The sequence below is a fragment of the Dysgonomonas sp. GY75 genome (assembly GCF_015234155.1).
GTDB classification, from domain to species: Bacteria; Bacteroidota; Bacteroidia; order Bacteroidales; family Dysgonomonadaceae; genus Dysgonomonas; species Dysgonomonas gadei.
This window is the reverse complement of the sequence record NZ_JADCLQ010000050.1, coordinates 1-57,671: the sequence shown is the minus strand read 5'-3', so window position 1 is coordinate 57,671 and position 57,671 is coordinate 1. Positions and strand designations below refer to the sequence as shown.

54 protein-coding genes and 1 pseudogene (1 of these 55 running past the window's edge) are annotated in these 57,671 nt (G+C 35.2%); 30 read left to right on the top strand and 25 right to left on the bottom strand.

Translation table 11 applies throughout. The features are described 5' to 3' along the window. The 3 genes from IR083_RS18955 to IR083_RS18945 all read left to right on the top strand — a co-directional run. Positions 1-410: the end of an AAA family ATPase gene (locus tag IR083_RS18955; RefSeq protein ID WP_006801587.1), read on the top strand. Its footprint begins 727 nt before the window's first position; 410 of the gene's 1,137 nt are visible here — the last part of the coding sequence; its start codon lies beyond the left edge, outside the window; it ends in the stop codon at positions 408-410. Positions 411-1,045: 635 nt separating this feature from the next. Then, positions 1,046-1,216 carry a 50S ribosomal protein L30 gene (gene rpmD, locus IR083_RS18950; RefSeq protein WP_280985170.1) on the top strand — a complete coding sequence of 57 codons (171 nt, stop codon included), beginning with the start codon at positions 1,046-1,048 and terminating at the stop codon, positions 1,214-1,216. A 379-nt stretch (positions 1,217-1,595) separates the two neighbouring features. After that, positions 1,596-3,497 carry a restriction endonuclease gene (locus tag IR083_RS18945; RefSeq protein WP_006801585.1) on the top strand — a complete coding sequence of 634 codons (1,902 nt, stop codon included), beginning with the start codon at positions 1,596-1,598 and terminating at the stop codon, positions 3,495-3,497. 21 nt (positions 3,498-3,518) lie between these two features. Here the strand turns inward: IR083_RS18945 and IR083_RS18940 are convergent, their stop codons facing one another. After that, the gene (locus IR083_RS18940) at positions 3,519-3,950 is read right to left on the bottom strand and encodes a hypothetical protein (protein WP_194225486.1); all 432 of its coding nucleotides are present in this window, start codon (positions 3,948-3,950) and stop codon (positions 3,519-3,521) included. 155 nt (positions 3,951-4,105) lie between these two features. Next, positions 4,106-4,459, bottom strand: coding sequence for a winged helix-turn-helix transcriptional regulator (locus tag IR083_RS18935; protein WP_194225485.1), 354 nt, complete (start codon positions 4,457-4,459; stop codon positions 4,106-4,108). Between the two features lie 141 nt (positions 4,460-4,600). Here IR083_RS18935 and IR083_RS18930 point away from each other — a divergent pair, with 141 nt between their 5' ends. Together IR083_RS18930 and IR083_RS18925 are read left to right on the top strand one after the other, a co-directional pair. Next, positions 4,601-6,877 carry an ATP-binding cassette domain-containing protein gene (locus IR083_RS18930; protein WP_194225484.1) on the top strand — a complete coding sequence of 759 codons (2,277 nt, stop codon included), beginning with the start codon at positions 4,601-4,603 and terminating at the stop codon, positions 6,875-6,877. A 194-nt stretch (positions 6,878-7,071) separates the two neighbouring features. Next, entirely contained in the window at positions 7,072-7,491 is a 420-nt protein-coding gene (locus IR083_RS18925) for a Fur family transcriptional regulator (RefSeq protein WP_006801581.1), read from the top strand. A gap of 50 nt (positions 7,492-7,541) precedes the next feature. Here IR083_RS18925 and IR083_RS18920 read toward each other — a convergent pair whose 3' ends face one another. The 11 genes from IR083_RS18920 to IR083_RS18870 form a co-directional block, all read right to left on the bottom strand. Continuing rightward, positions 7,542-8,762, bottom strand: a complete 1,221-nt coding sequence (locus IR083_RS18920; protein ID WP_006801580.1) for a hypothetical protein — start codon at positions 8,760-8,762, stop codon at positions 7,542-7,544. A gap of 19 nt (positions 8,763-8,781) precedes the next feature. After that, positions 8,782-11,130, bottom strand: coding sequence for a TonB-dependent receptor (locus IR083_RS18915; RefSeq protein WP_194225483.1), 2,349 nt, complete (start codon positions 11,128-11,130; stop codon positions 8,782-8,784). A gap of 74 nt (positions 11,131-11,204) precedes the next feature. After that, entirely contained in the window at positions 11,205-12,038 is an 834-nt protein-coding gene (locus IR083_RS18910; protein ID WP_006801578.1) for a class I SAM-dependent methyltransferase, read from the bottom strand. Between the two features lie 237 nt (positions 12,039-12,275). Beyond that, on the bottom strand, positions 12,276-12,758 hold the full coding sequence (locus tag IR083_RS18905) for a DUF4625 domain-containing protein (RefSeq protein ID WP_006801577.1): 483 nt from the start codon (positions 12,756-12,758) through the stop codon (positions 12,276-12,278). Between the two features lie 64 nt (positions 12,759-12,822). Beyond that, positions 12,823-13,917: a DUF4625 domain-containing protein gene (locus IR083_RS18900; protein WP_006801576.1), complete on the bottom strand. Its 1,095-nt coding sequence runs from the start codon at positions 13,915-13,917 to the stop codon at positions 12,823-12,825. Between the two features lie 67 nt (positions 13,918-13,984). Beyond that, positions 13,985-16,330 carry a TonB-dependent receptor gene (locus IR083_RS18895; RefSeq protein ID WP_194225482.1) on the bottom strand — a complete coding sequence of 782 codons (2,346 nt, stop codon included), beginning with the start codon at positions 16,328-16,330 and terminating at the stop codon, positions 13,985-13,987. A gap of 12 nt (positions 16,331-16,342) precedes the next feature. Beyond that, complete coding sequence (locus IR083_RS18890) at positions 16,343-17,533, bottom strand: GTP-binding protein (protein WP_194225481.1); 1,191 nt, start codon at positions 17,531-17,533, stop codon at positions 16,343-16,345. A gap of 11 nt (positions 17,534-17,544) precedes the next feature. Further along, entirely contained in the window at positions 17,545-18,519 is a 975-nt protein-coding gene (locus tag IR083_RS18885; protein WP_194225480.1) for a CobW family GTP-binding protein, read from the bottom strand. 21 nt (positions 18,520-18,540) lie between these two features. Next, positions 18,541-19,176 (bottom strand): hypothetical protein, encoded by a 636-nt coding sequence (locus IR083_RS18880; RefSeq protein ID WP_194225479.1) that lies wholly within the window; start codon positions 19,174-19,176, stop codon positions 18,541-18,543. A gap of 7 nt (positions 19,177-19,183) precedes the next feature. Beyond that, entirely contained in the window at positions 19,184-19,471 is a 288-nt protein-coding gene (locus IR083_RS18875; RefSeq protein WP_194225478.1) for a thioredoxin family protein, read from the bottom strand. A 41-nt stretch (positions 19,472-19,512) separates the two neighbouring features. Then, entirely contained in the window at positions 19,513-19,926 is a 414-nt protein-coding gene (locus tag IR083_RS18870) for a Fur family transcriptional regulator (protein WP_194225477.1), read from the bottom strand. A gap of 114 nt (positions 19,927-20,040) precedes the next feature. On the opposite strand from IR083_RS18870, the gene IR083_RS18865 reads away from it, so the two are divergent. The 10 genes from IR083_RS18865 (at position 20,041) to IR083_RS18820 (ending at position 25,751) form a co-directional block, all read left to right on the top strand. Beyond that, positions 20,041-20,682 (top strand): ABC transporter ATP-binding protein, encoded by a 642-nt coding sequence (locus IR083_RS18865; protein ID WP_194225476.1) that lies wholly within the window; start codon positions 20,041-20,043, stop codon positions 20,680-20,682. A gap of 10 nt (positions 20,683-20,692) precedes the next feature. Beyond that, the gene (locus IR083_RS18860) at positions 20,693-21,982 is read left to right on the top strand and encodes an ABC transporter permease (protein WP_194225475.1); all 1,290 of its coding nucleotides are present in this window, start codon (positions 20,693-20,695) and stop codon (positions 21,980-21,982) included. Beyond that, positions 21,979-22,431, top strand: coding sequence for a hypothetical protein (locus tag IR083_RS18855; protein WP_194225474.1), 453 nt, complete (start codon positions 21,979-21,981; stop codon positions 22,429-22,431). The genes IR083_RS18860 and IR083_RS18855 overlap by 4 nt, the downstream gene beginning before the upstream one ends. A 21-nt stretch (positions 22,432-22,452) precedes the next feature. Continuing rightward, positions 22,453-22,818 carry a ZIP family metal transporter gene (locus IR083_RS18850; RefSeq protein ID WP_242052486.1) on the top strand — a complete coding sequence of 122 codons (366 nt, stop codon included), beginning with the start codon at positions 22,453-22,455 and terminating at the stop codon, positions 22,816-22,818. A 188-nt stretch (positions 22,819-23,006) separates the two neighbouring features. Then, positions 23,007-23,447 carry a hypothetical protein gene (locus IR083_RS18845; RefSeq protein ID WP_194225473.1) on the top strand — a complete coding sequence of 147 codons (441 nt, stop codon included), beginning with the start codon at positions 23,007-23,009 and terminating at the stop codon, positions 23,445-23,447. Next, complete coding sequence (locus IR083_RS18840; protein WP_006799225.1) at positions 23,444-23,908, top strand: Mov34/MPN/PAD-1 family protein; 465 nt, start codon at positions 23,444-23,446, stop codon at positions 23,906-23,908. Before IR083_RS18845 ends, IR083_RS18840 begins: the two co-directional genes overlap by 4 nt. Continuing rightward, complete coding sequence (locus tag IR083_RS18835; protein ID WP_194225472.1) at positions 23,901-24,740, top strand: DUF6602 domain-containing protein; 840 nt, start codon at positions 23,901-23,903, stop codon at positions 24,738-24,740. The genes IR083_RS18840 and IR083_RS18835 overlap by 8 nt, the downstream gene beginning before the upstream one ends. 135 nt (positions 24,741-24,875) lie before the next feature. Continuing rightward, the gene (locus IR083_RS18830) at positions 24,876-25,163 is read left to right on the top strand and encodes a helix-turn-helix domain-containing protein (protein WP_006799227.1); all 288 of its coding nucleotides are present in this window, start codon (positions 24,876-24,878) and stop codon (positions 25,161-25,163) included. After that, positions 25,160-25,441, top strand: a complete 282-nt coding sequence (locus IR083_RS18825; protein ID WP_006799228.1) for a DUF3876 domain-containing protein — start codon at positions 25,160-25,162, stop codon at positions 25,439-25,441. The genes IR083_RS18830 and IR083_RS18825 overlap by 4 nt, the downstream gene beginning before the upstream one ends. A 13-nt stretch (positions 25,442-25,454) precedes the next feature. Further along, positions 25,455-25,751 carry a helix-turn-helix domain-containing protein gene (locus IR083_RS18820; RefSeq protein ID WP_006799229.1) on the top strand — a complete coding sequence of 99 codons (297 nt, stop codon included), beginning with the start codon at positions 25,455-25,457 and terminating at the stop codon, positions 25,749-25,751. Between the two features lie 62 nt (positions 25,752-25,813). Here the strand turns inward: IR083_RS18820 and IR083_RS18815 are convergent. After that, positions 25,814-25,993 (bottom strand): annotated as a pseudogene (locus IR083_RS18815) (tyrosine-type recombinase/integrase); the annotation flags it as partial. Between the two features lie 294 nt (positions 25,994-26,287). Here IR083_RS18815 and IR083_RS18810 point away from each other — a divergent pair. The 4 genes from IR083_RS18810 (at position 26,288) to IR083_RS18795 (ending at position 29,855) form a co-directional block, all read left to right on the top strand. Next, the gene (locus IR083_RS18810) at positions 26,288-27,517 is read left to right on the top strand and encodes a site-specific integrase (RefSeq protein WP_194225471.1); all 1,230 of its coding nucleotides are present in this window, start codon (positions 26,288-26,290) and stop codon (positions 27,515-27,517) included. Between the two features lie 51 nt (positions 27,518-27,568). Continuing rightward, complete coding sequence (locus IR083_RS18805; RefSeq protein ID WP_194225470.1) at positions 27,569-28,792, top strand: site-specific integrase; 1,224 nt, start codon at positions 27,569-27,571, stop codon at positions 28,790-28,792. 7 nt (positions 28,793-28,799) lie between these two features. After that, a complete protein-coding gene (locus IR083_RS18800; protein ID WP_194225469.1) occupies positions 28,800-29,165 on the top strand; it encodes a hypothetical protein in 366 nt (121 codons plus the stop codon). A 297-nt stretch (positions 29,166-29,462) separates the two neighbouring features. Next, positions 29,463-29,855, top strand: a complete 393-nt coding sequence (locus IR083_RS18795) for a VOC family protein (protein ID WP_194225468.1) — start codon at positions 29,463-29,465, stop codon at positions 29,853-29,855. Between the two features lie 576 nt (positions 29,856-30,431). On the opposite strand, the gene IR083_RS18790 is transcribed toward IR083_RS18795, so the two are convergent. The 8 genes from IR083_RS18790 to IR083_RS18755 all read right to left on the bottom strand — a co-directional run bounded on the left by IR083_RS18790 (position 30,432) and on the right by IR083_RS18755 (position 36,459). Further along, positions 30,432-31,910 (bottom strand): radical SAM/SPASM domain-containing protein, encoded by a 1,479-nt coding sequence (locus tag IR083_RS18790; protein WP_194225467.1) that lies wholly within the window; start codon positions 31,908-31,910, stop codon positions 30,432-30,434. 383 nt (positions 31,911-32,293) lie between these two features. Continuing rightward, positions 32,294-32,935: a nucleotidyl transferase AbiEii/AbiGii toxin family protein gene (locus tag IR083_RS18785; RefSeq protein ID WP_242052485.1), complete on the bottom strand. Its 642-nt coding sequence runs from the start codon at positions 32,933-32,935 to the stop codon at positions 32,294-32,296. 8 nt (positions 32,936-32,943) lie between these two features. Then, positions 32,944-33,270 carry a DUF6922 domain-containing protein gene (locus IR083_RS18780; protein WP_194225465.1) on the bottom strand — a complete coding sequence of 109 codons (327 nt, stop codon included), beginning with the start codon at positions 33,268-33,270 and terminating at the stop codon, positions 32,944-32,946. A 304-nt stretch (positions 33,271-33,574) separates the two neighbouring features. Further along, entirely contained in the window at positions 33,575-33,871 is a 297-nt protein-coding gene (locus tag IR083_RS18775; protein WP_194225464.1) for a helix-turn-helix domain-containing protein, read from the bottom strand. 1 nt (position 33,872) lies between these two features. Next, the gene (locus tag IR083_RS18770; RefSeq protein ID WP_194225463.1) at positions 33,873-34,151 is read right to left on the bottom strand and encodes a helix-turn-helix domain-containing protein; all 279 of its coding nucleotides are present in this window, start codon (positions 34,149-34,151) and stop codon (positions 33,873-33,875) included. Positions 34,152-34,592: 441 nt separating this feature from the next. Continuing rightward, entirely contained in the window at positions 34,593-35,183 is a 591-nt protein-coding gene (locus IR083_RS18765; RefSeq protein ID WP_194225462.1) for a hypothetical protein, read from the bottom strand. Next, on the bottom strand, positions 35,183-35,683 hold the full coding sequence (locus tag IR083_RS18760; protein WP_194225461.1) for a DUF3408 domain-containing protein: 501 nt from the start codon (positions 35,681-35,683) through the stop codon (positions 35,183-35,185). Before IR083_RS18760 ends, IR083_RS18765 begins: the two co-directional genes overlap by 1 nt. Beyond that, positions 35,683-36,459, bottom strand: coding sequence for a ParA family protein (locus IR083_RS18755; RefSeq protein WP_194225460.1), 777 nt, complete (start codon positions 36,457-36,459; stop codon positions 35,683-35,685). Before IR083_RS18755 ends, IR083_RS18760 begins: the two co-directional genes overlap by 1 nt. Before the next feature lie 752 nt (positions 36,460-37,211). On the opposite strand from IR083_RS18755, the gene IR083_RS18750 reads away from it, so the two are divergent. The 5 genes from IR083_RS18750 (at position 37,212) to IR083_RS18730 (ending at position 43,812) form a co-directional block, all read left to right on the top strand. Then, the gene (locus IR083_RS18750) at positions 37,212-37,622 is read left to right on the top strand and encodes a hypothetical protein (protein WP_194225459.1); all 411 of its coding nucleotides are present in this window, start codon (positions 37,212-37,214) and stop codon (positions 37,620-37,622) included. A 7-nt stretch (positions 37,623-37,629) separates the two neighbouring features. Beyond that, positions 37,630-37,986, top strand: a complete 357-nt coding sequence (locus IR083_RS18745; protein WP_194225458.1) for a MobC family plasmid mobilization relaxosome protein — start codon at positions 37,630-37,632, stop codon at positions 37,984-37,986. Next, positions 37,976-39,226: a relaxase/mobilization nuclease domain-containing protein gene (locus IR083_RS18740; RefSeq protein WP_194225457.1), complete on the top strand. Its 1,251-nt coding sequence runs from the start codon at positions 37,976-37,978 to the stop codon at positions 39,224-39,226. Before IR083_RS18745 ends, IR083_RS18740 begins: the two co-directional genes overlap by 11 nt. A gap of 418 nt (positions 39,227-39,644) precedes the next feature. Continuing rightward, a complete protein-coding gene (locus tag IR083_RS18735; protein ID WP_194225456.1) occupies positions 39,645-41,303 on the top strand; it encodes a tetratricopeptide repeat protein in 1,659 nt (552 codons plus the stop codon). Between the two features lie 181 nt (positions 41,304-41,484). Then, complete coding sequence (locus IR083_RS18730; RefSeq protein WP_194225455.1) at positions 41,485-43,812, top strand: TonB-dependent receptor domain-containing protein; 2,328 nt, start codon at positions 41,485-41,487, stop codon at positions 43,810-43,812. 167 nt (positions 43,813-43,979) lie between these two features. Here the strand turns inward: IR083_RS18730 and IR083_RS24835 are convergent, their stop codons facing one another. Then, complete coding sequence (locus IR083_RS24835; RefSeq protein ID WP_262893186.1) at positions 43,980-44,108, bottom strand: hypothetical protein; 129 nt, start codon at positions 44,106-44,108, stop codon at positions 43,980-43,982. A 534-nt stretch (positions 44,109-44,642) separates the two neighbouring features. Here IR083_RS24835 and IR083_RS18725 point away from each other — a divergent pair. The 6 genes from IR083_RS18725 to IR083_RS18700 all read left to right on the top strand — a co-directional run bounded on the left by IR083_RS18725 (position 44,643) and on the right by IR083_RS18700 (position 52,665). Further along, positions 44,643-46,217: a tetratricopeptide repeat protein gene (locus tag IR083_RS18725; protein ID WP_194225454.1), complete on the top strand. Its 1,575-nt coding sequence runs from the start codon at positions 44,643-44,645 to the stop codon at positions 46,215-46,217. A gap of 214 nt (positions 46,218-46,431) precedes the next feature. Beyond that, on the top strand, positions 46,432-46,824 hold the full coding sequence (locus IR083_RS18720; protein WP_194225453.1) for a hypothetical protein: 393 nt from the start codon (positions 46,432-46,434) through the stop codon (positions 46,822-46,824). A gap of 22 nt (positions 46,825-46,846) precedes the next feature. After that, entirely contained in the window at positions 46,847-47,743 is an 897-nt protein-coding gene (locus IR083_RS18715) for a hypothetical protein (protein WP_194225452.1), read from the top strand. Positions 47,744-47,814: 71 nt separating this feature from the next. Then, positions 47,815-50,439, top strand: coding sequence for a hypothetical protein (locus tag IR083_RS18710; RefSeq protein ID WP_194225451.1), 2,625 nt, complete (start codon positions 47,815-47,817; stop codon positions 50,437-50,439). Positions 50,440-50,444: 5 nt separating this feature from the next. Continuing rightward, the gene (locus tag IR083_RS18705) at positions 50,445-51,782 is read left to right on the top strand and encodes a C10 family peptidase (RefSeq protein WP_194225450.1); all 1,338 of its coding nucleotides are present in this window, start codon (positions 50,445-50,447) and stop codon (positions 51,780-51,782) included. Between the two features lie 130 nt (positions 51,783-51,912). Beyond that, on the top strand, positions 51,913-52,665 hold the full coding sequence (locus IR083_RS18700) for a hypothetical protein (RefSeq protein WP_194225449.1): 753 nt from the start codon (positions 51,913-51,915) through the stop codon (positions 52,663-52,665). Positions 52,666-53,173: 508 nt separating this feature from the next. On the opposite strand, the gene IR083_RS18695 is transcribed toward IR083_RS18700, so the two are convergent. Further along, entirely contained in the window at positions 53,174-55,681 is a 2,508-nt protein-coding gene (locus tag IR083_RS18695) for a hypothetical protein (protein ID WP_194225448.1), read from the bottom strand. A gap of 230 nt (positions 55,682-55,911) precedes the next feature. Beyond that, the gene (locus IR083_RS18690; RefSeq protein ID WP_194225447.1) at positions 55,912-56,994 is read right to left on the bottom strand and encodes a hypothetical protein; all 1,083 of its coding nucleotides are present in this window, start codon (positions 56,992-56,994) and stop codon (positions 55,912-55,914) included. Positions 56,995-57,671: the final 677 nt, after the last annotated feature.

The following is a 57,671-nucleotide window of genomic DNA, read 5'->3' as shown; positions in this document are numbered from 1 at the left end:
ATGATAGTCTAAAAGATTTCAGGACTGGACAAAATATAGGTGATATAAAACATCGAAACATTAATATTCATATAGAGGAACCAGAATTAAGCTTATATCCTGAGAGTCAACGTAGTTTAATTAACTTTATTGTAAAGAGTTGCTTTATTGAGAATCATCGTGATTATAAAATGACAGTTATGATGGCAACGCATAGTCCATATATCATTAATCATCTTAATTTGTTAATCAAAGCGAGTGACAAAAACAAGCTAATTGAAGGAGCAAAAATCAGTTTCGAAGATATTTCAGTTTTTCAAGTAATAGACGGGAAGATAATTGACTTGAAAATAGAAAATGAACGATTGATAAATACAAACCCTTTATCAGAAATGATTAATGACATTTATGACCAATATAATTTGTTATGATGGACAGTTTGTTAAAAAGTGATTTCGTCGCTCATTACTCATTGAGTAGATGTACAATCTGCTCCGCTACGACAAATGATAAAGATTTTGATCTCGTTGATGATTCCCAAATGATTCATCCAACAAGAACAGGAGTAGCAAAATATAAAAATCCAAACTACAAGGAAGTAAAAATAATCAACTACGAATTATTTATAGATTCATTATCAGCCACCTTTAGGCAAGGAAGAGAAAAATGCGATTTAATAGCATATACTACTGATTGGACTCATTTTTATCTGAATGAATTAACAGATACTGATCCTAAATATATTCCCGCTTTTGCATTAGCTAATGGGACGCCAAAAATTGGAAAAAGGAATAAAGCAATAGCTCAATTATGTAAATCACTTATTGATATTTCTAATGTACCTTCAATCCTATATTTCCTTAATAATCATAAAATAAAAAAATGTTGTTTTTTTAATAAACAAATTAATTCTCCTCTTAGTATTACAGCTACAACAGCATTTAATCGGCTTTCCACATTAACAACAAATGGATTTAAAATTTCTAATTCTCTTATTGAATCTTTCGGATTTGAATTATGGGAATTTTCAGGAAATCAAGTTTGTGAACTATCAAGTATTAAGGTAATTATAAAGATTAAACAAGTTAAAAGTAGAATTGGAATGCCTATTGACCAAAAGCGAACACTTGATGCTCTAGGACTTCGTAAGCTGAATCGCATTGTTGAGCATGAAGCGACTCCTTCAATTCTTGGTATGATTAATAAAGTAAAGCATTTGGTTACTATAATAGAATAATATTATTAAAAAAGCAAAAGGCACCAAGGTATCCCTCTCCATAGTGTCGCCCCTTCAAAAACTCAACAGCTATCTCTCTGATAGAGATTAATTATATTCTGTATTAATAGTGATGTAGAACAAAATCGATGGCCCTTCAACTAAGAAGTTCATGTCTACTGTTTTAATGAGAAATTATTAAGTTTGGTTACTTTTATTTTTTTTAGTCGAGGCACTATAGTTTCGGTTTGGAAGTGTATGGCGCTATGGAATATATATTTCTCTGTATCTTAAATATTTGCTAAATTTACAGGCTTATATAATTATTCTTATTAGTTAATGTGTATTTCGAATAATTATTGCATATTTTTATTAGATGTGGCAAACTTAAAAAAGACATATGAGCTATAATATTGTTTCAGGAATTACACAACATTTTTATCACACTGTTCCTAGTGAGTTGGACTTAATTACAACAACACCAACAAGAGAAGGTATTTTTAAATATTTATCACAAATTGGTTATGATAAATTCCCTGAATTTATTTTTGATATTTTAATTAAAGTTGAAGGACATACGCCGGTTGATGTCACAGATGGTCAAGGCGATGAAAAACAAGACATTTTAACAATAAATCCTAAAGGTGAGCGCTGTCTTACTCAATGTAAACACACAGTAGATTATAAATCTCATTATAATGGTGACGACCTAGATTTACTTGTTGTAGCTTGTATGCGAAAAGCCTGCAAACAGGCTATATTTGTTACAAATGCAGATTTGACGCCACAAGGTAAAAAGTATGTGAATGACAGAGAATATAATAGAGGATATGATAATCCTGCTGATTGCCCTACCATCGACTATTGGAACGGATTTAAGATTTGGGATAAAATAAAAAATAATAAAGACATTATAAACAAATGGTTCAGTGGACTTGGGCAAGTTCACGGATTGAGAAGTTTCAAATTTGATTTGACAATTCAAGAATTACCCTTTAAAAAGGACTCAAATCATGAAAACAATTCGTTTGATGCTATCCTAAAATTATTGTCGGGAAAATCATGGATGACCGAAACAGTACCAGGGTTTGAATACAAAGCAGATATTTCAAAAGATTATGAAGTAAATATAAAAAAATGGTTTCAATTTACAGGCGAATTGGATATAAATTATTTACTACCCAACCAAGATGTTTCCTTTTTGAATCAGCCAGCGTATGCACTAACTATTGAAGTTCATATTAATTCAAGCATAGAGAAATACTCACCATCTGAAATAAGAGGTGAAATTGTAAATAAAATAGCCAATGAAATCCTGACGAATAATACAACTGAAAAGTGGTGGCATATAACTTCTAGTCAAATAAGAAGTATAATTTATCTTCATGATATTTCTGAACCTAGAGAAATACAACTAACACAAGCAACTACTTTTGTAAAAACACATTACAAAGCGACATCTAATGAATTGAGCTATTGTTCATTGTTGGAAACCCAATTTGACTTATCTGAAAATGATGAAGATTCAATTTGGAGACATAAAATGTCTGGTATTCAGGTTGTACAAATGTTCGAACAACCGATAAATCCTGTCGAACAATATAATTATCAGTTAATTCAATACAGACAACTAGAGAACATTAAATCCCATAATTTCTACGCTGTAGAAAATATTGACTCATCTTTACTAATGAGAATAAGAAGAATACTCGATCACGAGTGGATTGCATTCCAACACAATGAAAATAACTTAATTTGGGGAGTTCCACCGGAGTATAATCTTAAAAAAGTAGAGTTAATCAATAAGAAGTTAGAATTATTAAATCTGAAAGTTTTAAAAGTGAGACAAGAAGACGTTACTTTCATACTTGAAAATGTTCAAAAGGATATTATGCCAAGCAGTTGGATGTTTACTTCAGATATGAAAAGCATTAGCTTTCCTATTTTGCTTAATCAAAGAATTTTTTGGCTATCTAAAGAGCTGCCATTAAAGTCAAAAATCGGTATAGACAATGCGATGAAACTTTTGGAATACAAATACTCACTTGAAGACGAATATGGATTTAACCATCTTCAAGGAAAAAACGAGATGAAACTTAATTCTTCTGAATTGAGAGAGTTGCTATTTGATTTTTTCACTTTTAGAGGCAAAAGAATGTTAGATATCTCAATATATGATGAACCAATATCTATCAATGTTAGGTTTAGTGAAAAATCTACAGAATCCTCACAAAATTTAGCTACTAAATATATTGACGATTTTTTAAAAATATACGATTATATCAACAATCTCATTAATTGATATAATATAATGCTACAAACTTTAATTATGCACCAGATGTTCTGATAGAATGTCAAACGAAACTTCGCCTGTCCTTTTCGGTATCTCTTTAAAGTAATCGATAACTGATTCTGCCTGAACAATATCCTTTTTTATATTGTAGATTTCAATATCTCCATTTTCTTTAACTGAATAAGAACAATTGTCACTATCTCGAAAAATCAAATATGGTCCGCATTTATCAACAATATTATATGTCTTATTCAATTTCCCATTCTCGTATATGCGAACATTTTCGCATGTTGATATAAACGGATAGTATTTAACCTTATCAGCTCCATAACTATAGCTTCTTCCATTACTAAATGTGATGCGATATCCCTTGTCGGTACGGGTAACTGCTGAAACATCTCTCCTGTATTCGAACTTTAGAGATGTTTTATTTTTCAAGTATATTAGGAATGGGGACTTCATGATTCTTTCTTATTATAAATTAGGCAATAGAGCTAGGATAACAATTACAGTATTGAAACCTTATTCTTCATAAAGAACGTCTTTATGGTCAATCAAAACTTCGACAATGAGCTTAATAGATTTTCGTAATCACCAGTAAATATAATTTTATTAGTTTACATCAGCTTAGTATTATTTATATAATCCTCCTTATAATGATCTCCCCATTGCCACATCTGATCAATAATTGAAATTAACCCTTTACCTGCTTCGGTCAAAGAGTATTCTACTTTCAAAGGCAATATAGGATATACCTTTTTCTCCAAAATCCCCATCTTCTCCAATTCGCCTAGCTGCTTTGTCAGCACTCGTTTTGGAGCAATGCTTATACTTCGCTGTAAATCACACGGTCTTACAACTCCTTTGCTAATCTCTGATATCAACCAAGCATTCCAACTAGATGATAAAATATCAATTGCAATGCGTACCGGACAGTCGGCATAGTCCATTGGGTTCTTCTTTACATACATAATATTTCCCTTTTTCTCCTGTATTACAAAGGTAATTAATTCTTAATCAAGTGGGGATTAATTTATCACCCGATGAAAGATTTATCCCTTATTGATCAGATAATTAAGAGTGCCTAACTTTGTAAGAAAGAATTAGGACGAATGGACACGCAGGAAATAATAGTAAAAGGAGCAAGAGAAAACAATCTCAAAAATATTTCAGTTAGAATACCTAAAAAGCAGATAACTGTATTTACCGGAGTATCAGGTTCTGGAAAAACTTCATTAGTCTTTGGTACAATAGCAGCAGAAGCGCAAAGATTATTGAATGAGACCTATGATAGTTTTATCCGGCATCGGCTACAACAATATGGTAAACCCGATGTCGATAAACTTGAAAATCTATCTGTTGCGATTATAGTTAATCAAAAAAAGATAGAAGGGAATGCCCGTTCCACTGTTGGAACAATTACCGACATATATTCATTATTGAGATTATTGTTTTCCCGTATCGGACAACCCTTTGTTGGTCATTCTTCTGTTTTTTCTTTTAATAATCCTCTCGGAATGTGTTCATGCTGCGAAGGTTTGGGCAAAACCAATGTTGTTGACTTGGATGAATTAATAGATAAAGAAAAATCTCTGAATGAAGGAGCGTTAAGATTCCCCACATTTGAAGTCGGTGGATGGCGTTGGACACGTTATGTATATTCAGGATTGTTTGATAATGATAAAAAAATAAAAGACTATACCAAAGAAGAGTGGCATAATCTAATCTATGCAAATGATTTAAAATTACCACATCCTGATCCCCGATTCCCAAAGACGGGAATATATGAAGGTGTACTTCCTCGTTTTGAGCGAAGCTTTTTCAAAAAAGAATCAAAAGAGATTATAGATAAAAATACAAATAGATACAAAGAAGTTGTGAAACAAGGTATTTGCCCTGAATGCAACGGAAATCGCTTGAGCCATCAAGTTCTATCATGTAGAATAGACGGGAAAAATATCGCTGATTGCTATAATATGCAGATTGACGATTTACTCATGTTTGTAAAAACGATTAAAGATAACTCGGTTTCACCACTATTGGATACAATCATAGAGAATCTTGAAAATCTATTATCTATTGGCTTAGGCTATTTGACTTTGGGTAGAGACACATCTTCCTTATCGGGAGGAGAATCTCAACGGATAAAGCTTGTTCGGCATTTAGGCAGTAGTTTGACCGATCTTACTTATATTTTTGATGAGCCGAGCGTAGGACTTCATCCGAATGATGTACAACGACTAAATAAGTTGTTGATAGAATTACGGGATAAAGGAAATACAGTACTAATTATAGAGCATGATCCGGATGTTGTTGCGATTGCTGATTATATTGTTGATATGGGAATTGGTGCCGGTAAAAACGGAGGTAGTATTGTTTATGAAGGAGACTTTGAGGGGTTGAAGAAAGCAGACACTCCAACCGGAAATTATCTCAATTGTAAAACTTCTCTAAAAAAAGAATATCGAAAGCCATCGGGTTACCTTTCTATAAAAAACAGTTCTCTTCACAATTTGAAAGAAGTATCAGTCCAGATACCGAAGCAGGTATTAACAGTCGTTACAGGTGTGGCTGGTTCAGGAAAAAGTTCACTTGTAAAATCATTGATAAATCAGTACAAAGAAATTGTTGTAATAGACCAAAGTGCATTAAGAGGAAGTAAAAGGTCAAACATATCAACCTATACCGGAATATTGGATGTGATAAGAACTATGTTTGCAAAACAGAATAAAGTGATGCAATCTTTATTCAGTAATAATTCGGATGGAGCTTGTCCCGAATGCAAAGGACTGGGGGTTATATCTACCGATTTGGCTTTCTTGGATGCTGTTGAAGTGCGTTGCGAACATTGTAATGGAACAGGCTTTAAACCGGAAGTTCTGAAATATAGACTAAAGGGGAAATCTATTACTGATATTATGTCTATGACCATCAGTGAAGCAAATGCTTTTTTCAATGAACAGGAAATAACACAACCATTAAATAGGCTTTGTGAAGTTGGGCTAGAGTACCTGACATTAGGCCAATCATTAAACACATTTTCTGGAGGAGAACGCCAACGGCTAAAACTGGCAACAGAATTGGGTAGTAGAGGAAACACATATATATTTGATGAACCAACAACTGGGCTACATGGCTCAGATATAATTAAACTCATAAAACTTTTTAATAGATTGGTAGATGATAGAAATACAGTCATTATTATTGAACATAATATAGATATTATCTCTCAAGCCGATTGGATTATAGACATGGGACTTGCTGCTGGTAAAGATGGAGGTAAAGTCATATTTGAAGGCTTGCCTATTGATCTAATAACAAGTAATGTTTCATTAACGGGAAAACATCTAAAAAGGTATATAATTCAGAGTAATGGAATGAAAACTTAAGTTGAAAGAAAAAAAATAAAGATTACAAGTATACCTATTTTTCTTATTTCTTCTAAATGTACCTTAATCTCAATATTTCAATAAGCTTAGTCTATCATTTTTTATTATGTCGTTTTTATATATTTAAACCTGTAAAGCATAAGGTAAGTAGAAGTTATCTTATGCTTTTTATTATTTTTGTAAAAAGAATGATCATGAATGCAGAACAGATATTAAAACAACATGGAATAAAAAAGACAGTTTGTCGCAAATGTATTATCGATAAACTAATAGAAAGTGATGATACAGCCTTAACTGAAAATGAAATCAAAGATGCATTTTTAGATTTATTTGATCGTGTTACTTTCTATCGTTCTCTTAAAACATTAGAAGAAGCCAAAGTAATACATCGTATTGTTCTAAATAACACAATTGTAAAATATGCCTTAAGCAGCCAGTTGGTTTTATCAAGGATACATCCGCATTTTCACTGTACTCGTTGTGATAAAGTTACTTGTTTAGACTCTTCTCTATTAGATAGAAACCTACATTTACCTTCAGGATATCATGTTGAATCGGCTCAAATCTTGCTTGAGGGTATATGTCCTGATTGTATAAAAAGTAAGAGGAGCTAAATATAGCATCCTCTTTTAAACTTTATTATTATAGTTAAAGACTTAGATCATTATTCAAAAGCATGCATAAATATAGGATTTCCACTTGTTGAAACCACAGGGCTATCACTGACTACACCTGTTGAAGGATTATAACTAAAGAATCCTGCACTCTTATCTCCATAAGCTGCAAAAATAACGTTGTCTTTATATGTATCAATGAATACACTATGTCCATCACTCAAAGGTATCCCATCAATTTTCTTTATAGTTCTCGTTTTTAGATCCATTAATACAGCCATTGAATATTTGGCAGTATATGGATTATCCGCCATGAGTTCAGTGATACTTACATAAGCGGCGAGCTTTCCATTTCCAATATACTTACAATTAGAGAGTGATCCCGGTTTATAAGATGTTCCTTCTATCATTGTCTGAGAGATATCCCATGACGCAGATCCATCAAATTCGGTTTCACCCGAACGGATACAAATAAATCCAGATTCAGGGAAGCGAGGATCAAGTCCGAAACCTCCGGCACACCCGATATACAGATCATTACTTTCATCCGTGAAAATCATGTCTTTAAGGAACGGGCGGGTTGGAAAAGTCATTCCTGATGCCTTTTCAGATACAATCTTAACTACTTTATCTGTTTTTAAATTCACAATAGCTACATCTGCTTGTTTGTAATCAATATAAGGCATCCAGTTAGGACCTATTTGATCCAAAGGGACATATAATAATTCATCCCGAATAAACATAAAAGCAGGATCCGGATTGTTATCCTCATAGCCATAAGAAGCTAAATCGATTTCCCCTGTTTTAGCCATTGTACTAGGATTGAATATTAAAATTTTACCTAAATTATATAAAGGAGTATAAGCCTTTTCGTCATTATATTTTACAAAACTATATGCCCCTGACATTGGCGGTAAACTTAACGACCCTGATTTTGTCAATCCCGTTGTTTCATTGTAGGTATATTTTAATATTTCCTGCGTTCCGTCTTTTCCAAATTCAGGAAAAATATAAATATCTTTTCCATATATCCGTACTCCTGCATCGAATCCTACCTGAATACTATTTTTATTATCAATAGTTTGTTTGGTAAAATCAGATATGAGTTGAATATAAGAAGAGCCGCTAGCTCCATCTGGATTTTTCACAGTGGTTTCAATCAGGATTTTCCCAACGCTCTGTTCTGAATTAGAACCATCATTGTCATCACATGCTGTTAAACTCAGAAAAAGAGTATTAATGCATAAAGCTGATAAAAAATTAATTTTCATTTTTTTAAATATTAGTATGTTATTTAAATATGTACCGAATCTTAAAACCTAGACTTCTTCCGGGTAAAGGGCGGTTAAATTCCGAAAGAAGGTTCTTGTCTGTTAAATTTTTAATTTTACCTGATAGGAAAAGTCTGTTGTTCATCAAACTGTGTTCAAATCCGATATCGAATGTCAGACTTTGGGGTATTCTTCGCTGGCTGTTTGTGGTCATCTCAAAATCATAGAAATATTCTTCTATATATGATGCATCAGAGAATATACGGGTATTTTGTCCTCTTCCTCCAAACAGGTTTTCCTTATGAAATTCTAGTCCGGCATTTCCCATTAAGTAAGGGATATTAGGCATCCGTTTTCCTTTTGTCGGATTTGGTAATTCACTTTCCTCTTCATATTTACGTACATCCCTCAAATCCTGGAATGTTGTATTGAAATAGCCATACAGCCATGGAAATAAATCCATTTTTACATCAAACTCAACACCCAATGTCCGCATTTCCCCAAAATTCTGATATTGGGCATCAATAAATCCTTTTGTAAAGCGAATCATATTCTCTAAATGCATATAAAAGAGACTTAACTCAATCTGGAGATCGTTCGAGGAAATACCCACCCGATCATAAAGTAGCCCTAAATTAACACTTGTATTCCGCTCCGGAACGAGCCCTTCTGATGGAGAGATAGAATATCCGTCTCCTAATAACTCCGTTTCGGATGGAATCCTCACATCATATCCTACCGAGAACTTTGCCATCAAATCCGGCTTAAATTTATACCGCATTGCATTGCTGATACCAAAATCATTTTTAGATAAATCAATATCTTTTACATTATCACCTCCATATATCTGGGATTTTTTGGTATTCATCGAATATATATAGTAACGAGCCGTAACCGAGTTTAAGAATTTATCATCTTTGGTTCTGAAATCATAGTTTATACCGCCGACCCAACTCCTCATCTTTGAATCAAAAACACTCTGCCTGCCTAAACTAAGATTGCGAAGACTATCTTCCGGATATCCGTTCGCTAGATTGAAAACTGAATTGAAATTCACTGAGTGTGACTCATTGATCATATACTCCAGATTAATTTTATTAATAAGGGTAAACTTCTTATCATTCGAATTTGCTGCGTATTGATTACCCAATTCCCCGCCATACTTTGTCGTTGTGTATGGATTTCCGTCCCAGTCATATCTGACTTTGGCTGTATCTATCAAATTAATCTTAGTGAAAGCTACTGCCGTGGAGAAGTCAAGGTCAAGACCGGGAAGAAGGAAATCTTCCTTTTTTAATGTATTGGCAAATAGAAACGCCCGAGAATTGGTCTCTGCTTTACGGATATCTGTTTCAATTCCTTGTATTTCCTTTTTCGTATCAATAAATACAAGTTCGAATTCGACTTCATCAAACCACCATTTCGTAGCTTTAAAACTTCCTCCTATCAAAATCTTTTGAAACCGATCATGATTCCGCTTGATTTTTAATCCTTCCTGATAGGGTGAAGTCATTGTATAATCGTTATCGGCATAAGTATATCCCCCTCCGACACCGAAAATCAAGCCTTTGTCTTTCAGGTTACGTTTGGATACAACTTGTAGCTTGTTTGAATTAAATGACTCTCTCATATAGCTGACATCCATATATTTGTCCGGATATTCCTTAATTTTTATATTGACAGCTCCTCCCATCGATGACCCTCCGAAACGGGCAGGTACAACCCCCTTATAGATCTCGATGCGCTCAATCATATCTACTGGTATATCATTCAGGTCTATAAAGTCACTTTGGTCGTTTAATGGAATCTCATCAATGAAGAACCCAATCCTTTTTCCTTCAAGTCCTCGCACTGAGATTCTCGAGGCACTTCCGACTCCACCTGATGTACGGATAGTCATACCCACAGTCTTGGATAGAATGTCAGATATACTTGTTACAGTTCCCTGTAAACTGGACATATTGATTACTGTAACCGGCATTCCTTCTTCTTTTAGTTTCCGGGCTTCTGTCTTTGCGGTAACAGTTACTTCCGAAAGACTGTTCTCATCCGGAATTAGCCTGATTTTAATTTCTTTCGTTTCACCTGTTTTTAATTCAACCTGTTTTGATTGAGACTTATATCCCATAAATGATATTTGCAGTAAATATTTCCCTTCCGGAATATTATTGAAACTAAATTCACCATTTTCATCAGAGACTCCGCTTCGGTTAACAGAATTAATGTGAATGGATGCACCAATCAGTTCTGCATCATTCTCACTATCACAGACCATCCCTTTTATATTTCCTGAAGATGATTGGGCAAACACAGTTGCAGTTGAGAATAAGACACAACCTATGAAAATGAGTATTTTATTCTTATCCATATTTTAGTTTATTTATTAGTGTTTATACAATAGCAATATCTGTTATTTATTGAAGAATTTATAAATAGCAGATTTTATATCTTTTTCTGATCCGGTATCACTCCCAATGAGATAATCTTAGAACCTTTTCCAAAAACAGGAATATAACTTAACAGACGAACCATAAAATTATAGGGGCGCATTCCATGCATAATATAAAATACCTTATCCATCCTTAAAGCTGGATCCCATTTTTCAAATACGAGGTTGTCATCAAATCCCCAAGCAAAAACCGCTTTTGCTTTTCTTAGGGTATCGTGCTTATCCGAATGGCGACTAAGATATTCGGATAATCCGTCGAAAATAACGGTTGATTCCGGAAAGCGATTAGCTATAGCGATTAGCAAGTTTCTGACCTTTTCTTCGGGAAAGTACATAAATACTCCTTCTGCGATAAAAATGAAATGTCTATCGGGATGCTTCTCTTGCAAATTGTCTAACCAATCTGTTTCAAAAGCAGATCCGGCTATTAGATATTGATTTTCTCGTGTTGGGATTAACTGCTCCCGCAATTGAATAGATTCCGGAATATCCAGTTCATAAAAAATTGCTTCAGAAGCATTCTTTATCCGGTTATATCTGTCATCCAAGCCACAACCAATATTTACGACAATTGTATTTTGATGGGTAGAGATGAACTTTTCCAGTTCATTGTCTATATATTTAAGGCGAACACAAGTCCCCAAACGACTCATTGTTTTGATTCCAGAATATTTTTCGAACGGATAATCTATCCTGTTCATCAACTCTAAACTCTTATTGTCTCCCAAAACAGGATGTTCTTGTTGAGCATCTAAAGCTCTCATGTAGACTGTGATGAAAAGTGTATCAGCGATATTATCACTGATGGAGGGAACTAATTTTTTCATAATTTGGATTTGATTAAGATAGCTCAAAGGTAGATGTTACAATAACTAAATTAAATCGCCATTTTTTGTGATAATTTCTGTTGAAATAATTATTATTAGGTATTCATAACTGTGAAAGATAAAGTTTAAACGCATAAGCTAACAGGTGTATATGACTGTTTATAAACCCAATAAACAGTCATATACAGATTGTTGACATTATTCTATATATTAGAGTTTGAATTATAAATTATAGTTTCAATCCCTGTCTTTTATCTTCAGGCTTACAGCTTTCAATTGTTGCCACCCGGCCTTATCTGTCAGTCGAACCATAAAATGATAGTCTCCGGTATCTACATCCGAGGGTATTGAAATCTCATTATTTGCTTCAAATATTGTTTTCCCTGAAGGGATAGAGAAATCCTGATTGTAAACGAATGCCTTTACAGGAGTCTTCTTTGGCTCCAGATCGCACTCCACATCATCTGTACTGTGCGAATGATGATCGAAATTATTATGTATTTCGATATTATAGTTTCCCAATTCCTGATTATCAGCAAATACCGCTCTGAATGGAAAACTTTCGCCCCGATACAAAATAATGCAGTTCTGAGGAAAAGCATTGCTGCCACTCATATCGATGGAAGGCTTTTCCATATCCTGACTATCATCATCGTCGTTGCTACACCCCATAACAAAAAGGCAAACAAGACAGTATAAAATGATTTTTCTATTTATCATATTCTTTATTTTTAGCGAATAGTCCTTTTTCAAAAACTATCCGCTATTGATATTTAATAATTTATTATGCTCCAGTAATAGTCAATTTCTCTTTTATGGTTTTATTGGCTCCTTTCGCATCATTTGTTCTTATTTCAATTACATATTCTCCAGCTACAGCACCAGTTGCGTTTAAATGCTTATGGAAAGTGTACTCTTTTACATCTCCGGTTGCAAACTCATCAGAATATGTCTCATTGAATACATAGGTTGTCGGAGTTGCAGCTTTATAAATACGGACACGAATAGAGGTCAAAGGATCTGAAGCATTCACCTTAAATTCGGTATGAATGTTAGATGCTACTGCCGAATTATTACTTCCTATTTCTAAACCGGATATAGCAATTCCTGTTTCTCTAATTTCTATATCCATTGACTTTTCAAGAGATTTACCGTTCTTATCGTATATCTTGAAGTGTAGATGGTAGTCTCCTGCAGGAGCATTTTCTGGGATCGATATATGTTTGTGAAAATCTTTTAATTCGGTTTCACCGGCATAAGTATAAGTTGTATCGAGTTCAAAAGCAGTTGTTTCGCCTTCGCTGTGAATTTCTACAAATATCTTGTCAATTCCATTTTCAGCTTTAATAGATGTAGCCTCTACAACAGGGGCAGTACCGATATATCCGATTTTATTATCGGCAAAATCATGTCCTGCTCCGAAAGTCAAACCGTCTATACTAATATTCACAGGTTCAGCTTCGATTGTCAGTTCCGATTCTACCGTTGTAGTTTGTCCGAATTGATCTGTAACCGTAAAATGCAGGTGATAATCTCCCGCAGGGGCATCAGCCGGAATATCGATATGCTCGTGGAAATCGGCATTCTTTACTCCGATATATTTCCCGTCTTTATATGATTCTTCAATTTTAAAGCTGCCTCCACTTTCCTGATGAATTTCAACATCAATTTGCTTTATCATCCCATCAGCCACGATAGTGCCTTCCAGATGCAGATCGCTTCCGGCAACTCCAATCTTGCTATTTTCACTACCGACTTCAGTCAGGTTTATAACCGGTTTTGCCGGATTGTCATCATCGTCATCACTGCTACATGATGAAAAGATGAATAATGACGTACTTAGAAAAAGGATTGTTCCCCATAGAAATTTTTGTTTCATAACATTTAATTAATTAAGTGGGCTATATATGCCCGGTTAGAGAATAAATAATACTTAGTGTATTGTGTTAAAAATTATATCTGATCATAACTGATATATTCCGTCCCGGTTCGGGAACATCTATCAGCCGGTAATAACTTGTATGATCGTAATACCGCTTATTCAATAGATTTTGTCCTTGTATGCGTATTTTTATTTGTTTCTGATTTATTTGCCAACTACGCCCCAACGACATATTTATCGTCTGATATTCTTTTGTCTTGTTTTCAGGCGGAACAATTCTGTCCTGCGCTCCTACTATTTTATACTCCAACCCGATATCACCATCTGTCCCGAATATTTTGTTTTTGGGGTGGTAAGTAACCGTTAAATTGGAAGACCAAGGAGGAGAAAACGGAAGCGTATAACCTTTCTTATCTCCGGAAAGCTGCTCTGCATACAAATATTCACCTTGCACACTCAGAGTAAACTGTTGGGTTAGTTTGTATTCCAGACTGGCTTCAAATCCATATCTTATTACTTTAGCCTGTGTATAATAATACATCTGTAAACCTTCGTAATAACCCGAAGTCGGATTCAAATAGATATAGTTAGGGAAATAATTCAGGTAAGGTTCTACCTGAATATCTAAAACATCATTTTTCCAGTTAATACCCAGGTCTATCTGATAAGACTCTTCTGCATTCAGGTTCTTATCTCCTTTTTCGTAGCGGAATATGTGATAGTTCACGCCATCAGACCCCAGCTCTTTGGGGGTTGGAGCCCGGAAACTTTTACCCACATTAGCTTTAAGCATCCATTTGCTTTTATTGAAATTAACTCCGGCTGACCAGGTGAAGCTATTGAAACTCCTTTTCAGGTTTGCAGCCCGCTCTTTATATACCCAATCTCCATTTTCCACAGGAGTCTGATACCAGTCGTAATAGCTGTCTATATAAATATCCGTTTGGTCAGCACGTATACCTGCACTTACAATTAAATCTTCCGAAATAAAATAGCGGTCATAGAGGAAAGCTCCTATACCTGTTGTCCGAAAATCAGGTATAATAAAACCCCATCCATCTCTTGAGTTATGCTGATGTTCAATATTAATTCCACCTTGCAGAGAGTGTTTTTCCTTTAATGGCAGCTTGAAGGAGATATTGGATGTGTATGTATTCTTATTAAACTTACGCTCCAAAGCATCGGGTGGGATAGGCATATATCCATGCGATACAGGTTCTGACAGTTCCTTTCTCAGATTATTTTGATAAGCAAAATTACCATCAAGATGTAATGTCCCGATCTGCAAATGGGAGTTGTTGATTACTTTGAAATGGTTCACCGAATGATAGGGCAGGTCGATATCCCGAGAGGATTTATCATAGTCGATATCGGACATGCGCACTTCAAGACCATGTGCATCTGCAAAGAAGCCACTCTTCGAATATACATCAGATATCAGAAAATTACTTCTAAAGTTTTTATCAATATATCCCAGTGTAATTCCGGCGTTCCGATCTTTTCCGGCTGTATTTCTGAGTCGCCTGTCTTTGAGTTTTATATAATAAGAATAATATTGTATGCTATCAGTGGGAACTTTGTAATCACCATAATCCATATAGGTGGCATTCACTTTATAATAAAATCGATTCTTTCGTCCGGCTATCTGACCGGAAAAACCAAGTGATTCATTATTGCTTCTGCCATACAGATTTATATTTCCTTCGGTTTTAGCTGAAGGGACATAATTATTGCGTAAACTGATTACTCCACCTATGGCATCGCCTCCGTATAATAGAGAACTCGGACCTTTTAATATTTCAATATCATCTACCGAAAACTGATCTATTTCTAAACCGTGATCTTCACCCCATTGCTGTCCTTCGTGCTTGATTCCATTCTCGGTAACCATCATCCTATTAAAGCCAAGCCCCCTGATAGCAGGTTTGGACTGTCCCGAACCAATAGTCATGGCTCTGACTCCTGGTATTTTCTCCAGACTTTGCATCAGGCTACCGGAGAAATTATCTTCGATATATGATTTATCAACCTGAACAAGATTCTGAGCCGATTTCATTTGAAGACTTCTTTTATTATTTCCGCTGACGATGACCTCTTCCAGCTCTATATTGTTCTTTCTGAGAATAAAGTCTCGACGTATACTACTGTTTACCTTTAGTTGTGTTGACAAAGGGAAGTACCCTAAAGCGTCAATATGGAGTGTTATAGTCCCCGAAGTTGACAGCGTAAGTTCAAAAAAGCCATTTTGGTCACTTTGTATTGTATTGTTATTCCCTACCACAGAAATAGGTACTGCTTCTATCGGCATCCTATCTTCATTCATCACAAACCCACTGATTTTGAATGAAGATTGAGCTGATAAAGTGAAACAGTATAAAACCAGTGTCAGTAGTGTATAAGTAAATTTCATTAGACCTTTTCTTTATAAGAAATCCCAGTTATTATCTGTTAGCAGTTCATTCTGATAAGCATTATATTCAATGTCTGTACAGAGACAGTATTCCATTTCTTTTCTGATCTTTTGCTCATCCATATCTTGTCCGATGAATACAATCTCATTCATCCGGTCACCCCATGTCTTATCCCAACGACCCATAATATATTCCTCATTTGCCTGAAACGAAGGATGTTGATTTCTTTCCTTTGTTGGAAAAGAAGCCCACCATGAACCGATACGTTCCACCACGATAGAACCTCCGGCCTGACTTAGTAATAATGCCTCATTCTTTCGGCTTGCCAGCCAGAAGAATCCTTTGCTGCGGACAATGCCTGCATCCCAGTTTTTGCTTAAATATTCCTTGAACCTTCTGGGATGTAAGGGACGATGTTCACGAAAGACAAATGAACCGATGCCGTATTCATCTGTTTCGGGAGTATGCTTATTCTGTAGTTCTTTCTGCCAGCCCGAACTTTGAGCAGCCTCAGCAAAATCAAATAAATGGGTATTTAGTATTTCTTTCGGATCAATCTTTCCATGATCAGCTTGAATAATCTTTGCATCCGGATTTAGTTTTCGGATAATATGTTTCATCTCTTCTTGTTGATGGGCCGAGATCAGGTCTACTTTATTCAGTACGATGACATTCGCAAATTCAATTTGTTCCACGAGGAGGTCTACAATGGAACGTTCGCTGATTGTATTATCAGGATCCCTGTCCGTTAATGTTTCCGATGATCCGAAATCGTTATAAAAATTAAAGCCATCAACAACGGTTACCATGGTATCCAGACGTGAAATTTTCGTCAGGTCAACACCCAAGTCTTCGAATGCATAACTGAATGACTGGGCTATCGGCATAGGTTCTGCGATACCCGTTCCCTCTATCAATAAATAGTCGAATTTGCCGTTCTCAACTAAGCGGGTTACTTCTTTTACCAGATCATCGCGCAGAGTACAACATATACAGCCATTGCTGAGTTGTACCAGTTTTTCCTCTGTGCGAGAAAGGGTCGAACCTTTTTCTACTAATTGTGCATCGATATTGACTTCACTCATATCGTTTACTATGACAGCGACTTTCATATTCTCCCGGTTATTGAGAATATGATTTAATATGGTTGTCTTTCCGGCTCCTAAAAAGCCACTTAAGACTGCTACAGGTATCTTGTTCATTGTTTTTTATTTTATTGTTCTGCTCTTAATTTGTATATATTTTCTTCTATTTCCAGATTATCCAGATTACGACCGATAAATACGAGCTTGCAATAACGCTCTTCACTTGCCTGCCATAAATCGCCCCTGTCAAATACATAATTATCTTTTATAGCATGCAGGATGCACTTCTCTGGAACATCTTTGAAACTGAGAATCCCTTTTACACGGTATGGCCGATATTTGGCAAAAAAGAGGATCGTCTCGAACCAGAAGCGGAAACGCTCATAGTCCAGATCTCCGGGAATGGAGATTCCAATTGATTTGATATCATGCTTCAAATTATTATTACCTAGAAAGGCTAGATTTTTAAAAGTTGAAACTGATTGTTCTATTTTCCTGCCTGAATACTGATGAGTATCTAAAATTTCCAACTGTGAAATATCTGCCTGTGAAGTCGGATATATCGTTGCCAGTTGGTTAAAATCCTGTATTCTACTCATTAGCCCATCACAGTAACCTTTCCTTACCGAATCTATTTTGTTCAATAAGATAATGTCAGCTATAGTTAATTGTTTACGGGCTTCCGGTTCTGAATCGATCAGATCTTCAATGTTGACGGCATCCGCCAGACAGATAACTGAATCAATAGTAAAACGTTCGATGATCTCATAATCGGAAAGGAAAGCATTTACGATAGATGTCGGATCGGCTATACCCGTTGTTTCAATCAATAAATGGTTGAAATCATAGCCTCCTGTTTGTAACTTATTGATCAGTTCATAAAAATCGGCGTTCAACGAACAGCAGATACATCCGTTGGAGAGTTCGAATATATTTTCGTCAGCTCCGATAATAAAACTTCCATCCAAGCCAATTTCTCCAAATTCATTTTCGATAATAGCAAACTTTTTATCAGGGTGCTTCTTTATCAGGTTATTGATAAGAGTAGTCTTTCCGGCTCCGAGGAAACCGGTTATTATTGTCACGGGTATCTTGCCCTTCATTGTTTAATTAGATAATTCGTTTTATAATAATGATTTCTGCATGGATTTGAATTTCACCCAGATCAGGGCATTGACACAAGCTACGATGCAAATATTAACCGCTCCCAGATATAGTACTTCCATATTAAAGCCGAACTTATATATAACGGGTATCCAATAACTGGGTATACTCCAGACTGAAGACATACAGATAGGGCATTGAAGAATAGGTTTCCGCAGGTATTTATTGAGCTGGTATTGCTCGTCCATTCTGTAAAACCGAAGTAGTCCCTCTTCCATCTCTATCTTTACCCTGTGGTCAATGTGATAGAGTGTATCTTCTATCTTATTAGAATATATCCCTAAAGACCGCCCCCTGCTTATAATTTTCAATCGGCCATCTCCTTCAATCATATCCAAATCGGGTAGCACCATCCGAATTTGACCTATGAGACTCGTAAACTGAGAACCCTCATAGTATACTTTTTCCTGTTTTGTCCGGCTCAGGTATTTTAAAACCGGATATAATATCATGCCCATCCGATCCCTTTGTTTTCCGTTGGGTAAAATTTCGGTGCTGTCATCGGCAGCTATTCGTACACCAACAATAAACAGCGATTGTAGTAATACATAGCCTAATGCGGCTAGTATTCCATAAAATAGATTGCTTACTTCCATCTTCTTTTTATTTATTATCTAAATGCTTTGCTAATACGGAAACCAGTTCGGGTTCAGATATCAGACCTGAATGTCTCCAAATCTCAGTTTCTCCTCTAAGAAGTGTCAATGCAGGTATAGAGCGAACTCCAAACTGTAGGGCTAGACCCGGATGGGAATCTATATCTATTCTTTGAATATTAAGGTTCTCATTTTTCTTCTCTATTGAGGCAGTAGTGGTCTCGAATGTGCGGCATGGGGCACACCAACTTGCATAGAATTCAATTAATTTATATTCACATTTGATCTCTTCCATTATTAACCCTTTTATATTTTGATGTTAGATTACAAAAACCATTATTGTTCTTCATCTGAATTATTACATGCTTTGCAAATTCCGGTTATAGTTATACTGCATGTCTTTTCCGTATATCCTTGCGGAACAACAGGGATCTGGGCTTCTATCTCCACATCTGTGAGTTTTTGACATTCAGTACAATAAAACTGGCCTGCTGTTTCACTGCTATGATTCTCATGACAGAAAGTGTATTTGATTATTTTTCCCTGAGTGATCATACCCTGGATAATATTTGTTTCCAGCAGACTTTTAATCGAACGGTAGAATGTTACCCTGTCAACTTCATGTATTCTTTTTTTTATATCGGATTCACTTAAAGGAGCCTCACTATCTATAATCGTATTCAAGATGGCGACACGCGCTGCTGTTCCTTTTAAATTATTCCTGTGTAATATTTCTTTAACAGATTCCATAATGATGTATTTTAAACCTTAAATGAATCGACAATGCAAATGTAGTATAAATTCATTTGCAACTGTGTTGCAAATATAGAAAAATAATTACATTTGTTGAAAATTTTATTGGTTATGGAAAAAAACTTAATAACAAATAGTGTTCAATATTCTTATAATAAGAACTATACGTTCGTGTTTCCGGATATTGTGTGTGAAAAAGGAGAACATTTACTTATTACCGGAGCTTCGGGTTGTGGGAAAACAACATTGCTTCACCTGATTGCAGGTTTGGTTACACCCAAAAGGGGGAGTATTTTGATAAAAGGAAATGACATTGCTCAATTAAGAGGTACCAAGTTGGATAAATACAGAGGACGGGAAATCGGAATTGTTTTTCAAACGCCTCAATTTATAAAATCGTTAACAGCAGAGGAAAATCTAAAGATGGCAGGATCCCTTAATAACTTGTCAGTAGATAATATATATCTGGATAGTCTTTTTGAGACTTTAAATATAGTGCATTGTCGGAATCGTAAAACAAATGAGATGAGTCAGGGAGAATTACAACGCCTGTCTATAGCACGGGCTGTTATAAATAAACCCTCGCTAATCCTCGCAGATGAACCGACATCCAGCCTTGATGATAAAAATTGTAGAGAAGCTATAAAGCTGCTTCGCTACCAGGCTGAAAAACTTCAGGCGGGGTTGGTAATCGTTACACATGACAACAGGCTTATTCAGGATTTCTTTAAAATTGTTCATTTAGAATCTTAAAAAAACAGACATGAATATTATACAATTCAACTTCAAACAAATAAAGAGCCGTCCGTTATCCTCCGTTTTGAATATAATCCTTTTTGCAACAGGGGTTACTATTATCTCTTTGGTTTTCCTCCTTAAAGACTCTTTTGAAAACCAGATGGATAAAAATGCCGGAGAAATAGATCTGGTTGTAGGAGCTAAAGGCAGCCCTTTACAACTTATATTATCAGGAATTTACCATGTTGACTATCCAACCGGAAATATAGATTATAATGAGGCAATAGAACTGAGTAAGAACCCTTTGATTAAACAAGCTATTCCTCTTGCTCTTGGAGATAACTTTAACGGATTCCGCATAGTTGGAACCAATAAGGCATACCCCACTATTTATAATGGACAAATACAAGCGGGAAGCTTATGGCTAAAAGACTTTGAGGTAACGATAGGTTCGAAAGTCGCTTCAAAAACAGGTTTAGCAATAGGCCGGCAATTTGCAGGAGTACACGGTCTATCGGCAGAGTCGGATGATGTACATGAGAGTACTCCTTATACAGTAACAGGCATCTTTAAAGAAACAGGGACAGTGCTCGACCAATTGATCTTAACCAATATTGAGAGTGTATGGAAAATACATGATAGCCATGAGCATCATCACGAGCATAGCGAGGCAGAACAGGATCATGAGCATAATACAGATGGAGGACATGATCATGAGCACGATGCAGATTGTGATCACAGCCATGAGGAGCATGAACACGAAGATGGGGAGCATCCTAAAGAAATAACAACGTTGTTAATCCAGTATCAAAGTCCTATGGGTGCTATCACCTTGCCACGGCTGATCAATAAATCGACAAATATGCAGGCGGCATCCCCGGTGCAGGAAATAAATCGCCTGTACTCCTTGTTGGGCCTTGGAATAGAAGCCTTGACCTACATAAGCGGATTTATAATCCTAATCTCAGCCTTGAGTATATTTATCTCTCTTCTGAACTCCTTAAAAGAAAGAAAATATGAGTTGGCTTTAATACGCGTTATGGGAGGAAGTCGATTCCGATTGTTTGCTATCGTTATTCTGGAAGGGATAAGTTTTGCGATTATCGGATATATAGTCGGATTTGTGACCAGCCGTTTGGCAATGTTCTTCCTATCTTCTTATACTGATAATAACTTTAATTACACATTGCAAAAATGGGCAACATTAACGGATCTTTCGCTATTGATTGCTTCTATAATTATTGGTGCGGCAGCCGCAGTTATTCCTGCTGTTAAAGCAATGAAAACAAATATATCAAAAACACTTAGTCAATGAAAAAAGTATTTCTTTCTATAATCTTCATTTGTTGTCTTTGTTCGCTAAAAGCACAAAAACCGATTGCCTGGCAGGCATTAAATGACATATATTGGAAACGTGAGTATGTAAAAGCATTAAAGCAATATTACGATGTAGCTCACTTTGGTACCAGTATTGAAGCTCTAAATAATAAGCCGATATCAATCAAAGGCTTTTATGTACCTATTGATATGGAAGGTAAAATATTTGCCCTTTCTAAATCTCCGTCAACGATGTGCTTTTTCTGTGGCACAGGAGGTATTGAGACGGTTATGGAAATTTTTGTAAAAAAAGGACATAAAGAGCTCAAACGAGTTAAGACAGATAAATTTATCGAAATAAAAGGCATTTTACGACTAAACAGAAATGATCCTTACCATTTGATGTATATGCTATATGATGCAGAACTGGTACAGGTTATCAAATAAATTAAAATTACAACTACAGATATGGAAATTAATAATGCTTTATATGCGATATTAAGCGCATGTTTTGTCAGTACCCTGTCATTTGTCGGGGTATTTCTTTTATATTTTAAATCGAACAAATTAAGCGGAATATTAAATCTGCTGATTTGTTTTGCCATAGGAACCTTATTGGGAAATGCTTTTTTCCAGCTTGTGCCGGAATCTTATTTTCATATGGAATCAGCCAGATTAACTTCATGGCTTATACTCGGAGGTTTCTTTGTGTTTTTTATACTGGAACAATTATTACATATCAGCCATAAAAACAAAAAGGCTATTAAGCCATATGGATATTTGAGCCTCTATGCCGATGGAATACACAATTTTGTAGACGGTATACAACACTAACAAGAGGAGGTGCTACACACATAACACTTAGTGATTATGATATAAAGAAACCTGAGAATGTATGTAGAAGTGAATATTCTTTCACTACTGGTAATCAAATTAAAACAGTCGAGTTAAGAGAAAGATTACTCTCTATTTCTCCCTTTATAGAGGTCGATACTCTTGAACATTTATATTGGGAAAGAACAGTGAAAAATAAATTTAGAACCACTCATAAGACTGTGGAAGAGGAAAAAGTATTAGAAAAACTACTTGATTATGATTACATAATAGATTGTAGTACTGATAATGGACTAATGCATATTTTAGATAAATTAGAACTTCCCAATATAATAACTATTTCAATTACAAATAAATCGAAAGCGTTAGTATGTGCTTGTACTCCTAAAAGCTATAGATGGGTAATGAATCAATATCAAAGTATTCTTGATAATGATACTTCTGATATGTATAACCCAACAGGTTGTTGGAGTCCAACATTTAAGGCTTCTTATAACGACATTCAAACACTTGTTCAATATGCTGTTAAGCAGCTGAATTATAAGATGGAAAAAGGATTCCCCCTCAATAATTTCACATTAGAAATAGATGAGAGTAATAATATTGAAATCAAACTGAAAGAATATTGAGACTACATAATCATGAATTAGATGTTTTTATTGAAGTGGAGGAAACTTTGATAGATGAATTAAGCAAGACTGGAGAGAAATATTTACCTAAAGAATATGGAGGTTTTCTTGTTGGATACTATAATGATACTTTCAAGACTGTTTATATCACAGATTATGTTTTACCTATAAAATATAAAAACACGTCTACCAGTTTTGAAAGAAAGCCTGATGGTTTAGAGAATGTTTTTATAGAGCTATATAAAAAAGAGCCTTCACAATATTATATTGGAGAGTGGCATACACATCCAAATGGACTACCTTATCCAAGCATATCAGATAAAATAGCACTGAATAAGATAGCAGAAGATAAATCAACACCAATAGAAAATCCAATAATGCTTATAATAGGGTATAATATTAAAATAACATCTTTTGCTTTTTATGTTTCTGTAAATAATAAATTATATAAATATGAATGAGACTCCTACTGAAAATAAAGAAAGATTAATGCTCCTTTTTGAAAGCCTGCAAAAACAAATGTTAGCCGAACTAAGTACTAATCGTTTGTTTATAGATCATCCTGGTACAAAAGGAGATTCTATTGAAAATGTTTGGATAGAATGGCTTAGAAAATATCTACCTAATAAATATTCCGTTGATAAAGCAATAGTAATAGATTCACTTGGTAATATTAGTCACCAAATGGATTTAGTTATTTATGACGAACAATTTACTCCTTTCGTATTTAATCAGAATGGTATAAAATATGTTCCAGCTGAAGGAATTTATGCTGTTTTTGAAGTAAAGCCAGAAATTAATAAAGGTTATATTGAGTATGCAGGAGAGAAAATAGCCAGTGTTAGAGCGTTGCATAGAACCGCTACTACATTTATCAATGGTGGACGAAAATGTTCTCCGAGAGGATTTACAAAGATTTTAGGCGGAATATTAACTATATCTAATAGTTTTACAACGGAAAACAATGAAACACTAGAAAAACATCTTAAAAATCTAAAGGCTCTAGAAAGTATGGAAATGGGGTGTATTGTAGATTATGGCTGTTTTATTATAGATTATCTAAATCCTAAAGCTGTTGGAGATGAAAACGATTTTGGTCAAATGGATGAATTTCGCAGATATTACTCTGAACGAAAAGTTCAGAAAATAATATTTAGCAGTTCTCAATATGCTCTTGTTTCTTTTTTCTTACAATTGACTCGTTATTTACAACAAGCAATAGGGACTATTCCTGCGATAGATCTGAATGCTTATGCTCATTCTATTGATTTTAAACTAGATGAATATATTTAAACAATAAAAAGGACATTCTCTACCACCTACTGCCTTTACACCTCATTTCTCCAAACCAGTCAATATTCTTTATTTATTTGCAGGTAAATCATTGCAATGATAATAGTTTAAGTAAAAATTAAAAGAATATTTGATATGGAAATTATAGCAATAGAAAGACAAACTTTTGAGCTTATAAAAGATCGGCTCATACTTTTTGCCAAGCAGATCAAAAAGCTTTGTACAAATGAACAGCCAAAAGATAAATGGCTCGACAACCAAGATGTATGCGAACTACTGAGTATTTCGAAGCGTAGTTTACAATATTATCGTAACTGTGGTAAACTATCATTCTCTCAAATCAACAATAAATGCTACTACAAAGTATCTGATGTTCAGAAACTTTTGAAAGATTCATTAATCCAAAAACCGAGTAAGCCATGAAAGAAGAAATGCTGTTCAATTTGGATGTTTTTATTGGTAATTGGGAGAGTGTAAATCTACATCCAACTGTGATGATTTATAAAAATGATAAAGGCTATTTGTTGAGTATAATTCATATAAATGAAACGACCCAACAAGCACAGCCTGCCACTTATGAAATTCTAGCTGATGAGATTGGTTATTATATCTTTTATGATCTCAAAAGAGTGAATGTTACATATGACAGAAAGACTGATTTGCTAACATTATCTTCTTTAGGAGACTATATGCGAAACTAATAAATAAAGGTCTATGGAAATATTAAATAAAAAGTCGGACGAGATTGTTTCTTTTCTTAGCGTGTTGGATGAATCCCTAGATTCTATCAAAGTCGCATTAACAAACAGAACTCCACATTTGAATGGAGAGAAGTATTTGACCAATAACGATGTTAGCAAACTTCTGAATATCAGTATCCGATCTCTTCAAGATTGGCGAGATAATGGGACTGTCGGTTATATTCAGATCTCGGGCAAGATTCTTTATCGACAGTCGGATATTCTCAAATTGTTAGAGGATAATTACGAAAAGTCGTGGAGAGAAGACTAAATGAAAATAGAAAAGCGAGCTTAAAAACTCGCTTTTCTTGTATCTAGCTAATACAAATATGTTTAACCAAACTTCGCTTCCACTTGTTGCATGTCTCTTAATATAGAACTATCCAAGACTTTAGCATAGTGTTGGGTCATCTTCGTGCTAGAATGTCCCAGTATTTTAGACACATTTTCCAACGATACATTATTGGCTAAAAACACTACCGTAGCCGCCGTATGGCGGGCTACGTGAGTAATAACAGCAGAAACAGGTAACAGCGAGACACAGCGAATAAAACATAACTCGTTTATAATTAATTGAAATGCTCTGATTTGCTGTTTTGTTAAAAAGCAGGATATTGCCAAATACAGCAGTATTTCAGTTACCAATCCGTTACCACGATAGTTACCGAATCAAAACAGGTAACTTGCTGCAGATCGGAGAAATACTATTCGGTTTTTTTGCTCTGATTCACAGTATTTTGCATAACAAAGAGCACTTGTAAAACAGGTAACTTTGCCTTCCGGCAAAGCCCACAAAATTATAAGTGTATGAAACAAGAAAAATTCAAGGTTTTACTTTTCCTGAAAAAAAGCAGTCCTGATAAATCAGGCAAAACTCCCATCATGGGAAGAATCACTATCGGAAGGTCCATGTCCCAATTCAGCCTGAAACTTACCTGTACTCCCGGGTTGTGGAATCGCCGCGAAAGCCGCCTGGATGGAAAGAGCCGTGAAGCAGTAGTAACCAATGCAAAAATAGAGAAACTATTGCTCACCGTCCATTCGGCTTATGATACACTCATAGAGCGCAACCAGCCTTTCGATGCTACGTCCGTCAAAAACCTCTTTCAGGGAAGTATGGGGGCACAAACAACCCTGCTTGCACTCCTTGACAGGCATATGGAAGAACTGCGTGCCCGTATCGGAATAGATGTAGCCCCAACCACTTTAGCTACTTATAAGTATACCCACCGTTCACTCGGTAAATTTATTAGGAAGAAGTTCAAGACTAAAGACATCGCTTTCGGACAACTCAATGAACAGTTTATCCGAGAATACCAGGACTTTGTTCTTCTTGAACAAGGCTATTCAATGGATACAGTCCGTCACTATCTAGCCATCCTAAAAAAGATGTGTAAGATTGCCTTCAAAGAGGGTATTTCCGAAAAACTCCATTTCGCCCATTACAAACTACCCAAACAAAAAGAATCTACACCAAAAGCATTAAGTCGGGAGAGTTTTGAAAAGATACGGGACTTAGAGATTGCACCCAACCGCCATTCGCATCTGCTTACCCGAGACCTGTTTCTATTTGCTTGCTATACAGGTACTTCTTATGCGGATGTTGTTCGCGTAACGGAAGAAAACCTGTTTAGAGATGAAGAAGGTAACCTTTGGCTCAAATACCGCAGAAAGAAAACGGATTTCCAGGCCCGTGTCAAATTATTGCCCGAAGCTATTACTTTGCTTGAAAAATACAAGGATGAAGCTAAAGAGACCCTGTTCCCGATACAGTCGGCAGAAGTAGTACAACTTAATATGCGGGGATTACGCGTTATGGCAGATATTAAACAGCCGATCTCCTATCATTCAGGAAGACATAGCTTTGCCAGTTTAATTACGCTCGAAGAGGGCGTGCCGATAGAAACGATCAGCCGGATGCTCGGGCACAGCAATATCAAAACAACTCAGGTCTATGCCCGTGTTACTCCCAAAAAGCTTTTCGAGGATATGGATAAGTTTATCGAAGCAACAAAAGATTTTAAATTAATCTTATAACCGGAATAGAATCAATAACAATATCAATCTAACATTCAAAAATATATCATTATGCGTAGTACATTCAAAATATTATTCTATATCAATAAAAACAAGGTAAAAGCAGACCGCACGACAGCTATTCTGTGCCGAATCAGTATAGACGGAAAACAAAGCGTTATCACCACAGGTATTTATTGCAGTCCTGAAGATTGGAATACCAAGAAAGGAACCATTAAAATAGAAAGAGAGAATAATAAGCTTATAGCGTATCGTAACCGTATCGAGAACACCTACAATCATATATTGAAAGAGCAGGGAGTTATCAGTGCAGAATTGCTTAAAAATACGATTATCGGGGTTAACTCTATCCCGACCAGGCTGTTACAGGCTGGTGAAGTGGAACGTGAACGTCTGCGGCTTCGCTCCATCGAAATAAACTCTACGACAAGCTACCGACAATCGGGAATATCACAACGGAACCTGAAAGAATTTCTATGCTATCGGGGAATGGAAGATATTTCGTTTTCGAATATAACCGAAGAATTCGGCGAATCATTCAAACTCTTCTTGAAAACCGTTGGAGAACGCAGGGCAGGCTATATCAATAAATGTATCACATGGCTCAACAGGCTTATTTACATTGCCATCGATCAGGAAGTATTAAGAAGTAATCCGCTTGAAGAGGTGAGATACGAAAAGAAAGAACCACCCAAGCATAAACACATCGGTAAAGATGATTTTAAACGGCTGCTGGAAACACCCATGCCTGAAGAACGGTTGGAGTTGGTACGCAGGGCTTTTATTTTCTCAACACTAACAGGGTTGGCTTATGTAGATATATACGGATTGTATCCGCATCATATCCAAAAAACATCAGAAGGTAGATTATATATCCGTAAACGCAGGGTAAAGACCAATGTAGAAGCATTTATCCCCCTGCACCCGATAGCGGAGCAGGTCCTTCTGTTATATAATACCGAAGATGATAGCAAGCCTGTATTTCCTTTACCTGTACGAGATAAGATTTGGTATGAGATCAATCAGATCGGAACGTTGATAAATCTGAAAGAGAATCTCTCCTACCATCAAAGCAGGCATAGTTTCGGAACATTATTGCTTTCGGCAGGTGCTGCTATAGAGAGCGTTGCTAAAATGATGGGGCATGCCAATATCAATACGACACAGGTATATGCCCAAATCACAGAGCAGAAAATATCGAAGGATATGGATAAACTAATTAAACGAAGAAATACAATGAAAAACACAGCAGTTCAAACCGCAATAATAATATAAGCCTGCCATGAAGAGAAAAATAAGAGAAGTAATTACAATGACAGATAATGGAATGGTTACTACTCCAAACAAGGTAAGAATGAATATCGGGGAAATTGCCAACTTGTTTGGTATTTACTACCAGACGGCAAAACGATATACCCGTACCATTGAAAAAGCGGATAGTGCCAAAGGGGATTATGTAATGGGGTGCACAGCTGATGGTCGAAAAGTCTATCCGGAGTATTATGGATTGGAGGTGATTATTGTTCTTGCTTTTAGGGTACAGTCAAAAAATGCACAGATGCATCGAAAGTGGATACAGGAAAAAATACAGGCCAGTGTCTCTGGAATACAAGCATTAGCTTCGAGTAATTACATGTTTCTGAATTAGAAAGGGCCTTATGCCGAGATTGACTTCTCCAAATAAAATATACAACAGGAATAAACACTCCATGCAATTATTTTTCTAGTACCGGAGATTAAATCTTTGATAAACTGGACTCATATTTGTGAGTTCGCTTTGAAATGCTGGACACATGAAACTCTTAATGTTATAAATTATTTAGGAGAAGAGTGTATCTTTGTTAATGAAAAAGGACGAAGAGGCTAAAAAGTTAAAGATGAAAAATCACAAGTTTGCTTTTTTAGCTGATAGTCTCATCTTAAATATATTACAAAGAATAATAAAATGAATAAGTTCAATCAAGAATACCGTTACCACCACATGGGAATACCGACAACGGAAATTCGTCCGAATGAGAAGTTCAGCGAAGTTTTTGGGATGTACACTTCCGATGTAGATGGGGATTTCAGAATACAGTATCACCGCTTTACAGAAGATAGCCCTTTGCATCCGCTTATCAAAACTGTTCCGCATGTAGCCATACAGGTTAATAATCTGGACAAAGCGGTAGAAGGACACGAAATATTGTTAGGTCCTTATGAGCCGATACTCAATTACAGGGTTGTCATTATTAATAATGGAGGAGTGCCTGTCGAATTGGTTGAAACCTCTTTAACCCCGCTCGAACTATGGGGAAAAGCCAGTAATCAGAAAGATTTGGACACAAGCGGATTATAAATTTGTCCTTTCCAGTCAGACAGCCGGTAGAATGTTAAACCCAAGATTCAGAGAGTTTCCTTCGCAGTGGAAGGCTAATCTTATTTGCCTTGCAAGCTAATACGGTGAAAGTATCCATTTTAAAAGGGCGGGATGCCAAATAATTCCTGTTTCCCTTTTAACACACCCTTTTACCCGGCAGATTATGCTTCGCGGCATATCCCTTTGGCGAAAATACATGGACAAGCCAAGCGCTCAAATTCAGGCTCTATGAGTTTAGACGAAAATACTCCCCCTACGCTATTACTCCGGGAAAGTATTTCCACCTAAAAATTTGACACTTGGCTTTTTTCATCTGCGGAGCCAAAGGGACATAGCATGCGAAGCCGACATCCGACGCATAGGATACAGAGCCCACTAAAGGTCTACCAAAAATAGGAAAGAAGGGGGCAAAAGCTGCTCTCCTCTTCCTCTGCATAAGATCAAACTGATTCAGCATTCGGTTTTTCCGCTTTCCAGCCGAAAAACTTCTCTGTAATTATATCCTAGTAATTTCTTTATATCCGATTTACTATATGTTTGAATTTTAGAGGAAAATTAAGCATTCATCAATTTTTTCTTCCAGTCAAATACGATTTGTTTATTGAGTTTTGCGATATTACAAAAATGCTTACTAACCACTAGCGGATCTCCCTGAGAATTCTCATTTGCATTTCTAACCATACATATGGTACAGTAATCTTTATCTGAACATTGGACACATTTAGGAAAATCTTTGTTACGCAAACCTCTTAAATATTGCACTTTTTCAGAATTATCCCAAATATCTTTGAGTAGAGTCTCTTTTACATTACCAACAACATAATCCTGCCAGCCCGCACATGGGTATACATCTCCGGTCTCTGTTATGCAAATAGAGGAACGACAAATGCTGCAAACAAAATCATCTGAAGTGATATATTTTTTCTCTATTGCGGCCATTTCCATTCGCTCCAGATATTCTACATTTTCTTCAATTTTGCTGTTAATGACTCCTCTGATCTCATCAATCGATAAACGGCAATTCAGATTTTGTGCTGTATGGTCATATCCTGCTATGATCGCATAATCGGTCCCAGCATGAATCCGATGCTTTCTTGCCCATTCTATAACATCAGTATAACAATATCTGTTTTGCTTCATGATTGGGCAACTTATTTGCAAAGGGATATTATTTTCAATCAATTTTAAAATTGCATCCTTTGTTTTTTCGAAGCTTCCCTTCATTTGAGTTATCTCATCATGAATAGCGGGATTCATTGAGTATAATGAAACCTGAACACCTAAGAGGGGATTAGCTTTCATTTCTTCGGTAATTTCATCATTGAGTAATGTTAAATTACTGAGCACATTTACCGAAAAATTATATTCTCTGCATTTTCTTAAGAAATCACAGAATTTTTTGTGCAGCATTGGCTCACCGCCACTTAAGGTCAAATGCAGTAATCTCAATTTTTTACATTGTTCTAAAATATCATAGAATAAGTCAGGATCAATATTACTTATTTTGTTCTCATGAGGAATATAGCAATGTACGCATCTTTCATTGCACTTGCTTGTTAGCTCTATATGTATATTGGTGAGCTGTGGTTTGCCATCAAAGTATTCTTCAAAAAAGTCTTGAGTATCTTTTGAGAGATACTTACTAGCCGAAAAAGAACCTTCTTTTATTGTTTCAGACTCTGACATCTTGTATAAGAATCGTCTATCTTTCTCTTCGCATTCTTCAAATGTTTCGCCGGATACAATAAATCCGTCTTGTTCAAGCATACAATAAAATTCTCCGGCGTCGTTTTTTATTGTTTGAGTATCAACATCTTTAAATTGCTCATTAATTCTTTTTGAAAGTTCATCAAGATCTTGTGGCTTCCTATCTAAAACAGAAAAAAAGACATTCCCACTTTCTGATAGAATTTTGTCTCCAATATAATTCTCATTACTATTGGTTAACTTATATCCAAAATTCCGATTGTCCGTGATGTACCCAAAAGACTCATAGTTTCTGAATATAATATTAGATTTTTGCTTAAAAAACATAAGGCTAGTTCTTTAGTGTAATCAGGAAACGAGCTTAATATAAAACAGCGTCTCCTGATTAAGTTGTTCATTAACGTCCTCCTGGTCCCGGTTTATTACAAGGACGACCACTTGGCTGACTATTAGGACGGCATTCAGCCATCTTTGTAGTACTTTTAGCCAATACTTTCGGTTTTGTATAGGTCATAAGCCACCTCCTTTTTTAAGAGTTAATAATCTGGTTGTTAACCACTCTTAAAATTATAAAATAACGGCCATTTATCAAAGCTTTATATACTATTTATTTTCACATTATTAAAATATGCTTTTAACCGTTTTCCGTTATTGCCGAAGCAGTCTAATATTCTGAAATCTAAAAGTCCACCAGCCTATGTTATTTCAACTCACCTTATCCCCCTATTTTTCCTTCTTGGAATTTGAACCCGTTCTTCTTTATCAGCCTTATCCAACAGACCAAAACGTTTGTTTTCTTCCTGGGTCATAGCTGACAAACGGGCTGTAATATCCTCCCATTTGAAGTCTTTACCCAAAAGGTCTATCTTTTCCGTAAAACGGATGTCATCATAATAACTAAGCCCTTTGGCTGCACGATAGGGGTTTGTCTGTGGATATTTCACCTTAAAGGCCGTCAGCATTTCTTTTAGCGATAAATACCCCGATAAATAAGCCACATCAATAAAGTCTTTCAACCGAGTACCATTGTCGGCAATAGCCGATAGTTTCATTGCTGCAATATCCTTCAGACTGTATAAGCGTATACCATCATCCTGTATTCTAGCTTCTACATCCGGATAATCGTGACGGATAAAATCCAGTTTCACACCGTTCACTTCACCTTTCAGACTGAAACCTTCGCGAAAGTCGCCTCTGAAAGCATATTTATCCTGCAAGTATTTTTCAAGCCATGAAGGGTTGAATTCTTCTACAGTAAATAAATCCAGATCAATGCTTTTCCTGTGTCCGATAAGCAATGACAAAGCTGTACCTCCGGCCAATGAGAATTGATCGAATACGGTATCACTCATAATAGATTTTAAGAGTTCATAAGTGCCTGTCTCGACTGTTTGCGTATGTAACATTTGAGATCCTCCTTTTTTAAATTAAAAGCAGTACAAACAAAAGCAATATCTTTATCGGAAAGGATCAATACTTCATCCCGTATGATTCGTCTGACACCATCCATTCCCCCGTAAAGAGCGAACAGGGCATAATAATCCTCATCCCAGCCTCTTTCTATGACACGCTCTACTACCAGAGCCCGCATATACTGCCAGTCAAAACTGCCAAGGTTATATTCCCACAATAAACTGTGCCTTACCTTTGGCTGGTGTTTGATTTGTTCTTTCCAGTCAGACCACATACTGCATTTTTTTATTTGTTAGAACAAAAATAAGTATTTCTATCCGAATGGGGTCTATTATAAAGAGTTAATTGCTACTATGCTGCTACTCATGATTAAACAAAATTGATTAAATAATGATTTTCATATTTATCCGTCCACAAAAGAACAGCAAGCCGGTAAAATGCCAAACCCGAAGCCCTGAGAGGTTTTCCTTAACAGGAAAAGATTTGTCTTATTTACCATTGCTTGCTGTGTGATAAAAGTTACCAGATAAAAAGAAAAAAATAGTTGGGTTTGGGCTAGCTTAGTCCACATCTGAAGTTCACTGCCATCCTTTACGGTAGTTTTCCTCCAGTAGCTTCTGTATATCGCTTTCCCTATAAAGTACCTTACCTCCTAATTGGATATAAGGTATTTTCCCAGTTGTGCGGTAATCCTGCAAGGTTCTGCGACTAACCTTTAGCCTGTCCGAGACTTCAGGATCGCTCAGAAAACGTTCCCCGTTTAGTTTCGGCTTGCATCCTGTCAGCGCGGCTTCGATCTTGTCCAGCATCCTATCCAATGAACTAAAGAATCTTTTTATACGATCGTTTTCTCTTGTAATAATTTCATTGCTCATACTACTTTGATTTTAATTTGTTAATAACTGCCTCTACATCTTCAGGTTTGTAGAATATCTTATGGTTGATCTGGGTATAAGCCAGCGTACTGTTATCCCGGTAGGTTTGCAGGGTACGTTTCGAGATGTTCAGTATCCTGCATACATCCTGATTATCCAGCCAGCGATGCAAGCCTTTGTCCTGATGATCTCCGCACAGGTTTTCCACTTTTTGAGTAAAGGCTTCAAAACGGTTCATCATCGCTTCAAAAGCTCCGGCTTCAATGTTTATTACTTCCATACAAATTCGTTTTTAATTAATAAAATTCGTTTACAATCGCAATATATACCACTAAATGGTAAGTTTTTCCTGCGTGACGTCATTTGTCGTTATTTGTCGTCATTTGTCACCTTGGCACATTCTGTCTTGTCCTGAAAATGGTTGACAATAAAAAGTATCTGCTCCTAAACTAGGTTATCTTTTCCTGAAATAGGTTGTCGAAAAAAAATGTAAACCAATGGACGGACAAAGAAAGAATTAATCCAGGAGTGTTTTCCGGGTTTACAGCCTGATGGTAGAGAGTGGCTCCGGTTTGGAAGCCGATGGCTTTGTCATTGTATTTATTCTATACCATATGGATTGTATAATATAATTGAGAATCAGCCCACGAAAATTAATCCGTGAGCTGATTCTGATTGTCTATCCCGATCTTATATATTTCTATCTTTTGTCGGAATGTACTTATTCCCTTATAAACTTGCGGTATGCCTCATTTCTGACCGACTCATAAGGGCTGCTGTCTTCTATTCGGTCCAGTGCCAACAGGATGCGTTCTTGGGCACGGGGAATACGGGTGATCAGTTGTTCGAACAAATCCGTATTACACAACTTGAAAGCTGTCTCTACCGAAATTTTCCGGCCTTCATCTCCAACCTCTTTTCCGGTAGCCAGGTTTGCCATTGTTTCCAGATCATCCCACATTACCCCGGAATCTCCCTGATCCATTTTCCTTGACCGGGAGATGGCATAGACTAGGTTTTTATGCATCAATTCCTCCAAAAGTTCTTTGCTGATAAGTGAGCGGGCTACACTCACACGCAATTCATAGCTGCTTTCTTCCATATAAAGTGAGGCTTTCTTTAATTTCTGTGATATAAAGCCAATTGCTATCTTAGATAGCTTTACCATTTGTTTCTTCATTGCTTGATATAGATCCGATGCCATACTGCGATGCATATCCACAAATGCCTTTCGAAGCGATGGACTGCTCAGAAACAGTCCGGTCCATAACCACAGGCTTATCACTAGATAGATTTGTATAAATGTATCCATTACTCTGTAGGGTTAAGATTGTTTGTACGGTAAATAGTATCTATATCCTCCCTGAAGGTCTCCAGATGGTTCAGGATGATATTTTCCACATAGCTGCTGATGGTGGCTTTGGATTCATCCATCAGGTGGACGATACGCATCAGACGGCGATGGGTGGCGGCCGTAATATAGAGTGGTTTGCGGTGGGTAAAATCCACACGCACAAAGAACACATCGGGATAGTCATCCTGGGTTTTACGTTTCTTTTTTCCGAGAGTTTTAGATGAAGACAGTTCTGTTGGTATTGATGTTGTTGATACAGCCTTATTATCAGGTTTCGCATCCAGAACCCTCTTGGCTGTATCTGAACCACCCGCTACTACATCGACAGGTATTGTATCTACAAGCTCTGCTACTTTTTCATCCTGTCCTGTTTTGTGTACAGGCTGATCAAGGTCGATTCCTTTATGTGCCGATTTGAGCAGGTCTTCGTATCTATTTGTCGTTTTATCTGTTGCCATTAGAGCTGAGGTTTTAGGTGAATAATATCCAGTATCTCATCGACCAGCAGATTCAGGTTACTGCCTTTGACCAGTTTTTTGTCGGCAGGGAAAATCGTAGACAGAAAAACAGCATCACTGCCCTCAAGGGATTGTTCCTTGTCATAGCGGACGGATTGGGGAATGGCTGTCTGCATCAGGGATAAACCGAACTCCCGGATAACGCTTTTGTAATGGGTGAGCCATTCTTTTTTGATCCGTCCGTCGATACGGTTCCAGAACAGGTGGATGGATTTCAGGTTTATATCCGTATGTTCCTGTATCAATTCACTGGCGGGGACAATAAACGAAAGGGTGCTTTCCATCGACAGACGCGAAGGAGACATGGGTACAAAGACATAATCCATGTCCATAAAAGTAGTAATCACACCCTCGTTGTTGATGGTGCCGGGCAGGTCGAAAAAGACCACATCATAAGCGGAATTTTCTTTTGATAAGAACTCTTTGGCTCTGGATATAGCTGCTTCGGGTTTGGCACAAACAATCGGATAAGTCTGTTTACCCAGTGATTCGAACAGGGATATGGCTTTGGACTGGTAATGCAGGTTGGTTTCCAGTTGGCGGATCTCCCGCTTGCGCATGTCATGGACGCTGCACTGCGGGTAGTCGCAGTCCATCACGGCGACATTCAGCCCTTTGAGGTAATGTAGCCAACTTGCGGTCAGGATGGTGAATGTACTTTTGCCCACTCCTCCCTTTTGGGTGGAGAAAGCGATAAATAAAGGTTTCTGTTTCATACTGAATTGACAATTTTAAAATTAGACATCGTGTGAATTTGAAAATTTGAAGATTTTACTCCTTGATTGAAAGTTGTACGGATGACTATCAGATTTTCAATTCATCTTATTTTCAATAAAATACTAAAACGATCAACCTTTCGTGTTGTGAAATTTTCAAGTCTTCCTATTTCCAAATTACCAAATAATCAACTTTTCAAGTTTGATAATTATCAGTTTACCAAAACTGAAAGGCTATTGGAAAAATAGCAGGTTTACCAACCTCCAATTTTTAGTGTATTATATACAAATTGAAAATAATCTGTTTTTTAATCTGTAAAAACTGCAAATTGTAAGTTTATCAAACTTTCTGTGGCGAATATATAATAACTTATTTATCAGTACATAATACTCGTTTCTATTGCATAGAATGACTTTATTTTGCTCCAGAAAAGAGTAGGATAATGCCGGGCTTAGGCGAATGTGTTGTAAAAAACAATATTTACTGATACGGAAAACTTCCCTGATTTTCCGGTATAGCAGATCGAAGCAGTTCGCACCGGTATTTTTATGCCTGAAACAGTAATATACAGCGAGTCCCCGCAGATAAATCCGATCTGCATAAAGTATTGTATTTCAAGAAATATTATTATTTAATTCGTGGTCTGTATCATTAAAAAGACAGACTTATGAAAAGTAAAAAAGCAGTATCGGCGGCCTCTTATCCAAACCGCATTTTTAAAAATGATGTAACAATTAAATGTCCGGACTGTATGGTTTTATGTTCCGGAGGGTGTTTAACGGTTGCCGCCAATTCAAAAAATAAAGAGACTACCACCTCTTTATTTTTTTCTCGTCGTCAAAGAAGCAAGGTAATCGCACGGGTTACCCGAAAATCGCTCCGCACATTTTCGGACAACACTCGTGCATACCTTGCCCTTGCAGGGGGCTGTGACCACGCAGAAGATAAATCCGGTTCCCTAAGGATTTATCCCCCGCTTCAAAACATGCTCCCGATGGTCGCATATTCTGAGGTCACCGGGCTGCCTACGGATTTTGCTCCCGGCGGTCGCAAAAGGTCCGGGCTGCAGACAGAGACTCCACTTCATCTCCTTATGGTAGCTTGCGTTACGCCCCGCTCAGATGTTAAAAGGCATCTGAGAGTTTTCCATAACATGAAATAGAAAAGCTATGGAAAGTAAAAATAAACAGGCAGGCAAAGCTCTCCGGGGACGGCCAAAGAAGGAAAAAACTAAACTATCCTGTTCGATTAATCTCAAATTGACAGAAAAAGATTTTAATTCCGTGAAAGAGAAAGCCGGAAAGTTGGGGATGAAAGCTACACAATACGCACGGGAAATGGTACTAAAGGGAAGTGTTAAACTTCGCTTTTCTCTGGAAGATCTGGATCTGATGCGAAAACTATCAGGAATGGCAAATAACCTGAACCAAATTGCTAAACAGGCGAATAAATCAGGTCTTGCCAATACAGCTATGGAGGTAATAAGCATAACTACTAAAATCAAAAAGCTGCTGGATGATCGCTAAGAATATAAAAGGGAAGTCATTTAAGGGATGTGTCCAATATGTAATGAATGAGACGGCTGAACTGCTCGAAGCGGAGGGAGTATGGGCAGATACTACTAAGAATATGATCCGAAGTTTTGCCATGCAGCGATCAGGAAGGAAAGAGATAAAGCAACCTGTCGGGCATATCCCTATATCATTCGCTCCCGAAGACAAAGAGAGAATGACCAATGATTTTATGATTCAATTAGCGAAAGAATATATGCAGGAAATGGGCATTAAAGATACCCAATATATCATTATCAGGCATCATAATACCGATAATGAACACCTGCATATTGTCTATAATCGCATCAATAATAACTTAAAACTTATCTCTGTAAACAATGATTATAAGCGAAATGTGAAGACCTGTAAGAAGCTAAAGGACAAATACAATCTGACGTACGGTAAGGGAAAAGATCGAGTGAAACGTGAAAAACTAAACAATCCCGATAGGGTAAAATATCTTTTGTATGATGTAATCAAGGCAATTTTACCACACTGTACGAGTGAAAAAGAATTTCAAGGCTATTTGCAAAGCAAGGGTGTTAATGTTGAGTTTAAACGAAGACGAACTACAGGAGAGATAGAGGGGATATCGTTCAGCTATGATAATGTATCATTTAAAGGTTCACAGATTGATCGGAAATTTAGCTACGGAAACTTACAAAAATCATTTAAGGAGAACATCGAATTGTTACAGCAACAAGCCTCAAGAGAGCCACAGCGAGAAATGCCGGCACCGAAAGGGCAACAACCGATTGAAAATAAACCGAAGATACGCTCTATTGGTGGGGTTAAGTTAACACCCGAACAATGGCAGACACTAGAAGAGGGGGGCTTTATTCATCTGGAAGATATAAATAAGAGTGATGGCAAGGGAAAGTTCTCTTCTTATATTTTCCTCAATGATGAAAAGGACAAAGCTTTTTCCTGTAAAGATAATCCAAACGGGTTTATCAAATATGGCAAGTACGAGATGCGTATAAGAGATAAAATACTGATTGAGAATGGGTATGTTACCAAGGCTAAAGTTAAGTGGTATGGTATCGGGACTTTTGCTTATCCTTATCTCTGGAAAGAGAATAAAGAGGATATAAAATATAAAGAATCATGGGGTGAACCGAGGATTACTAAAATTGAAAAGGAAAATAAACAAGAAAAACAAAGTCTGAGTCAACAGCCAATCCGGAAAAGACCAAGACCGAAGATTGGATGATTTCTTGAAATAACTCAATCAAAAAATCAATAATAATTACTTAATTTAAATTTATCAAGAATTAATTAGTCGTTTTAGTTATAAACTATTAAATAATTTATACCGTGAATATTATCATTCATAGGCAGCCATATAAACAATAAAATTGTTGTTTGTATTAATTATTTTTGATTACTTTTATAAATAATATTATATGCCATAAGTTTATTTGAACACTACTCTTACAATAAGATATACAAGGAAAATAATGACATTTATTTAAATAAAAAAGAAGAAAATAATCAGACAAAATATTCTCTAGAAGAGTTTTCTGGTGTTGCTGAAATTGTACTACCCGAACGAAGTATCTTCGAACGTTTAAAATCTTTCGTAAAAGAATGAAATCATGATAATCCCTTTAGAGTTATTTATAAATTTAATGAAACATAAAGTCATATATATATCTTTATTATTATTGTTTTTCTATTCACTTACTAGTTGCAACAACAATTTAGAAGATAAATTAGCTACAGCTGACGCTATAATTAATGATAATCCAGATAGTGTTTTGAATATTCTATCAAGTATTGAATTCCCTGAGGAGCTACAAGATAAAAATAAAGCTGATTATTGGAGATTACGTAGTCTTGCACATAGTAAAAAGCGAGAAACATTGATTTATGATTCGCTGGTTATTTACTCTTTAAATTATTACAAGGTAAATAATGATATAGAGAAAATGTTAGATTCTTATATGTTGGCTAGTGAATATTTTCAATGGAAAGAATTATCCGCTAATGCCAAGGATATGCTATCTGAAGGTCTGTCTAAAGCCGTATTAGCAAAAGATACTAGCCGCATAAGCCAATTCATGCATAAATTAGGTTTTTTATACCTGTTAAATAGAAATTACGAAGAAGCTGCGGATATTTATAAAAAAAGGATGTCATTTACGAATGATCACTTTTCTTATTACATAGCAGGTTTATATCTCACAGGTGATTCTGCAAAATACTATAGAGATGAAAGTATTAAGTTAGCTCTATTAAAGGGAGATACTCTTCCTGCTGCACATTATCTGAGAAACTATGCATCATCTGTATATTATAAAAATAAAGACTACAAGCAGGCTATTAATGCAATAAAAAAAACAGGAGAACTATCTAACTACTACAAAAATTTTGGAATAAATGATCAGATCTTGGCTCAGATTTACCTAGCATTAGGTATGCCTGATTCAGCTCAATTCTATTTAGACAAGTCTCTAATAGAAAAGAGAAAGAGTTCATATGGTGGGAGCAATGATTTAAATTTAATTGGAACTGAAAATATAAATGCAGTATTACAAGCTGTTATTGATACTCATAATAAAAAAGACATAGACGTATCTTCCATTTCTTCTTTTAATGATTCTATTATTTCATCTATAATAAAGAAGAACGCAATATTAAAAGAGCAATTATTAGAAAAGAATAATCTTGAAGAAAGAAATTTAAAATTAACGATAAAGAAACAACAGACTGAGCAGTTTCTTTTATTTATCATATTTATACTATCTATCACATGTTTACTTCTATATTTATATTATTTGAAAAGAAGAAGAAGGTATCAAGAGGTTGAAGAACGTATAGCGGTGCTTCAAAAGTTGATTCGAGATAATGCAAACTCAAATGAAAATAATAACTCTAATAGTTTCAATTTTTTTAAAAAAGCATTATTAGATCAACTTGGCATAATAAAACTAATTGCAACCTCAAATAACAGAAAAAATCAAGATCTTTTATCCCAAATTATAGATATATCACATGAGACTGTTTCAACAGAAGCTCTTTTGGTGTGGAAAGATTTATATCCAATTATAAACTCAGTGTATTCTAACTTTCATTATAAATTGTTAAGTAAATATGGAACATTACTAAATGAAAAGGAGATACAATTGTGTTGTTTACTTCGTGCTGATTATTCTTCGAGTGAAATCAGTGCTATTATGCAACAAAGCTTACAAACAATATATCAACGTCGCTCTACAATTCGAAAGAAAATAGGACTAGAAGATAAAGATGATATTGTGGAATATTTACTTGCACATTTTACCTAGGAAGTGTATATATAAGACATTCTAACGTGTATATATGATTTAACTTTCATCTGAAAGTAACACGTTTATTTTCAGCAATTTTCAAATAGACATATAGAAAAGAAATATCTATATATATAAATATTTCTTTGGAAAATGTATATAAATTCGTTGTTGTTATGAACTTAACATCAACGAATATATGAGAACCCTATTAGTCTATTTGACTTTACCTGTATTAATATTTTTGTACTCTGAAAAACTAAGTTCCCAAACCAATATATCTATTTCCGGGAAAATTGTTGATGAGCAGAACTCGAATATTTTGCCTTTTGCAAACATTATGGTGATAAATTCCTCAGATTCAACCTACGTTTCTGGAACAGTGACTGATGAGTTTGGATACTTTAAATTGAGTTTACCTCTCAAAAACTATCTATTACGTATTTCCTTTTTGGGATATGAAACGTACACAACAAGCGTTGATAATGAAGATTTAGGTGTTATTTATCTCAAGCCGAAAGATCGATCCTTAGCAGATGTTGTAGTAACAGCAACATCTAAAATATTTCGAATGGAATCTGGAGGTATTTCTGTAGATATACAAAATAGCCCTTTAAAAAATATGGGTGTACTTTCAGATGTATTAGGACAATTACCTTTTGTTTTAAAAGATCAAGAGTCTTACACCGTATTTGGAAAAGGTGCCCCTCTATTTTATATCAATAATCGACAAGTTAGGAATAATTCTGAATTACAACAAATAAGCTCAAAGGATATTAAAACAATAAAAATTATTACTAATCCAGGTGCTGAATATGACGCATCTGTTAATGCTATAATAAAAATTGAAACAATACGTCCTGTTGGAGATGGGCTTAGTGGTAATATATACACATATAATCGATATAATAAAAAGTTCTCTAATTTGGATAGAGTATCATTTAACTATAGAAATAACAACTTAGACATTTTCACAGGATTCCAATATGCAACTATGTCTTTCCCTAAAGATCGGAATATTTCTAATTTAATAAATGGACAAAATAATATCACAACGATTAATTCAAAAACGGTAGAAAATGATGGATTTGACCATCTAATTCCTGAACTTGGATTCAACTATATTATAAATAATAAAAGTAGCTTAGGTGCAAGGTATGAGTATGTAAATCAATTTGATTCATTCGGTAAATCAAATGGAGATATTAACGTTTTTCAGAATAGTGTAACCGAAGATGACCTTCATTCTATTCGTAAAGTGAGAGGTAGAGAATATAGTCATTATTTAAATACATACCTAAATACTACTCCATCTTCATTGTTTTCTTTAAAGTTAGATATAGATTACAAGACATCTAATCGTAAAAATAATGCAAATATTCAAAATACTTCTATCATACATTCAAATGAGGAGATAATAACATCCGAAGGTGGAAATTCAGAACTGATTGCAGGAAAACTAACAATGAATACTCCTTTATATTCTGGAGCATTAACCTATGGACTTGAAATGTCTTACACAACCAATAAGCAGGTATTTTCAGTTTATGAGGATTCTAATGTACCAGGTGTTGAGTCTAGTAATAATAGAGTAAAACAAAATCTAGGAGCAGGCTTTCTGTCTTACGGTAAAACAATAAATAAATTCTCTGGAGACATTGGATTTAGATATGAATCAGTGCGATCTAAATATTTCCAAAATAATGAATTAATAGAAGAACAAAGTAAAAATTATCAAAAGCTCTTTCCTAGTCTTCGCTTATCTTATAAAAATGACAACTTACAAATGGAGCTAGCTTATAAGAATATAATTCAAAGACCATATTATTACGATCTACGAAGTACGGTCTTTTATCAAGCTCCATACAGTTATTATAGTGGTAATTCATTATTAAAGCCTACCTATCAAAATAATTTTACTTATATGATGATGTGGAAGAAATTCACTTTAATGACAATTTATACCCACTATAAAGATAGAATTGCTTATATCCCTCAATTATATTTAGAGAACTCAATTTTATTGAAACCTATAAATTTCAATAGTAGCCAGAGGCTCTCTATCAGCTTGAATTATTCGAATTCTTTCGGGATATGGAAACCCAATTGGGAGATCTCTCTAGCAAAAGATTATCTAAAATTAGGTAACTCAAGTATAAAATACAATAAACCAATCTTTGCAACAAATCTAAGGAATCGTTTTCAACTAAAAGACTGGCAATTGGGAGTAGATATTAGAATAAGTTCCGAAGGAAACGCAAATGCTGAATATTTAAGTAGTTCCTGGCAAACTAATTTTTATATAAATAAGTCTTTTCTACATGATAAGTTGATGTTAAATATTAGCTCTAATGACCTATTTAACACAAGCAAATATCGGGTGAATTTTATATCTAACAATCTAGCTACATACTACGATAATAAGATGTACAGACAAAACATACAAGTAAGTATTACATATAGATTTAATAGTACAAGCAATAGATATAAAGGAAGCAGGTCTAGTGATGAACTAGATAGATTATAATACACTAACTGTATAAAAATATAATTTGTGCAATATCAATAAATACCAAACAAAATGAGCCATATTGCTTTGTTTCGTATCGACTTGGTATCTCAGACTAAAAACCAGTAGTTTTTGATTCGCAAAAAGTTTTGGACAGTCTCTTGTAGATCTCCCGAAATTGAACGTTATTGAGTCATTGTTGAGAAAACAAACAAAGAATTATCGTATGCCGGAGGAATCTCTTGCAACACATCAAACGTCTCTTCCATCTTCTTTAGCAGACAAAATAACCGTGTGTTTAATAGTCTTTTCATAGATTTCATTTTTAAATTTAACTTCTATAAAGCAGACAAGGAGCATCACCTCATTTTGTGTAACTCCCTGTTTTATCTTCAAGGGTGGTATTATTAACCTAGATGCATTTCTTACACTTGCGAATCATAAATTTTTTGTAGATAAAGATTGTGAGAACTAGATTGCAATTACAAATTATGGCATTTTTATTTACAAATAATCATAAAATAATGTATTGCGACTTTTACGCAATACAACCAAGAAATAAATAATTGATATATAATATATTGAAAAAAACATAAAGCGACTTATTCCTTTGGTCATTATTGATGATATTTGATATAATATTGTGTAATACACAGATAAAAAAATTAGCTACCTATTGTTGCTTCTAGATCTGATAGGGAATCTGATATAGAATATTTATACTATTTTTGAATTCAAAAGAGAAAAATGACTGATAATTTATGAATATGAGGTTTTTATGCTATTTATTAACTTTGTCTTATATCTTAACTCTATATTCGTGTAATTCCAAACCAGATTATGTTCGAATGGCAGAATCTACTATAGAGCAATATCCGGATAGTGCATTGCTGTTTTTAGACTCTATCATCCAACCAAGTTCTTTAAGCGAAAAGGATTGGCATGACTATACCCTTTTAACAATACAGGCAAAAGATAAACTTTACCAAAATATAACTCAAGATACTGCAATTTTTAGCACAATAGCCTATTATACAGCGCAGAATGATATTTCGAAATTAACACGTGCTCAATATTATTGTGGGCGTTTGTGGCATGAAGCAGGAAATACAGATAAAGCGATGAATGCTTATTTGAATGCAAATAAATATGCAGAGAAATTACCCAATGGAAATATCTTAAAAGGTGTTATTCATGCTAATATGGGGTATTTATTATTTGGGGAATCTGATTATAGAGAAGCATTATATCATTTTGAAACTGCACTTGAATATTTTCAAAAAGGGAATGATATAAGTCGAACTATTGGAATAAAAACTGATATTGGGAATTGTTATATGATGATGGATAAGAATGATAGTGCATCTGTCTATTACAATCAAAGCTTAGACTTAGCGGAGATTTCGAACTTACCAGATATAAAACTAAAAACTTTACAAAATCTGGGATTAGTTTATCAATTGCAGGGAGATAATGAGAAAGCAATTGCTTTATATAAGCAAGCACTACCTATAGCTGACATGCCAATAGATGCAAAGATTTATTTGAGCTTAGCTAGAATATATGCTCAGAAAAACGACTCCGACTCCACTAATTACTTTTTTTATAAAGCATTGTCAATTAGTGGGGGGATTAAAGATCCTTACTTCACAGCCAGTTTGGATGAAGTGTCTTCTGAAATAAATGAGAAAGCTGGAAATTACGAGAAGGCGCTCCTCGATTATAAGAATTACACTAAAAAGAGTGATATTATTTCTGAAGAAAGAGAAAAGAAAACAATATTGGATATTCAAAATAAATACAATTTTGAGCGTATCAGAAATCATAATAATGAGTTGTATATAAAAAATGCTCATTTTTTTGCATGGATATTGTTCTTGGGAATAGCTCTTTTAAGTATTTCTTTTCTTTTTTATTATCACCATCAGAAGAAAAAAAGAGAGCTGGATGAAGCCGAGAATAAAATACTCCAATTAAATAACTTAGCATTAAGCTATAACGAAAAAAGAATTTCTTTTAGAGATATTCTTTTACATCACTTTGATATTTTGAGAAAATCAGCCACATTGCAAAATTATTTAAGAGAAGATGAAATACAGCAGGGAGAAAGAATATTAAAGAAATTCAATGACATTGTGTACAAACAGGACGGGCTTGACTGGAATATGTTATATGACATAATGAATGAATTACACGATGGCTTCTTGGATAAGTTAAAACAACATATTCCGCTACTTGATGAAAGTGAATTTAGAATATGTTGTTTGATTCACTCCGGTTTTACTAACCAAGAAATGGCATTAATAATGAAACTTAGCCTTAATACAATAACACATAAAAGAACATCAATAAGGAAGAAAATGGGAATAAAAGATTACAACAATATAAGCCAAAGGTTAAAAGATCTATCTGACAATCTATAAAAATTCTATATAAAAAGAGGAAAGGTCTATGGTAAAAGTCGCCATAGACCTTTTCTGTTTTCATTATAACTATTTGAATACTAAAGTGTTGAATAATTTCTATTCTTGATTAAAAGTCGCTTGCTATTATTTATCTTAATAAGCAATATTACTTTTGTTTCACAATAAACACAAACTATATGCAATAGATATAAACAATCAAAATATCGAAATTATGAAAAAATTATTATTGCTACTGTTACTTATCATTACATCGGAATCATTCATTGCTCAAAGTCAACTAGCATACAAATCCCGAAGAGAGATTTTCCTGAAATCACAATTGAGTTCAGGGGGAGTAAGATCCGAATCACCATATTCTGTAACAGGGATAAAAGAAGAAACTTGGCAATACGTAATTCTTGAATTTATCTCATCCGACGATCATTTAGTAATAATTGAACAAAATGGAGATCACTTATATTCTCAATCAATAATACTCTCTCAAAATGATGGAGTAAAAAGAATAAATATTCCTCTCTCTTCATTCAGTAAGGGAGGTTACATAATGACAGTAATAAATCTTGTTAGCGGAGAAAGCACATCTGGAGACTTTAATGTTCAATAAATAACATTCAAATTAATCAACAATGAAAAGTGAAATTAAAAATTTAGGACTGAATACATGCAAACTTGTATTTGGTATTTTAATAATGTCTTTAGCATTATTTAGCTGTAGTAATGATGATAACGATTTTGATTCGCACTCAAAGCCAGGGGTGGATGCTACTCGTAAAGTTTTCGCCAGTCAATCCGAATTTGAAGCTTTCCTAAAAGCAGAAAGAGGATCAGAAGCAGTTTACTCTCCTAGTACCTATTCTCCAGACCAAGAGCTGAGTATTATAGAATCCTTCAAAGAATTTACGACAATAGGAGCTATTCTGAATGATAATCTGGAATTTCAAGTAGAAAATATGGTTTATAAGTACGGAAAATCCGGTTATACTACTTATTTCATTCAAATATCAAAATACGATGAAGGGCTCAAACAGATTGCCAACGAAAAACAAATTATTGGAAACTTAGATTCATATGCCGTCTTACCTAATGGAAACTATAAAATAGCGGAAGGAGTAGAAGTCTTTTATGATGGTGAACCTATTATCACAATAGAAATGCAAAAACCACCTTTGTTGAGAATCGCTGCAGATGGCAGAACTAAAGTTCAAACTTCTTTCTGGTCAAGTAAAAATCCACTTAAATCAGAATGTGGTGTACAAGTTGAAGCATGGTCAAGACCAAACACAAGTGTTGATTGGCAAAGTGCAAATACAGAACTATCCTTAAATTGGGAATGTGGAGTAGTAATCCCAATGGCACAGTTTTTACAACCATTTAGTGGTTCTAAGACCGGAACAGGGAACAAAATTAGAGTAACACTTGATTGGGTTACGGGCTATCATTCATATAAGATGGAAAAAGGCAGTGTGTCGGGTAGTGCAAAATGCTGGGATAATACATGGATTACCGCTGTTGTAAAGAAGTAATTCCAAATAATAACAATAGGGGTAGTAAATTACCTCTATTGTATATAATAACACTTTTATAAAAAATTAGGATGAAACAAATCTTTACCATATTACTATCATTGTCTTTTTTGGGGGTATTTGCTCAGAAAAAGATAAATTCTGAAGCTATACCCAATAATGCTTTCCTTCAAAAGGATTTGGATGGGAAAACTCAAGATGAAAAACTAAGAGGAGTGAGAAAAAATAGTGCAATCTTATTTACACAATCAGGTTATCGCAACTCGGTTTCTTCAACTCAGGCAAGAATCACAAATATAGAAAACCCTGAAGCCCTTAAGCTGATGAAGGACTTTACCGTTATATTGGAGGAGTCCGGAGATTATTATTTATTAGCGAACACCCTTTCAACCTATGTTTCATCAGGTAATTTCCAAGAAATAAAAGTCTATGTAAATGCTAAATATCAAGGTGTATTAAACAGTACAAAAGGAGATTGGGAAGTTATTGGGATTAAGGATAAAAAGACTGTAACAATGACAGCAGGGAAGAACTTGATTACTTTTGAGACAGATGCCCCATTCTATCCAGAAGTTGACTGCATACAGTTGGCTAGCTCTGAAGAAGATTTAATTAAACAAGATTATATCTATAATCATTATGTCAAAACACTGGCAAATAAGGAAACACCAAGTATAGGTACGCGGTCGGCCTTTGATGAATCCTATAATTGGACTGTGACACCACAAAATGTCGGGGCTTCTAATACCAGTAAATATTATTACACTGCATGGGCTAAAGTACCTGTTGTATACACATATCACAGAAGACTAACCCTTAAGAAAGAACGGAATATTTTTCATACAACACCCGTAGCTGGTGATGATTATTACGACGTAGATACCTATATGCATCTCTACAAAATAGATGATCCGAATAATTACTCATGGTTTAATGATAATTATACAGGCAATCATTCAAGAATTGACGTTACACCTCCCGCTGGAGATTATTACCTTGTCATTCGTTCGAAAATAAATTCTTATGCGCATCAGTCTATCCCAAGAGCAGGTTTGGTTAATGTTTATTGGAATGGGACAATAGCCAATGAAGGTGTGCCTGTATCGGGTTACATGTTAGACGCACCTGTAAAATATAAAGAAACACTGAATTATTTTACAGGAAAATCAACAGGCAGTCCCCGAATATTTTTGTTAGATGGCAATAAGATGTTATTCAATTCTGAGGAATATACTTATTACCCTCCAGCCGATTTCTATTGGTTCGACGATGCCCGTAAGAAAATTGGGCACAGGGCAACTAATAATAATTGGAAAATGTTGATAACCTCTATCGGGGCATGGAGTGTATATTATGGTAACTGTGATGTTTACGGTGGTTTAAGGGATGCACCTGCGAAATATATGACTAAATTTCCTAACTTAAAGAGCGGGGATGCGATCTTAACAGGGGATGATAATTCGTCTTATAATGCTGCCGCATGGGCTGGTGGTATTATAAACCAGAATGTAACTATCGGGGGACTTTCTGCATGGAGTTCTTGGGATAATTATTTCGGTAATAATCCGAGACGTTATGCAGGGGCAGAAACATTCAGCAGGTCGACATACGGACAATTAGCGGTTGTATTATACTCAAAGAATAATGATATGTCGGGAGCATCACATTTTGCTACGACTAATGGGGCTAATATGGACTTGCATGGCTTTGCATACGAAAGCAAGATTGGAACATGGGGAAGAATAACCCATACAAATACTTCTCTTAATGGGACTGAATACGGAAGTCCGTACGCATATTATTATAAACCGAATCCTACTAATTATTATTCATTATCCAATACGACCCAAAGTCGTTCTTCAGGATTAAGTGAAGATGATATATATACTTTGGAACAATCAATAGGTGACGGATTAACGATAATAGAAGATATTGACTTAGATTCTGAACAACAGAGAGTAGTAAATGAATATCAATCGGCAAGTATTCTTTCAAAGTCAGGTCGCAAATTAGGCATATTGTTTGAAAATTGGAAAAAAGCAATAAATTCAGACAAATACGCATTAACTAATAATACGAATGACTACATCATTATTCCGGAGGGAAAGGCTCTGATCGAATATGGAAAATTAAACGTAAAAGAAAGTGTATTATTCTTCGCTGATATAATTTTTAATGAAAATTCAAGTAATCTTTCTACATCATTATCTCCATTACTTTTCGCAGAAATTGCAGCTGATAAATATGGCAGTATCATAACAAACATAAAAGAAGAATGGTCGAAAGATCCTTATACAGAGGATGGGGCTTATATATTTCCTTCTTATGAGACTTTTGCCAAGAAATACATTAAAGAGATTATTGATGGGGATATAATTAATAAAGTAACTCCGCGCATACGAAGCCTTCAAGTCGACGATAAATTGTTGAATACTGACGCTCTTTTTAATATTTTGGAGAATCCGGTTACAACAAACGGTACTTATGCAGTCATAAAGCTACCATCTGAAGCTAAAATTTCTTTAAGCACTGTTGGTCTTTTTGCTGGCAGACAGCATAATATTGTAGTGAACAAAGTTTATCCCGCAGGAGAATATAGATTTAAAATCGACTATTCTTCGTTGAGTAACGGAGTTAATGTGTGTACACTTAATATAAACGGGCAAATATTTAGTCGTAAACTACTAAAGAAATAATCAGTATGAAAAAGTTATATATATTATTCTTCATTGTTTTGAATTTGCTTTTTAATATTGCATGTTCAAATAATGAAATAGCTGAACCATCAAACGATAAAACACCTATTGGTTCAAACGAACTTTCACTTCTTGAAAGGATTAGTTTATTGGATAATTATGAAATACCGGAAAGTAAAATCCTCGATATTGTAAGTAATTTTGAATATTCTATTTCGGAGGAACCACTATTGAGAAATACTATGGATAAGATAGGCTATGAGATAGATAAGAAATTTTATTTTTCTGAAGAAGAATCTGAGTTAAGGACAACCAAAAGCAATGATTATAATGAACATCTACCTGTATATAAAGTCCGAATAAATAAACAGGGAAAGAACGGATATGCCCTTGTATCTGCCGATGCCAGACATGCCAAAGTTATTGCTTTTGTTCCTAATGCAGGTGTAGATTCGGAAAACATGACAGATGAATCAGGTATAAATATCGGTGCAAGAGAAATACAAAAAGCCAGTCTTATGTCGGCACTTCAAAGAATAAAAAAGTTTAATATAATTAAAGATTCTTTGGAGCAGTCTGCATATAGTAAACTTCAATCAATTCCCTCTTTAAGATCTATCCAAGTAGATGATAATGAATTTGATTGGTTGGATGAATACCCTCAGTATGTCGTTGAGAGAACAGAAAAGAAATTTCCATTAATAAAAACAATGTGGGGACAAGGAGTTCCCTATAATTGTAAATTAGCTCAAAATTGTCCGTTACGCCCCGAAGGCAGATACCTCACAGGATGCGGCATTGTCGCAATAACACAGGCAATAGCGCACTGTGAACCAAAGCTTAATATTTATGCTTATAATATGGATTGGGCTAATATTAAGAAAACCCCAAAATTAGACAGAAGTTATACGCCTAAAACTATATTAGATCAAGTTGGGATGTTAATGAAGTGGACTGGAGAAACTGCGGGTTCGGACTATAGTAACTGTGATAAAGGTACTTCCACAAATGTTAACGCAATAGAAGGAGTTTTACCGAAAGTCGGTATGCGATGCGATGGAGGTAGAGGATGGGATTGGAATGTTATCGCAGCCTCACTAAGAAGCGGAAAAATAGTACATGTTTCTGCTGTTTGCGATGAAGGGGGACATGGTTGGTTGATGGATGCTTACATACATACTAATGTAGATAGTAATCAGACTATTTATGTCCATCACAATTTTGGATGGGATGGATATTGGGACGGATATTATGAAGTGGAAAATCCTTTAGAATTTACAGCTAACGGCGGACAGGTCTATAATAGAAAATTCAGGATTCAAGCGAATATTTCTAAAAACTAATTTTTCTGTTTTAAATAATAATAAAAGTAGGTCGCGACAGTTAAAAGGATATAGTTAAAAGGATATTACGACTTCCTTTATTGAGGTTTATATCTTATTTTCATCGAGTAATACAAAATAACAAAACACTATGAACAAAATTTTATGTCTATTATTCTTTATTTTATCTATCGGTTTAATCGGATGTTCTGATGATGATTCTGATGATGTGCAGGAATTTAAAGTATATAGCCATCTCGGTTCAGGTAAACCGACAGTATTAAACAGTATAGCCGATCTGTCAGGCTACATCGATCTGGAAATTAATGTATCTGACCTAAGTATAGCTACGGCTCAATACGACTGGGAAGGGGAAGGTTTTATTATTACCCCTATAAAAGAGGGTACTACGACTGTGACCATAAGAGAAAAAAATAGACTAAAGTATAAAATCAAAGTAGTCGTTGAATACGAAGGTGCAGGGAATTGGAAATTAAAGAATTCAAAAATTACAGTCGAAGGTGATCCAGATGTAAAAGAAACTATAGAACAAGATATGCTTGAACGTTCTTTATTCTATAACCAAAAAGAAAAATCATTTTATGATAATCTTTCTTTTGAAAATGAATCTGCTATCCTAAGAGGTAATCCTAATAAATACACGATTTATAAATTCATAGAAGAAACACTAGAATATGAGTTTACAGTTAAAACGAGCGAAGCGGTTGCATACAGGTATAAATTCTTACTTGAGTCGAAATCTGATGTCGGAGTAAAGCCTCAACAAAAAAGTGGCACATACTTTATTGACAGAACTAAGGAATATCAAGAAAAATACCCTGATAAAAATATTAAGAAAGTTATAGAAGAACAAAAAGTGAAATGTGTTTATAATGAATTATAATACGCCCGAAGCAATAATTTGCTATTTGTTAATAAATTAGCTATATTTGTATAGATAACAAAAGAGGGACATAGCCCGAATTGAAGAAATCCAGTTCGGGCTATGTCTATTTACACAAACTATGCGGAATTACAAACCTTATATAATTCCCGACAGACAGTGATAAGAGAAAATGTAGAGATAACAAAAAAACGGAATATCTATGTAAAAAGTATTCCATTTAAAATCTTTCTCGACAGAAGAAATGTTCCAAACCATGACTGACCAGCAAAAGATGAACGCTTATAAATAATTTGCAGGTGAATGATACATTAGAACGAAGAATTTTGTATCTTAGCAAACATAGGTCGCTCTTTAATATAGTGAGTAAATAAGCATATCTAAGAACTAAGCTGGTTTCTAGATCGTTACCCATTGGCGAAAACAATTTTGTAACATATTTATTTTCAATAAATAATACGGACTACTATACCTTCTTCTAAGATAAAAAAACACAAGAAAAGGTATATTAAAACCCCATTCCCAATTGCAACATAAAACGTTGATCGTCATTGGAAGCGAAGAATGATAGTTTACCGGTAAACTCCTTAAACAGTGTTACCCAGAATCCACCACCATACGAAGAGTGCCATTTATTCGAATCCTCGTGCGGATACCACACTCGCCCATAATCAACTCCTGCGAATAAACCGTATTCAACGGGAGTGAAACTGTTCTTCAACTCACCCATATCCCATCTGAATTCGGAAAACTGATAAAATGATTGTTTACCCATAAAACGATTATCCCGGAACCCTCTTAACTCAGTTGTCGCAGATTGAAAAAAATCGTATTTATTAGAAAGCAGCACTTTGGTATTTACTTCTGTCGCAAAAGACAAATGACTTATCAAATGAATGTTTACACTCAAATTGGCTGTTGCATAAGGAACGTGACGCCCCCTATTTCCTAAATTGAATATTCCTCCGGTAGACAGACTTATTTTGTATTTTGAGATGACATCATTTGTTTTCTTATCCATCACATACCGTACGTTCAGATCGAGAAAGAATTTAGTGTCGAAAATATCATTGTTGTCATCATATATCTGATTAATATAACGGTCTCTGTTTTCTGGATTATCCACTTTGTCAATCTCTAATGAACTTGCAATATTAAATGTTTGGAATTTATCTATTTGATAATAAAATGCAGGTGTAACAGCATATCTTTCCAAATGTACTCTGTTAAATTTTTTATCTTCGTCTTTGTAGCCAGATGTTGAATTTCCATAACCGAAGAAGTTTGAAAAATAAGCAGGACTGCCGATAAATGCCGACAGGTGAAAACTTCTTCTTCCATCATAATCCGGAAAAATTCCCTGATAAGTAAAACCATTGATATAATCAAAACTAAGTTGGTGCCATTGAGTATAAGGAGTTCTCTTGAAACCATTCACCGTATAGGTAATAGATGTTCCCAGGTTAATACCCAGATCGGAATCATAAAGTCCGATGGGAGTAACCGATAACTTTTTGTGGCTTAATTTTTCATAATCATACTTTAATGCATTTTCTTCATTACGGGGATATATAATCTTTACGGGTGATGTATCAGCCAATCTTTGTTGTTGAGACTGGGATTCATAAACTTTTACCTTACGGTTAGAAGTAAGATTATAGAGGTTTTCCCCTTTACCTCCGATTAGCAATGTTTTTATCCGGTTTGTAGGACGGTTTCCTTCAAATATGTCATTGCCTTCTAATCCGTAGACCCATATTTCCTTAGTCTGTTTAGCAGAATAATGCCGGTCAAAATATGGTTGGTCTGAATTTGAATTATAAATTTGAATGTGCAAATTGCCCATTTCATCTTCACCGAATATGAATCTATCATCATTATTCGTACCTGTAATCACAGGGGTTTTCTGCAATTCCAGATAATACCGATGCGTAATATTTTCTATTTGGTTACGACGGCTCATTAGTTTTCTTTTTATATCTTGCATGTTCTCATCCTGCACCTCTTCTGGTAATGCTGAGAAAGCATTGTTTATCAACTCGTCTGACAAATGGATCTGCAAATATTTAGCTTGCTCCAACCAAGCGCTCTTATCACTCTTTGGGGTAAGAGCCATATCTAATGCATAACCAAGAGTATTGAGTTTTTTTACATTATTTAGCGTCTCATCATAATTATTAATAAAGCCCAAACCCAACATTCTCAACAAAGGCTTAAATAAAATACCTTCTATTTTCGGATAAGCATGGTTTCGGTCAAGTACCATTGGTTCAAATATAATTGAATCACTCTTCAATGCCGTAATCCAACCCCATGATTCGGGGATTTTGTTCCAGTCTCCAATCAGCATATCAAATAACCGCGTACGGATATAAAGTTGCTGATCTACATTATAAGTATCCCCTTTATGTAATTCTTCAAGAAGTTGTTCCACATTAGTAAATACCTTTTCTTGCTCGGTAAAAGGCAAACGTGTAATCGTTATCAGATTACCTCTGATATTGCTGCCGTCTGCAACAGTATCTGTAGCTTCACCTGTTGATATATATGCAATATCATATCGATTAGAGATCAGGTCAACTTCTTTTGCCATAAGGTTGGAAGCAATGAAACCATACGGATGAACAATAGTAAATGCTTCCGTAATAAAATCGCCTATATAAGTATCTTCTAAATCATCAATATCATAAACACTTTTAAAGAAACTCGAATTTAAGAAGCTGGTAGATCCACCAAGAGGACGCAGCAAATACAAGGATTCATTCTTATCTTTCAATACTAAGGTATGCAAATCCTTAAATTCTCTGAGAATGGATAATCCTCCATATAAAGAATTCAGACTAATTGCTTTTACGCTTACCGCTTTATAATACAATGGTTCGTAATGCGTACCCCATAAACTATGATATAGAGAACCATGTTCATTTCTCTTTTGCTCGTATATCGGTTTCTTTACAACATCACCTAACTGAATGGGAATAGAATCTCCCTTATTCTGTGCGTTTAAAGCAGTCACGAAGAAGAGAGATAGAATGACTAAAAAATAAACTCTAATTTTTTTACGTAAAATGATCTTATGATAGGCTATTAAATAGTAAAAGGCACTTAATGATATATTTTTAAAAATATCTAATGGTTTCATCTTATCATTTGTTCTAAATTCTGTTTTCGGGAAAGGCAATTAATAAATCATTAGAGATCCTAATAAAAGAAGAAATTACCTTTCAGACTTTCTTCTGATACAGACTAATAAGCAGGGATAATATGCTCTACTTTCAGTTGATCAAACATTTTTCTGAAAGCAGGGAAGATATCTGTTTGGTTATCGATAAAACCAAATCGATGGATCTTTTCCGGATCAGACAGTATATTGTATGAATCATTAAAGATTAAATCACTTGAATACCAGTTTAAAGAACGGAGTAAAGATTTATTCTTGAGCTTATATTTTTCACAAATACCTCTCCATAGATCATCCCTGCTTTGCATATATAAAGCGAACGAGAAAACGTTAGGCCTTCCCGATAGTATACCAAAATATTTGCTTATTTGTACCCAAAGATCTTTCCATAGTATTCCATTCCCGCTTGTTATATTAAAGATCTCCCCTTTGCATAACTTCCGGGACAGTACATATTGCATACTTTCCGTAAGGGTATCTAATGCGGTTAGATCAATCCGGGAATTAAATTTTTCTTCACTGCCGGGAAAAGACATAGGCACACCTTCTTCCTTACAGAGTGTTGCATAGATTGCAATTTGAATTGCTATACCGGAAGGGTTGTCAATAGAGATATCGATTATTGTATTTGAACGAAGCGATGTCCATCCCCATTTCTTATTGACGGACTCTTGTCTTAAAAACTCTTCTTCAGGGCTGTAAAGATGAAAAAACAGACAAGGGGTAAATGGCACATATCTTTTTACAATAACTGGTTTAAGCACACTCATTTTCTTATCGTGCCTGATAGTTTCCTGGATAAATATAATATGTTCGAGCCAAGGCGCCATTTTTTCTATTTCTGTTACTAAATTCAGGGACTCGATATTTTTCAAGGATCTATTATCGGATGTACCGAAGAAGATATGTGTAATTTCCTGTAATTTTTCCTGATGCAGATCGATTGCATCTGTATTCAGGCAATCCAAGCGGATAAACTCGAATGTTCCTGCATAAGAAAGCTTTTGGGAAGATATGATGATAACATTCCAATTACCGGTAGATTCCAGGCAAGTAGCTATATTATAACCTATGGCGCTATTTCCTTCTGTAATTAAAGCTGTCTTCTTTTTCTGATTTGAAGACCCGATTCTTATCCTTCCATTCATACGCAATATATATAAACAACTTATAAAGGAACTAATTTCCCGAATATATTTTGTTATACATTTCTGATTATTAATTACATAATTCACAGCTCAACAAGCTATACCTATTTTTCAATTGTGTTCTTTATTCGAAAGACTGACATTAATGGGTATTCCTCGATGTTCATGATAAAGATCAAATCTTATTGATGTCAACTCCTGCAAGATTATTCAATTTAGCCGGAATAACTCATTAAATATCTGAATTTGAAATTATTTGAAACAATAAGGCTTAATTAATTGTTTATAATAGTATAGTGTTCTTTTCTTCATTCTATATATCTACACCACTTTTCGCAGAATCTGATGTTTTTATAAGCCAATCATAAAATGAGATTGGAAAAAGAAGTTCAGTTACTCTCTTTTATCAAAAAACAAATAAATATTACCATTATGAAACCCCCATGACGTAAAAAAGACGCCAAAGATAATGTAAAAGTTAGCAAAGGCCCTTAGCTTTGGTTATAACCAACTAAAGATTAAGACTATGGAACAGATTACATTTACCCAGGTCGTATCCAGGGGATGCGGCATAGACGTACACAAGAAAGTAGTAGTAGCCACCGTGGATGGCGAAGGCATAAAGAAAACCACACGAGAGTTCTCTACTTTCACGAGTTCTTTGACAGAATTGAGAG

Bases quoted from the DNA above. Each gene is read 5' to 3' on its own strand.
- IR083_RS18760 (WP_194225461.1), bottom strand. From the start codon at position 35,683: ATGGCAACAGATAAAACGACAAATAGATACGAAGACCTGCTCAAATCG.
- IR083_RS18715 (WP_194225452.1), top strand. From the start codon at position 46,847: ATGAAAAGTGAAATTAAAAATTTAGGACTGAATACATGCAAACTTGTA.
- IR083_RS18780 (WP_194225465.1), bottom strand. From the start codon at position 33,270: ATGTGGTCTGACTGGAAAGAACAAATCAAACACCAGCCAAAGGTAAGG.
- IR083_RS18905 (WP_006801577.1), bottom strand. From the start codon at position 12,758: ATGATAAATAGAAAAATCATTTTATACTGTCTTGTTTGCCTTTTTGTT.
- IR083_RS18835 (WP_194225472.1), top strand. From the start codon at position 23,901: ATGAATGAGACTCCTACTGAAAATAAAGAAAGATTAATGCTCCTTTTT.
- IR083_RS18790 (WP_194225467.1), bottom strand. From the start codon at position 31,910: ATGTTTTTTAAGCAAAAATCTAATATTATATTCAGAAACTATGAGTCT.
- IR083_RS18700 (WP_194225449.1), top strand. From the start codon at position 51,913: ATGAACAAAATTTTATGTCTATTATTCTTTATTTTATCTATCGGTTTA.
- IR083_RS18820 (WP_006799229.1), top strand. From the start codon at position 25,455: ATGGAAATATTAAATAAAAAGTCGGACGAGATTGTTTCTTTTCTTAGC.
- IR083_RS18785 (WP_242052485.1), bottom strand. From the start codon at position 32,935: ATGAGTGATACCGTATTCGATCAATTCTCATTGGCCGGAGGTACAGCT.
- IR083_RS18825 (WP_006799228.1), top strand. From the start codon at position 25,160: ATGAAAGAAGAAATGCTGTTCAATTTGGATGTTTTTATTGGTAATTGG.
- IR083_RS18860 (WP_194225475.1), top strand. From the start codon at position 20,693: ATGAATATTATACAATTCAACTTCAAACAAATAAAGAGCCGTCCGTTA.
- IR083_RS18765 (WP_194225462.1), bottom strand. From the start codon at position 35,183: ATGGATACATTTATACAAATCTATCTAGTGATAAGCCTGTGGTTATGG.
- IR083_RS18935 (WP_194225485.1), bottom strand. From the start codon at position 4,459: ATGTATGTAAAGAAGAACCCAATGGACTATGCCGACTGTCCGGTACGC.
- IR083_RS18730 (WP_194225455.1), top strand. From the start codon at position 41,485: ATGAGAACCCTATTAGTCTATTTGACTTTACCTGTATTAATATTTTTG.
- IR083_RS18805 (WP_194225470.1), top strand. From the start codon at position 27,569: ATGCGTAGTACATTCAAAATATTATTCTATATCAATAAAAACAAGGTA.
- IR083_RS18740 (WP_194225457.1), top strand. From the start codon at position 37,976: ATGATCGCTAAGAATATAAAAGGGAAGTCATTTAAGGGATGTGTCCAA.
- IR083_RS18865 (WP_194225476.1), top strand. From the start codon at position 20,041: ATGGAAAAAAACTTAATAACAAATAGTGTTCAATATTCTTATAATAAG.
- IR083_RS18775 (WP_194225464.1), bottom strand. From the start codon at position 33,871: ATGAGCAATGAAATTATTACAAGAGAAAACGATCGTATAAAAAGATTC.
- IR083_RS18770 (WP_194225463.1), bottom strand. From the start codon at position 34,151: ATGGAAGTAATAAACATTGAAGCCGGAGCTTTTGAAGCGATGATGAAC.
- IR083_RS18755 (WP_194225460.1), bottom strand. From the start codon at position 36,459: ATGAAACAGAAACCTTTATTTATCGCTTTCTCCACCCAAAAGGGAGGA.
- IR083_RS18895 (WP_194225482.1), bottom strand. From the start codon at position 16,330: ATGAAATTTACTTATACACTACTGACACTGGTTTTATACTGTTTCACT.
- IR083_RS18710 (WP_194225451.1), top strand. From the start codon at position 47,815: ATGAAACAAATCTTTACCATATTACTATCATTGTCTTTTTTGGGGGTA.
- IR083_RS18690 (WP_194225447.1), bottom strand. From the start codon at position 56,994: ATGAATGGAAGGATAAGAATCGGGTCTTCAAATCAGAAAAAGAAGACA.
- IR083_RS18830 (WP_006799227.1), top strand. From the start codon at position 24,876: ATGGAAATTATAGCAATAGAAAGACAAACTTTTGAGCTTATAAAAGAT.
- IR083_RS18920 (WP_006801580.1), bottom strand. From the start codon at position 8,762: ATGAAAATTAATTTTTTATCAGCTTTATGCATTAATACTCTTTTTCTG.
- IR083_RS18900 (WP_006801576.1), bottom strand. From the start codon at position 13,917: ATGAAACAAAAATTTCTATGGGGAACAATCCTTTTTCTAAGTACGTCA.
- IR083_RS18745 (WP_194225458.1), top strand. From the start codon at position 37,630: ATGGAAAGTAAAAATAAACAGGCAGGCAAAGCTCTCCGGGGACGGCCA.
- IR083_RS18855 (WP_194225474.1), top strand. From the start codon at position 21,979: ATGAAAAAAGTATTTCTTTCTATAATCTTCATTTGTTGTCTTTGTTCG.
- IR083_RS18735 (WP_194225456.1), top strand. From the start codon at position 39,645: ATGAAACATAAAGTCATATATATATCTTTATTATTATTGTTTTTCTAT.
- IR083_RS18880 (WP_194225479.1), bottom strand. From the start codon at position 19,176: ATGGAAGTAAGCAATCTATTTTATGGAATACTAGCCGCATTAGGCTAT.
- IR083_RS18945 (WP_006801585.1), top strand. From the start codon at position 1,596: ATGAGCTATAATATTGTTTCAGGAATTACACAACATTTTTATCACACT.
- IR083_RS18850 (WP_242052486.1), top strand. From the start codon at position 22,453: ATGGAAATTAATAATGCTTTATATGCGATATTAAGCGCATGTTTTGTC.
- IR083_RS18940 (WP_194225486.1), bottom strand. From the start codon at position 3,950: ATGAAGTCCCCATTCCTAATATACTTGAAAAATAAAACATCTCTAAAG.
- IR083_RS24835 (WP_262893186.1), bottom strand. From the start codon at position 44,108: ATGAAAAGACTATTAAACACACGGTTATTTTGTCTGCTAAAGAAGATG.
- IR083_RS18885 (WP_194225480.1), bottom strand. From the start codon at position 18,519: ATGAAGGGCAAGATACCCGTGACAATAATAACCGGTTTCCTCGGAGCC.
- IR083_RS18930 (WP_194225484.1), top strand. From the start codon at position 4,601: ATGGACACGCAGGAAATAATAGTAAAAGGAGCAAGAGAAAACAATCTC.
- IR083_RS18875 (WP_194225478.1), bottom strand. From the start codon at position 19,471: ATGGAAGAGATCAAATGTGAATATAAATTAATTGAATTCTATGCAAGT.
- IR083_RS18915 (WP_194225483.1), bottom strand. From the start codon at position 11,130: ATGGATAAGAATAAAATACTCATTTTCATAGGTTGTGTCTTATTCTCA.
- IR083_RS18800 (WP_194225469.1), top strand. From the start codon at position 28,800: ATGAAGAGAAAAATAAGAGAAGTAATTACAATGACAGATAATGGAATG.
- IR083_RS18795 (WP_194225468.1), top strand. From the start codon at position 29,463: ATGAATAAGTTCAATCAAGAATACCGTTACCACCACATGGGAATACCG.
- IR083_RS18870 (WP_194225477.1), bottom strand. From the start codon at position 19,926: ATGGAATCTGTTAAAGAAATATTACACAGGAATAATTTAAAAGGAACA.
- IR083_RS18750 (WP_194225459.1), top strand. From the start codon at position 37,212: ATGGTTTTATGTTCCGGAGGGTGTTTAACGGTTGCCGCCAATTCAAAA.
- IR083_RS18925 (WP_006801581.1), top strand. From the start codon at position 7,072: ATGAATGCAGAACAGATATTAAAACAACATGGAATAAAAAAGACAGTT.
- IR083_RS18910 (WP_006801578.1), bottom strand. From the start codon at position 12,038: ATGAAAAAATTAGTTCCCTCCATCAGTGATAATATCGCTGATACACTT.
- IR083_RS18720 (WP_194225453.1), top strand. From the start codon at position 46,432: ATGAAAAAATTATTATTGCTACTGTTACTTATCATTACATCGGAATCA.
- IR083_RS18890 (WP_194225481.1), bottom strand. From the start codon at position 17,533: ATGAACAAGATACCTGTAGCAGTCTTAAGTGGCTTTTTAGGAGCCGGA.
- IR083_RS18705 (WP_194225450.1), top strand. From the start codon at position 50,445: ATGAAAAAGTTATATATATTATTCTTCATTGTTTTGAATTTGCTTTTT.
- IR083_RS18725 (WP_194225454.1), top strand. From the start codon at position 44,643: ATGGCAGAATCTACTATAGAGCAATATCCGGATAGTGCATTGCTGTTT.
- IR083_RS18810 (WP_194225471.1), top strand. From the start codon at position 26,288: ATGAAACAAGAAAAATTCAAGGTTTTACTTTTCCTGAAAAAAAGCAGT.